Annotated in this window: 38 protein-coding genes and 1 pseudogene; 29 read left to right on the top strand and 10 right to left on the bottom strand. The window is 35.6% G+C overall.

The features are described from left to right. The first annotated feature begins 7 nt into the window (after positions 1–7). The 4 genes from rpmB (at position 8) to ftsY (ending at position 1,838) form a co-directional block, all read left to right on the top strand. Positions 8–244, top strand: a complete 237-nt coding sequence (gene rpmB / locus VKY47_RS13770; RefSeq protein ID WP_324313455.1) for a 50S ribosomal protein L28 — start codon at positions 8–10, stop codon at positions 242–244. Between the two features lie 58 nt (positions 245–302). Beyond that, a complete protein-coding gene (gene rpmG, locus VKY47_RS13775) occupies positions 303–485 on the top strand; it encodes a 50S ribosomal protein L33 (protein ID WP_027125348.1) in 183 nt (60 codons plus the stop codon). A 79-nt stretch (positions 486–564) separates the two neighbouring features. Continuing rightward, entirely contained in the window at positions 565–717 is a 153-nt protein-coding gene (locus VKY47_RS13780; RefSeq protein ID WP_324313416.1) for a DUF4295 domain-containing protein, read from the top strand. A gap of 146 nt (positions 718–863) precedes the next feature. Further along, positions 864–1,838, top strand: coding sequence for a signal recognition particle-docking protein FtsY (gene ftsY / locus VKY47_RS13785; RefSeq protein ID WP_324313417.1), 975 nt, complete (start codon positions 864–866; stop codon positions 1,836–1,838). A 69-nt stretch (positions 1,839–1,907) separates the two neighbouring features. Here the strand turns inward: ftsY and VKY47_RS13790 are convergent, their stop codons facing one another. Further along, positions 1,908–2,996: a serine hydrolase domain-containing protein gene (locus VKY47_RS13790; RefSeq protein ID WP_324313418.1), complete on the bottom strand. Its 1,089-nt coding sequence runs from the start codon at positions 2,994–2,996 to the stop codon at positions 1,908–1,910. A gap of 195 nt (positions 2,997–3,191) precedes the next feature. Between VKY47_RS13790 and rimO the strand changes: the two genes are divergently transcribed. Beyond that, positions 3,192–4,499, top strand: a complete 1,308-nt coding sequence (gene rimO, locus VKY47_RS13795) for a 30S ribosomal protein S12 methylthiotransferase RimO (protein WP_324313419.1) — start codon at positions 3,192–3,194, stop codon at positions 4,497–4,499. Between the two features lie 59 nt (positions 4,500–4,558). Here the strand turns inward: rimO and VKY47_RS13800 are convergent, their stop codons facing one another. After that, positions 4,559–5,071 (bottom strand): hypothetical protein, encoded by a 513-nt coding sequence (locus tag VKY47_RS13800; RefSeq protein ID WP_324313421.1) that lies wholly within the window; start codon positions 5,069–5,071, stop codon positions 4,559–4,561. Then, on the bottom strand, positions 5,049–5,717 hold the full coding sequence (locus VKY47_RS13805; RefSeq protein WP_324313422.1) for a hypothetical protein: 669 nt from the start codon (positions 5,715–5,717) through the stop codon (positions 5,049–5,051). The genes VKY47_RS13800 and VKY47_RS13805 overlap by 23 nt, the downstream gene beginning before the upstream one ends. Positions 5,718–5,877: 160 nt before the next feature. Between VKY47_RS13805 and VKY47_RS13810 the strand changes: the two genes are divergently transcribed. Next, complete coding sequence (locus VKY47_RS13810) at positions 5,878–7,908, top strand: sensor histidine kinase (protein ID WP_324313423.1); 2,031 nt, start codon at positions 5,878–5,880, stop codon at positions 7,906–7,908. Between the two features lie 2 nt (positions 7,909–7,910). After that, on the top strand, positions 7,911–8,534 hold the full coding sequence (locus VKY47_RS13815) for a response regulator transcription factor (RefSeq protein ID WP_324313424.1): 624 nt from the start codon (positions 7,911–7,913) through the stop codon (positions 8,532–8,534). 118 nt (positions 8,535–8,652) lie between these two features. On the opposite strand, the gene VKY47_RS13820 is transcribed toward VKY47_RS13815, so the two are convergent. After that, the gene (locus VKY47_RS13820) at positions 8,653–9,297 is read right to left on the bottom strand and encodes a hypothetical protein (protein ID WP_324313425.1); all 645 of its coding nucleotides are present in this window, start codon (positions 9,295–9,297) and stop codon (positions 8,653–8,655) included. Positions 9,298–9,885: 588 nt separating this feature from the next. On the opposite strand from VKY47_RS13820, the gene VKY47_RS13825 reads away from it, so the two are divergent. Beyond that, complete coding sequence (locus tag VKY47_RS13825; RefSeq protein ID WP_324313426.1) at positions 9,886–10,212, top strand: hypothetical protein; 327 nt, start codon at positions 9,886–9,888, stop codon at positions 10,210–10,212. Positions 10,213–10,387: 175 nt separating this feature from the next. On the opposite strand, the gene mgtE is transcribed toward VKY47_RS13825, so the two are convergent. Further along, positions 10,388–11,728: a magnesium transporter gene (gene mgtE, locus VKY47_RS13830; RefSeq protein WP_324313427.1), complete on the bottom strand. Its 1,341-nt coding sequence runs from the start codon at positions 11,726–11,728 to the stop codon at positions 10,388–10,390. Positions 11,729–12,083: 355 nt separating this feature from the next. Between mgtE and VKY47_RS13835 the strand changes: the two genes are divergently transcribed. The 5 genes from VKY47_RS13835 to VKY47_RS13855 all read left to right on the top strand — a co-directional run bounded on the left by VKY47_RS13835 (position 12,084) and on the right by VKY47_RS13855 (position 19,812). Continuing rightward, positions 12,084–12,770 (top strand): response regulator transcription factor, encoded by a 687-nt coding sequence (locus VKY47_RS13835; RefSeq protein WP_324313428.1) that lies wholly within the window; start codon positions 12,084–12,086, stop codon positions 12,768–12,770. After that, a complete protein-coding gene (locus tag VKY47_RS13840) occupies positions 12,770–14,146 on the top strand; it encodes a HAMP domain-containing sensor histidine kinase (RefSeq protein WP_324313429.1) in 1,377 nt (458 codons plus the stop codon). The genes VKY47_RS13835 and VKY47_RS13840 overlap by 1 nt, the downstream gene beginning before the upstream one ends. A gap of 205 nt (positions 14,147–14,351) precedes the next feature. After that, positions 14,352–15,581: a TolC family protein gene (locus VKY47_RS13845; protein WP_324313430.1), complete on the top strand. Its 1,230-nt coding sequence runs from the start codon at positions 14,352–14,354 to the stop codon at positions 15,579–15,581. 76 nt (positions 15,582–15,657) lie between these two features. Then, on the top strand, positions 15,658–16,713 hold the full coding sequence (locus tag VKY47_RS13850) for an efflux RND transporter periplasmic adaptor subunit (RefSeq protein WP_324313431.1): 1,056 nt from the start codon (positions 15,658–15,660) through the stop codon (positions 16,711–16,713). 9 nt (positions 16,714–16,722) lie between these two features. Continuing rightward, a complete protein-coding gene (locus tag VKY47_RS13855; RefSeq protein ID WP_324313432.1) occupies positions 16,723–19,812 on the top strand; it encodes an efflux RND transporter permease subunit in 3,090 nt (1,029 codons plus the stop codon). A 122-nt stretch (positions 19,813–19,934) separates the two neighbouring features. On the opposite strand, the gene VKY47_RS13860 is transcribed toward VKY47_RS13855, so the two are convergent. After that, positions 19,935–20,516 (bottom strand): MiaE family protein, encoded by a 582-nt coding sequence (locus tag VKY47_RS13860; protein ID WP_324313433.1) that lies wholly within the window; start codon positions 20,514–20,516, stop codon positions 19,935–19,937. Between the two features lie 116 nt (positions 20,517–20,632). On the opposite strand from VKY47_RS13860, the gene bshC reads away from it, so the two are divergent. From bshC to VKY47_RS13885, 5 genes are all read left to right on the top strand, one after another. After that, positions 20,633–22,237, top strand: coding sequence for a bacillithiol biosynthesis cysteine-adding enzyme BshC (gene bshC, locus VKY47_RS13865; RefSeq protein ID WP_324313434.1), 1,605 nt, complete (start codon positions 20,633–20,635; stop codon positions 22,235–22,237). 4 nt (positions 22,238–22,241) lie between these two features. After that, complete coding sequence (locus tag VKY47_RS13870; protein ID WP_324313435.1) at positions 22,242–23,612, top strand: pyridoxal phosphate-dependent decarboxylase family protein; 1,371 nt, start codon at positions 22,242–22,244, stop codon at positions 23,610–23,612. A 56-nt stretch (positions 23,613–23,668) separates the two neighbouring features. Continuing rightward, positions 23,669–25,204, top strand: a complete 1,536-nt coding sequence (gene guaA / locus VKY47_RS13875; RefSeq protein ID WP_324313436.1) for a glutamine-hydrolyzing GMP synthase — start codon at positions 23,669–23,671, stop codon at positions 25,202–25,204. A 249-nt stretch (positions 25,205–25,453) separates the two neighbouring features. After that, positions 25,454–27,370 carry a LysM peptidoglycan-binding domain-containing protein gene (locus VKY47_RS13880; protein ID WP_324313437.1) on the top strand — a complete coding sequence of 639 codons (1,917 nt, stop codon included), beginning with the start codon at positions 25,454–25,456 and terminating at the stop codon, positions 27,368–27,370. Between the two features lie 17 nt (positions 27,371–27,387). Beyond that, complete coding sequence (locus tag VKY47_RS13885; RefSeq protein WP_324313456.1) at positions 27,388–27,618, top strand: DUF3820 family protein; 231 nt, start codon at positions 27,388–27,390, stop codon at positions 27,616–27,618. A 38-nt stretch (positions 27,619–27,656) separates the two neighbouring features. Here the strand turns inward: VKY47_RS13885 and VKY47_RS13890 are convergent, their stop codons facing one another. Beyond that, on the bottom strand, positions 27,657–28,238 hold the full coding sequence (locus VKY47_RS13890; protein WP_324313439.1) for a hypothetical protein: 582 nt from the start codon (positions 28,236–28,238) through the stop codon (positions 27,657–27,659). Positions 28,239–28,414: 176 nt separating this feature from the next. Here VKY47_RS13890 and VKY47_RS13895 point away from each other — a divergent pair, with 176 nt between their 5' ends. The 10 genes and pseudogenes from VKY47_RS13895 (at position 28,415) to VKY47_RS13940 (ending at position 40,273) form a co-directional block, all read left to right on the top strand. Next, the gene (locus VKY47_RS13895) at positions 28,415–30,055 is read left to right on the top strand and encodes a CTP synthase (protein ID WP_324313440.1); all 1,641 of its coding nucleotides are present in this window, start codon (positions 28,415–28,417) and stop codon (positions 30,053–30,055) included. 105 nt (positions 30,056–30,160) lie between these two features. After that, positions 30,161–32,065, top strand: a complete 1,905-nt coding sequence (yidC, locus tag VKY47_RS13900) for a membrane protein insertase YidC (RefSeq protein ID WP_324313442.1) — start codon at positions 30,161–30,163, stop codon at positions 32,063–32,065. 313 nt (positions 32,066–32,378) lie between these two features. Further along, on the top strand, positions 32,379–33,083 hold the full coding sequence (locus VKY47_RS13905; RefSeq protein WP_324313443.1) for a toxin-antitoxin system YwqK family antitoxin: 705 nt from the start codon (positions 32,379–32,381) through the stop codon (positions 33,081–33,083). A gap of 293 nt (positions 33,084–33,376) precedes the next feature. After that, positions 33,377–34,570: a tRNA 2-thiouridine(34) synthase MnmA gene (mnmA, locus tag VKY47_RS13910; protein WP_324313444.1), complete on the top strand. Its 1,194-nt coding sequence runs from the start codon at positions 33,377–33,379 to the stop codon at positions 34,568–34,570. A 24-nt stretch (positions 34,571–34,594) separates the two neighbouring features. Then, positions 34,595–36,196, top strand: coding sequence for a S8 family serine peptidase (locus tag VKY47_RS13915; protein WP_324313445.1), 1,602 nt, complete (start codon positions 34,595–34,597; stop codon positions 36,194–36,196). Then, positions 36,196–37,137, top strand: a complete 942-nt coding sequence (locus VKY47_RS13920; protein WP_324313447.1) for an NAD(P)H-dependent flavin oxidoreductase — start codon at positions 36,196–36,198, stop codon at positions 37,135–37,137. Before VKY47_RS13915 ends, VKY47_RS13920 begins: the two co-directional genes overlap by 1 nt. 340 nt (positions 37,138–37,477) lie before the next feature. After that, positions 37,478–38,854 (top strand): MATE family efflux transporter, encoded by a 1,377-nt coding sequence (locus VKY47_RS13925; RefSeq protein WP_324313448.1) that lies wholly within the window; start codon positions 37,478–37,480, stop codon positions 38,852–38,854. Positions 38,855–39,117: 263 nt separating this feature from the next. After that, a pseudogene (locus VKY47_RS13930) lies at positions 39,118–39,336 on the top strand (four helix bundle protein); the annotation flags it as partial. Positions 39,337–39,399: 63 nt separating this feature from the next. Continuing rightward, a complete protein-coding gene (locus VKY47_RS13935) occupies positions 39,400–39,627 on the top strand; it encodes a hypothetical protein (protein WP_324313449.1) in 228 nt (75 codons plus the stop codon). A 73-nt stretch (positions 39,628–39,700) separates the two neighbouring features. Beyond that, positions 39,701–40,273 carry a phosphatase PAP2 family protein gene (locus VKY47_RS13940; protein WP_324313450.1) on the top strand — a complete coding sequence of 191 codons (573 nt, stop codon included), beginning with the start codon at positions 39,701–39,703 and terminating at the stop codon, positions 40,271–40,273. A gap of 227 nt (positions 40,274–40,500) precedes the next feature. Here the strand turns inward: VKY47_RS13940 and VKY47_RS13945 are convergent, their stop codons facing one another. From VKY47_RS13945 to VKY47_RS13955, 3 genes are read right to left on the bottom strand one after another with little or no spacing between them, the layout of a single operon-like run. Beyond that, positions 40,501–42,138, bottom strand: a complete 1,638-nt coding sequence (locus tag VKY47_RS13945) for an ArnT family glycosyltransferase (RefSeq protein WP_324313451.1) — start codon at positions 42,136–42,138, stop codon at positions 40,501–40,503. After that, entirely contained in the window at positions 42,135–42,755 is a 621-nt protein-coding gene (locus tag VKY47_RS13950; RefSeq protein WP_324313452.1) for a lipid-A-disaccharide synthase N-terminal domain-containing protein, read from the bottom strand. Before VKY47_RS13950 ends, VKY47_RS13945 begins: the two co-directional genes overlap by 4 nt. Further along, entirely contained in the window at positions 42,755–43,468 is a 714-nt protein-coding gene (locus VKY47_RS13955; RefSeq protein WP_324313453.1) for a glycosyltransferase family 2 protein, read from the bottom strand. Before VKY47_RS13955 ends, VKY47_RS13950 begins: the two co-directional genes overlap by 1 nt. A 155-nt stretch (positions 43,469–43,623) precedes the next feature. On the opposite strand from VKY47_RS13955, the gene VKY47_RS13960 reads away from it, so the two are divergent. Then, entirely contained in the window at positions 43,624–44,568 is a 945-nt protein-coding gene (locus tag VKY47_RS13960; protein WP_324313454.1) for an NAD-dependent epimerase/dehydratase family protein, read from the top strand. The last annotated feature ends 380 nt before the right edge of the window (positions 44,569–44,948 follow it).

Genomic DNA, 44,948 nt, shown 5'->3' on the forward strand with positions numbered 1-44,948 from the left:
AGAAGAAATGTCAAGAGTTTGTGAACTTACTGGAAAGAAAGCGATGGTTGGAAACAACGTATCTCACGCAATGAATAAAACAAAGCGTAAATTTGATGCAAATCTTATTAAAAAACGTTTTTATCTTCCAGAAGAAGATAAGTGGATAACTTTAAAGGTTTCAACTTCAGCATTAAAGACGATCAATAAAATTGGTATCGCAGCTGCAATGAAAGAAGCTAAATCTAAAGGGTTTTATAAATAATAGCCTGATAAGGTTGAGGTTTTCGCTCAAGCGGGAATAAAAATAAACATATTTTACAATGGCAAAGAAAGGTAACAGAATACAAGTAATTTTAGAGTGCACAGAGCATAAAGAATCTGGTCAACCAGGAACTTCTAGATATATTACTACTAAGAATAAGAAGAACACTCCGGATAGAATGGAAATTAAAAAATTCAATCCTGTATTAAAGAGAGTGACTGTTCATAAAGAAATTAAATAATTAGAGGTTTTTATTTTTTATAAAAACGTCAGTTAACAACAAAAAGACTTTAATTTAAAGTTTTAAAAAAACATAAGACATGGCAAAGAAATCAGTTGCATCGTTACAAACAGGATCTAAAAGATTAACAAAAGCTATTAAAATGGTAAAGTCTCCTAAAACAGGAGCTTACATGTTTGTTGAGTCAATCATGGCACCAGAACAAGTTAGCGAATGGTTAGCTAATCACTAAGCTAAACTTGCTGTACAATATTTAAGCTGCTTTCTATTTAGAGAGCGGCTTTTGTTTTATATTTACATTGGTAAAAATGACAAATGTTCAGCCAAACTATTTAGGCAAGACTTTTGTTTCATCTAATAGCATTGAATCAACATAAAATGAGCTTTTTTAAAAAAATATTTTCTACTGAAAAAAAGGAAACATTAGATAAGGGATTAGAAAAATCTAAAGCCAATTTCTTTAATAAGTTAAGTAAAGCGGTTGCTGGAAAATCTAAAGTCGATGATGAGGTTTTAGATAACCTCGAAGAAATCCTGGTTTCTAGTGATGTAGGTGTAGATACAACCCTTAAAATCATTAAACGTATTGAAGCGCGTGTGCAGGAAGATAAATACCTTGGAACAGACGAGCTCAATAAAATCCTTCGCGAAGAAATTGCTGGCTTATTAAGTGAAACAAATTCAGGAGAGGACACCGATTATTCTATTCCAAAATTGCCTGCCAATGCCGAAGGAACTAAAACACCTTACGTTTTAATGGTAGTTGGTGTTAATGGAGTTGGAAAAACCACAACAATCGGAAAGCTTGCATATCAGTTTAAAAAACAGGGTTTAACAGTGGTTCTTGGAGCTGCCGATACATTTAGAGCGGCTGCCATAGACCAGCTTCAAGTTTGGGCAGATCGCGTAGATGTTCCTATGATTAAACAAGCCATGGGAAGCGACCCTGCTTCAGTGGCTTTCGATGCCGTGCAAGCTGGAGTTAAACTTAATGCAGATGTTATTATTATTGATACCGCTGGACGTTTACATAATAAAGTAAACTTAATGAACGAGCTTACCAAAGTAAAACGTGTCATGCAAAAGGTGGTTGTAGATGCGCCTCACGATGTCTTATTGGTTTTAGATGGTTCCACAGGACAGAATGCTTTCGAGCAGGCCAAGCAGTTTACTGCTGCTACCGAAGTAACTTCTCTTGCGGTAACCAAATTGGATGGTACTGCCAAAGGTGGTGTTGTGATTGGTATTTCAGATCAGTTTCAAATTCCTGTTAAATATATTGGAGTAGGAGAACGTATCGAAGATCTTCAGGTTTTTAATAAATATGAATTTGTAGATTCTTTCTTTAGGTAATAATTCCCCTTGCCCGTAGACAGACAGAAAGGACGAAATTTCAGCATTCAAATTATTTCGCTGCTTACTTTAATTAGTAAGTTCCAAAATCTTTTCCCACAACTCATTGTCAAAACCTGAAAGCCCAAAAGTGGGGTTGTCTGGATTGGCAACTTCACCCATTCTAACAACAACCAAATTCTTACTGGGAACAACATATAATTTCTGATCGTTTTTACCCAAAGCCATAAACATATCTGCAGGAGCATTTGGTATTAATTCGCCCTGAAATTCTATCTGAGTGGTTGGTAAATGAAAAGATGATTTTCCGTTCAACCACCACAAATAACCATAAGCTTGGTTGATGTTTTGAGACGTGTTAGTCGCTTCACTAATATAAGTTTCAGAAACAATTTGTGTGTTTTTCCATTTTCCATCGGCATAAAGCAAGAGACCAAAACGAGCCATGCTTCTAGTGTTACTGGTATAGACTTTTAAATTCCCAAAAGAAATCCAACTGCCCGTCATTCCAATTTTATCTCGCAATTTGTTGTTAAAATAAGTGTCCCATGTTTGGTTGCTAGCGTGTTCTACAACATCCTGCATTTTCACATATACATTGTGGTAGGCCCAACGAGTTCCGGCATCTGCCAAATATTGTAAATTCTCTGGAGAAACATCATCTCCAAGGCCATCATCCAATCCCGAAGTCATGTTTAAAAGATGTTTACAACTAATTAAATTCTCCTTTTCCAAAGGAATACTCGTCCATTTTATTCCTAAATAATCAGATACTTTTAAATGGATATCGATAAGTCCTTCATCTTGAGCAATTCCAGAAAGTGTGGCTGTTAAAGTTTTTCCGGCACTAGCCCAATACCAGGAAGCATTAGAACTGTGTCCATTAAAATACTGTTCAATCACTATTTTTCCATGGTGAAGTATAATAAAACCTTTCGTGATTTTAGTTTCCAAATAATCCAGTAGAGGCTGTAGTTTATTGGCGTTCCATCCCAATTCGGAAAGTGAAACCGTTTCCCAAGCATTAGAGTTTATAGGTGGAAAATATATTTCTGAAGGGATAGGCTCCGGATTTCCTGGTGTTATTGGCGAGTTATCTGAAGAACAACTTAACAAGCTCAATATGGATAAGACGAAAAATAACTGCAGTAACTTCATCTGAATATTTTTTAATTAGACTTAAAAAATCTAAATTAGTTTAACCGTTCACTATCAAATTCTTAGAACAAAAATTTATTGACGAATTAAAATGAATTAACTAGAAACATTAATCCACAATCATTCCGTATCTTTGCACCCTGCAAAAATAATGGATTGCTAATAAAAGAAATTCTAGTTTTATAGGAAAGGCTTATGAGAACAAAATCGCTTAAAAAAAACAAAATCAATGTGGTAACACTTGGCTGTAGTAAAAACGTATACGACAGCGAAGTTTTAATGGGACAACTAAAAGCCAGTGGCAAAGAGGTTGTGCATGAAGAGGAAGGAAATATTGTTGTTATAAATACGTGCGGTTTTATTAACAATGCCAAAGAAGAAAGCATCAATACCATTCTTGAATTTATGCAGAAAAAAGAAGATGGCGAAGTCGATAAAGTATTTGTTACAGGGTGTTTAAGCGAACGTTATAAACCAGATTTACAGAGAGAAATCCCTAATGTGGACCAATATTTTGGAACCACAGAATTACCAGCTTTATTAAAAGCTTTAGGAGCAGATTATAAACATGAATTAATTGGTGAGCGCTTAACAACAACTCCAAAAAATTATGCTTATCTAAAAATTGCAGAAGGGTGTGATAGACCGTGTAGTTTTTGCGCCATTCCTATTATGCGTGGCAAACATAGATCGACTCCCATTGAAGATATTGTTATTGAAGCTGAAAAATTAGCAGCTAAAGGTGTCAAGGAATTAATTTTAATTGCACAGGATTTAACTTATTACGGACTCGATATATACAAAAAACGCAACTTGGCGGAATTGCTTGAAGCTCTTGTAAAAGTAGAAGGCGTAGAGTGGATTCGTTTGCATTATGCATTTCCAACAGGATTTCCAATGGATGTCTTGGATGTGATGAATCGCGAACCAAAAATTTGTAATTATCTAGATATCCCGTTGCAACATATTTCCGATAACATTCTTAAAAGTATGCGTCGTGGAACTACAAAAGAAAAAACGACAAAACTACTTAAGGAATTTAGACAGACTGTTCCAGAAATGACAATTAGAACGACTTTAATTGTGGGTTATCCAGGAGAGACAGAAGAAAATTTCCAAGAATTAAAACAATGGGTTACAGACATGCGTTTTGAGCGTTTGGGCTGTTTCACTTATAGTCATGAAGAAAATACACATGCCTATAATTTGGAAGACGATGTGCCAGAAGATGTAAAACAAGATCGCGCAAACCAGATTATGGAAATCCAATCCCAGATTTCTTGGGAATTAAACCAAGCTAAAATAGGACAAACCTTTAAAGTGGTTATCGATAGAAAGGAAGGTAATTATTTTGTTGGGAGAACCGAATTTGATTCTCCAGATGTGGATAACGAAGTGCTTATCGATGCGACTAAATCTTATTTAAAAACAGGAGAATTTGCAACGGTAATAGTTACTGAAGCTGCCGATTTCGACCTTTATGCCGAAGTTGCCGTTTCTTAATAAATCGACATTTGCACGGATAGACTGTCTTAAATTTGCTTTACCTTAAAATACTGGAATTAAAATCCTAATTTAAAACTGTGAAAAGCAGCGCTGTTAATCTCAAGGCTCATTTGGTGTGAACTAATTTTATTTTGAAATGTATCCTTTATAAAAATATTGTAAGAATAATAAAGTCGAATAAAAGTACCATAAGAAAGTCCTATTTTTGGACTAACTAAAAAATTCGTTTTTATAAGAGATGTTGGAATTCCAACATTTGTTCCTCCTACTATCATTAACAAGCCATTATCTCTAAAAGTTATGCCTCCTTCCAAATTTATTTTTGGATTCAATAAAAATTCAGATGTCAAAATACCTTCGGTACTTATAGAAGCTTCTAAAAAGTTTGTTTTATTAGCGGTGTAATTAAAGGCTATTAGACCTACTTCAAGTCCAGCGGTCTTGTGGAAGTTGACCTGTATTTTATACAGTGGTGTGAACCTATATTCCTGTGCATTTACAAAGAAATAGAATAAACAAGCTAGCGGGGTTACTATGTGTTTATATTTATGAATTTTGATTATTTCCATCGATTAAATTGAAATAATAGTTTTCATCATAGAGAGTTACTATTAGTTTTTCATAGTGTTTTCTCTCTAAAACAAATACTTTAACTTTCCATTTTAAGAGGAAAAAATTAAATGTAGAGTCTACATTGCCCAATACGGAGGTTTGATAGTTTAAATGTAATACGTTGTTGTTTTCTTCTTTTATAAAAAGTTTGTCCATGTAGTGGGTTTGTGAGCTATTTGTCCAATTTATTGAATGAGAATCTTCCGTGGAAGGATGTGCCACTAGGAATGCAAAGTGGGTGTCAAAATTTATTTGTGAAATATCTAAATCTATCAGCGCTTTTTTTCGTTTGGAAAAATGAGGCATGGCTAGTTCTTGTAAATCATGTACCGAAAGTACTGGGAAAAATTCAATATCTAGATAATTAGATTTATACGCCTTGTTCCTTGTGTTAAACTGCAGCACACTATCCATGTTTTCTTCTAAAGCATACTCTTCTAACTGTAAATTTATTGCGTCAAATATGTTGCCGTTTGGCCTTGTGTCTGAAATGAAGTGGAACGATTCTTTTAGGGGTATTTTGTTTTGCTTGTTGCAGGAGATGATAAAAACAGGAATTATTATAGCTAAAATAGTTCTTATAGATTTTCTAAAGAGTATCATAAAATTTCAATTATCTGTTACATCTAATATTCAAAGATAATTTATTCAAATGATTTTCTTATCCCTGAAAATGGCTATTTCGCACAGTAGGACCTGCGAAAACAAAATAATGTGATTACTTTTGCGCCAATATACTTTAATAAAATTATGGAGCTTAAAAATGGATTATAGAATTAAATTAATAGCGGGATTTTTTTATTGCTTTCTCTTTACCAATAATTTTTTATTAGCTCAAAATGTCCAATTGGATTCCTTAAATAAAATTATACAAGACCCAAAGGTTTCACAAGGTGAAAAAATATTTACTTTGGGGCGAATTTCTCATCATCTTTATTTTCAGGGCAACTCGGGTAAGGAAAGAGCACAGAAACTTTTAGACAGTACATTACTACTTGCAAAAAGACAAAAGGACGGTCAGTATAAGGCGTTTATATTATCTATTAAAGCATTTAACGAGCGTATAGATAATAATATAGATAAAGCAAACTACAACTTACAAGAAGCTTTAAAAGCATTGCAAGAAACAGATAATCAGGCAATACACGGCTATGTTTACTATTGTAAAGGATGGATGGAATCGCGTAATGATATGTCCTCAAAAAGTATTAGTACATTTCTAAAAGCATTGGAGTATTTGGAAAATGAAACTCAAAGAATGGCTATGATTACAAGAGCCAGTATTTATTCTGAATTGTCTAATATTTATTCTGTATGGCAGGATTATGAAAATCAAGGTAAATATGTTAGAAAATTTTATTCTGAAACAAAAAAAAGTGGTGATAAGGTTGGATATGTTAAAGCACAACAACAATTGGCAAGTTTTTTTGAAGAAAATTATCGCGTAAAACCGCATGCTAAAGTTTTATTAGATTCTGCTTTTTATTATAACAAACAGGCTGTAAAGCTTTTTTTGAAAAATGATGACCAGATGAGTATAAGATCTCAATTGCCATTTACCTGTTTAAATATAGCCAATCTTTACTCAGAATTTTATCCTGAGAAATTTGAGGACAGTGCGTCGTATTACCTAGACATAGCACTTGAAAAGGGTTTAGAAACCGAGCAATATACCGTTGTTGCGAATGTTTATGGCATTAAGAGCGAGGTAGCTCAAAAGCAGAACGACCTAGGTTTAGCCATAAAACATCTTTTAAAAGCCGAGGAATACGCCGATAATCAAACTATGTTTGATTATGCAACAAAAGCTCAAGTTGCTGGAGCACTCGCTAAGGTTTATGAATTGCAAGAGGATTATATAAATGCTCTGTTATACTACAAAAAATACCTCGATTATTATCAAAAGAGGTTTGATAATGAAAAAATGGCAATAGGAAAAGAACTGGAAGCCAAATATGAATCAGAAAAAAAAGAACAACGATTAGGTTTTTTAGAGCAACAAGTATTACAAAAACAAAAGCTAAATTTCATTTATATTCTACTCACAATTTCAGCATTTCTAACACTCTTCTTTTTGTTTTTAGCATACAGACAAAGATCTAAAAATCTTGCTAAACAACAACAAGTTCATCAATTGGAATTGGAGGCTATAAAAAAGGAACATCGCATATCTCTGCTATCGGCCATGATTGATGGACAAGAAAACGAGCGAACTCGACTCGCAAGAGATCTTCATGATGGCATGGGCGGACTTCTTTCCGGTATTAAAATTGAATTGTCTGGAGCGACTGCTTTACAAAATTCGGATAAAGTACAAAATTTACTACAACAAGCATTAGGACGCTTGGACCATGCCATGGATGAACTCCGGCGTATCGCACGAAGCATGATGCCTTCTATATTACTTCAGTACGGACTGGCCGAAGCGATGCGAGAATACTGTAATTCACTTAGTAGTGAAAAAACTAAAATTATTTGCCAAATTATAAATTATAAAAATACATTACCAGAATCAAAACAGATTATAATTTACCGGATTTTTCAAGAACTGTTAAATAATGCGTTAAAGCATGCCCAAGCAACTCAGGTTTTAGTACAGTTTCAACAACAAGGCACCAATTTTTTTCTAACGGTAGAAGATGATGGAGAAGGATACAATATGAACGATATAAATCTTAAAAAAGGTTCTGGCTTAGTAAATATTGAAGCACGCGTTGCTTTTTTAAAAGGTCGTTTAGAAGTAAACTCTCAAAAAGATCAAGGCACCACAATCCAAGTAGAATTTAATAATTAATTATGATAACGGTTTATATTACAGATGATCATCCCATAGTTTTAGGAGGGATAAAAAACTTGATAGAATCACAAGACGACATAGAATTAAAAGGTGTCTTTCAAACTGGAAATGAAACGCTGTTGGCCCTTAAAACTGATTTGCCAGATGTGCTTTTGTTGGATATAAACCTTCCTGATGCTAATGGTATTGAGCTTTCTAAAAAGCTGCTAGAGCTTTATCCAGAACTAAAAATAATTATTTTAAGTGTTCATAACGAAAAACCTGTTATTGCAAGTGTGCTGCAGCACGGTGTTTCTGGATATGTACTTAAGAATTCACTTGGAGAAGATATCATTGCTGGAATAAAAACTGTAGCAGGTGGGGCTACTTTTTTATGTGTTCAAACGCAAAAAATATTAGATACTGAAAATCTGCATGAATTGGAAGTTATTCCAAAAATTACAAGACGAGAAAAGGAAATTTTACAACATGTGGCTGATGGCTATACGACTGCTCAGATAGGAGAAAAACTTTTTATAAGTCCACATACTGTCGAAAGTCACCGAAAAAATCTCATGGAAAAATTTGATGTTTCAAGTATGAATGCAGTAGTAAAATACGCTTTGGAATTTAAATTGCTTTAATAATTTTGGTCTTGTGTGCTTGGTATTGCAATCAAATCAATTTCATTAAGAAGATACACTCGAAATGAACTTTGCTTTTTGGCAATGATATGTTAGTATGTAAGCAGGTTGTAAATCTTTATATATAATAAAATAGGCGAATAATAAAATAAATTACAGCAATAACAGATACGAGCATTATGTTTTTTACTATATTTTGTTGGTTCATTTCAGCTTTTTGCAAAGCCTTCATTCCTGCTACATGATCTATTTTAGTGGAGGTCTTTAATCCACTCGCTGATGTTTGGGCATGTTGAATATCATAAGTTTTAATACGGACTATAAAATCTTTTATAAAGTCAATATAATCTTGAATTTCATCATAATAATTAACGCCGTCCATATCAAAACGCATTTTTTTACCAGCCTTATTATAAACAATTAATGAGGGGGCAGGTTTAGCAACATTAATTTTTGAAATTCCAGACTTTATTGAATAGGAAACTATATCTGAAAAATAAATGGTCCCAAAGTGATTGGATTCAATGACAGTGTTGGAAATCCGTACAGTTTCTTTATTTTTTTTAGTGATTTTTACAGCACAATAAATGAAACCTGCAAAAAATATACCCCCCAGTATTATCGACAAATAACTCCCTAAGGCATTGGTCATATAAATAAGTGTAATCGGGATTATCACACTAATAATTAGCAAAGAAATTAGCATGCCATACACAAACTGAATTTGTAAATAACGGAAAGTATAGGTTTTAACAGGGGCCATTTTTTTAAAATTATAGTTATTATATTTTTTATTTAAACTTTAAATTCTTCGCTCATTTAAAGAAGAAATATTAAGGCAAAAATAAATGTATTTTAGTGGAAAAATATCCCTGTAATTAGCCATTTTATGTCAGATGCTAGCAATAAAACTGAAGTGGAAACCCTGAAAACCATTATTATAATAAATAGAAAATACTTTAGTTTTGTATAATGGAAATATTCAATTTCAAAAACAAGAAAAAGAGTGTTGATATTGTAATAAACTCTTCCTCTAATTCAAAAAAACATGTTGGAGATATAGAAAAAACAATTATTTTATATGAACTTTTTGAGGTTCGTCCTGATCTTCGAAATAAGGAATGGAAGTATCGTTTTTTGTTTCATGTGGAGATCCTCAAGTTATTCAGGGACCCGATGGTTTTCCTTATCTTCAACTTCATAGTCTAGTTCCAAATCAACCTTTTTAGTGTTATGTGATACGACAAACCATTATAGATTTTATTTTGGATCAAGAAATTGGTATTGTTATTAATGTACAGAAGGATTAACCAGATTGGGTATTTACCTATGGCGATTTAGCTAATTTTATTTGAAAGACGTCTTTTGCTTTGAGAAACCATCTGTAAATTTACCTCAAGAAGAAACAATCCAGAAGTCCGAAAATATTTTAATCGGACAACCTTCGGAAGCACTACTTCCAGAAAAAACGAGACATGTTTTAAGAACCTATCTGCAACAGCAAGATATAACCGATACTAAAATTTATTTAATGTCCCGTAATTATAACAACATCATGCTACAAGAATTAGTTTTTAATTTAACACCGACAAAAATTGGAAAGGATCGTTTTGATGTATTAATGTCTCATTTAGGCTGGTTTTTACCTAAGCATTATTATGTGGTTGTCATGGATTAAAATGGAGAATTAAAAGGGGCATTTGTAGCACTTTAATAACTAAATGTTTATTTTGAATTTTTAGAGATAGTTCTAATTAGACGTAACAAATTTTTAGTTGTTGCATCTAAATTATCATATGTTGTTGTGATTTAATAGAAAGCAAGAATGATATATCGTGTACCTATTATATTAGTTAAAATCCTAAATATTTTGCTGCAATCGAAAAGTAAATCAATACCCCACAAATATCTGATAAAGACGTTACCAAAGGTGCACTGGCTGTAGCTGGATCTATTTTTAATTTGGTGAAAATAAAAGGTAAAAGCATCCCAATTAAACTTCCAAGCATTACATTTAATACCATGGCAATGGCCACAACCAAAATAATTTCTGGCGCTCTAAAACTTGCAACAGCAGCAATACTTGCAGCCATGGTAACTCCTAATAAAAAGGAAACCAAAACTTCCCGACCAATTAATTTATACCAATCCGATATTTGTATTTCCCCTAAAGCTAAATAGCGAATCATTAGGGTAGCCGATTGCGAACCGGCGTTTCCACCACTATCAATCAACAAAGGCAGAAAGAAAACCAAGGAAACCATGGATTGAATAACATCTTCATAAGTGGCTAATGCGGCTCCCGAAAAAACATTCATAAAAACCAAAAGGACTAACCACACAATTCGGTTTTTATACAAATTAAAAATTCGTTCCTTAAGTGGATTGGTAATGGCATTTTGAACCGATCCAAATTTATGAAAATCCTCTGTGGACTCTTCATCCACCACATCCATAATGTCGTCGAAAGTAACTATTCCCAAAAGCACACCTTCTTTACTTAAAACCGGTAAAGCTACTCGGTCATAATTTTTAAACACTATAATGGCTGTCTCCTGATCGTCCATAGCATTCAAGGAGGTAAATTTATAGTCGATAAGTTCTTCAACAAGTTGATCTGGAGCCGCTAAAATGAGTTCTTTAATGGAAATGTCGTCTATTAGTTTCCAATCCTCATCTATAATATATATAACATTTAAAGTTTCAGAATCCTGTCCGAACTTTCTAATGTGATCAAAAGCCTGTGCCACAGTCATATCAGCTTTAATAGCCACAAACTCAGGAGTCATTAAACGTCCAATACTATCTTTCGGATAGCTTAAAAGTTGAATGGTAATTTTTTGCTCTTCAGGAGATAGTCTCTGAATAAGACGTTGCGCAATGTCTCCAGGTAACTCTTCAAAAAAGGCCGTTCTGTCATCGGGCTCAATATCGTTAAGTAAACGTGTTAATTTCTGAAAATTTTCAGCCAAGCCTTCAATAACTTCTTCTTGTTCAGAATGTGGAAGCAACTTAAAAACCTTTTTTGTTTGCGCTCTCGACAATAATCTAAAAAAAACTATTTTATCGTTTTTGGAAACGCTTTCTATCAAATTTGCGACCTCAATAGCATCCAAGTTTCTTAGGGAACGCTTTAATACGCGCCATTTTCTGTTTTTAATAAGCTCGAGAAAATCTATTTTAGTAGTTGGCATAAATGTTGGTTTTATTGTTGTCTATAAGGTAAATAAATCCACTTGAAAAAGTATTCTTTTAAAACTTATATAAGTCTTCGATGAACTTAAAAAAAATACCTTTTAAATTTCTGAGGTAAATGTAAGCCTTATCTTTATTTTAAATAAATAATTGGCTTTTGTTCTTTTCAAGTTAAACTGTGAGACTATTTTTTTCTCATTATACGCATTGTATAATTCAACTTTCATGATTTTAAAGCGTATCGAATAAATTCATACCAGCATAGATTTAGTCCTTTTATAAATCAAGACTTTAGCAATTTTTCAAATTCAATTTTATATTCCTTAATTTTGGGTATTCAAAACAATCGTTCGGGTGAAGAAAATACTTATTATCGAAGATGATCCAGAGCTGAATAGAAATATTAAAGAAGCGCTTTTGGCAGAAAACATGCAGGTTGAAACGGTTTATGACGGTTTGTTGGCGGAGCGGATTCTTAATAAATCACATTTCGACTGTATTTTATTGGACATTAATTTGCCTGGAAAAAGTGGTTTTGACTTGGCGAAAGATTTCAGGACCCATAATATGGCAACGCCTATTTTAATGATTTCGGCGTTTTCTGAACTGGAAGATAAAGTACACGGCTATGAAATGGGAGCCGACGATTATATTACCAAACCTTTTTATATACGCGAACTGATTTTAAAAATCAATTCCCTTATAAAACGCAGTCAAAACAATGCTGTTGACCGTCAAGAAAATGAACTTATTATTGCTGGCGATCTGCAGGTCAATACGCGGTTGAAAAAAGTAAGCCGACAGGAAACGGAAATTTCCTTAACACCAAGAGAATATCAAATTCTTCTAAAACTGTTGGAATCGAAAGGAGAAATTGTGTCCAAACAACGGTTGGTCCAAGAAATATGGGGGAAGTCTTTTGATGCCAATACCAATACCATCGAAGTGTATATTAATTTCTTAAGAAAGAAGATCGATCGGCCGTTTGGTAAAGAATCCATCAAAACCAAAATTGGTTACGGCTATTATTTTGAAGACTGATGAGTATTAGAAGAAAAATTCTATTGTATTTTTCAGCAACAATCATCAGTTTGTTGGGCATGACCCTATTTTTTATTTACACCCTTTTCTATGAATATCGCGAAGAAGAGTTTCAGCAAAAACAAAAACAGAAAATCACCTCCACCATCAAGTTTCTAACGGAGATTAGACAAGCCGATGAATCCATTATCCAAGCCATGGATCGGATCAGTATCAATGAATTCTACGATGAGAAACTTCTGATTTTCGACCATTCAAAAACATTGATTTATTCCAGTATCGACGATTTGCAGATTCCTCAGGAAGAGGTCAACAACATTCTGAAAGTATTGACCATCGTCAATCCATGGCTAGAAACCAAAGACGATTTATACGATGTGGTTGGTGTTTATGTGAAATACAACAACAATACCTACTACGGCATCAATAAAGCTTTTGACGAATCGGGCTATTCGAAATTGGATTTTTTACGATACGTATTGTTGATTACCTTTTTAGGAATTTCTTTAGTAGTGATGTTAATAGCCTATTACCTGTCGCGGATTATCGCGGAACCTATTGTGGATATCACCGAAAAAATCACCAATTATAATTTTGATACGCTTTATATTCCGATTGAAGTGAAGCGTTCTGAAAATGAAATTGTGGTTTTGGCGGAACAATTTAACAAGTTGATGAAACGAATGAAAGAGGCGGTTTCCTTTCAGAAACATGCTATTAATCATATTTCGCATGAATTAAAAACACCGATTGCTGTTTTGGTTTCCAATTTTGAGCGGATGGAAAACGAAATGGATTTGGAGGTTTTGAAATCGCAGATCAATCGTCAAAAAGAAGATACCAAAAACCTCAGTGAAATTATAAACCTCTTATTGGAACTCTCCAAAACCGATGCCGGCCAAAGCATTCCAAAAACAAAAATCCGAGTGGATGAGCTGATTTTTGATACGATGGATGAGCTGTTGCAATTATATCCCGATTTTGAATTCTCAGTCGATTATGTCGGGCCAACCGACAACGAAAGCTTGTTGACCATTCAAGGTTCTGCTCGTTTATTGAAAGCGGCATTTATGAACCTCATGTTGAATTCCATTCACTACAGTTCTAATAAAGAAGGCAGCATTCGTATTATTACTGATGAAAAACAACTTCAAGTTGATTTTATTAATGAAGGTCCTGTCATCACTACAGACGAACAGAAATTCCTCTTTCAGCACTTTTTTAGAGGCGAAAACAGTAAAGGCAAATCGGGTTTTGGCTTGGGACTTGTTTTTATATATAAAATTATTTCGCAACACCAAGGGCTAATATCGTATCATACAGACCATAAGAATTTAAATATCTTCACCGTGATCTTCCCTTTCCAAAGCGATTGATGCGTCTTCATTAATCGATTCTTAAGCTAAACTTTATCCATTTTAAGGTCTTTTTAAGCTTGTTTTTAAGTCTTTTGCCACCATGAAAATGAAAGACAACATCATAGGTGGCAAAAATACATTGGGTTCTGCACGAATCTTTTCGAAGGTTGCATTCTTGATTTTTATCGGCATTAGCTCAAACGTTTTTGGGCAATTACAGCAAATGGATACCCTGAAACTTAGTCGACAGCAGTATGAAGAGCTTTTCTTAAAACAAAACCTGCTGCTCCTTGCAGAGACCTATAAAATAAATCAGGCTGAAGCCATGGTGTTACAGGCAAAACTTTGGCCTAATCCAAGCTTGACCGTTGAAGAAATAAATCTGTGGAGTACCAATAAACAATTGTCTTATTTAGAGGAGCCACTACCTCAGATTTTTGGAAATGTTGCCCAAAACACACAGTTTGCAGTTCAACTGGAACAACAAATTATCACCGCCGGTAAGCGAAAAAAGCTGATGGCCGTTGAGACTGTAGGTGTTAAAGTCGCAGAACAGGAATTTGAACTACTTCTTCGAAATCTGAAATATGAGTTTAGAAATACCCTCACCGAATTACAGTATTTGCAGCTCTACACGCAAGTCTTTTTCAAACAACGCGATTTGATCCAGAATCTTCTAAACGCCTATAAACGACAACTTGAGAACGATCATATAAGCAAAGGCGACTACATGCGACTTCAAACCTTGCAATTGGAACTTTCAAAAGAAATCAATGAACTTTCCAAAGCGAAAAACGAAATGGAAAAGGAATTAAAAGTGCTTTTGAGCATTAACGGTCCGGTTAGTTTATTTGTGCAGGAAGATGATTTTACGCCCAATTTAGCTAAACTTCAAAATCTTGATGTTTTGAATCTGCAACAAGCTCTCTTTACGCATAGACCTGATCTGAAAGTAGCCGAATTGGAACATGAGCATTTCAAGAGTTTATTGACCTATGAAAAATCGCAAGCCATTCCAGATATCAATTTGAATGCTTCATACGATCGTGGCGGAGGCATTTGGCCAAGTTTCTTCGGATTTGGGTTGTCCATAGATTTACCTGTTTTCAATAGAAATCAAGGCGCTATCGCCCATGCGCAATTCGGTATCGAAAACACGAACATCCTTTCCAATGACATGCGATTAAGGGCACAGGCCGAATTTGATCAGCATTATAAAGATTTCACAAGGGCCTTAATGTTTTATGAAAGCATAGACTCAGATTTTGAAACCGATTTAGACGAAATTTTCGAAAGTTACACCAGGAATTTTGCGAGTCGGAATATCAGTCTGCTCCAATATTTAGATTTTCAAGAGGCTTATTTGGAGAATAAAAGAATCATCCTTGAATCGAAGAAAGAACTCCATCTGCAATTGGAAAAGCTCCAATACACCATCGGAAAAGAAATTTAAAAACAACTTATTCAATCCTAAAAATGTACAACACCAATTTATATCGGCTTACTCTTTTTGTTTTTGTGCTTTACTTATGAGTAGCTGCGCGAAAACCAAAAATGAACCTATCATTCAAGAAGATAAGGCCACGTTTTGCCTTAACGATTTCATGAAAGATGATATCATCAAATTTCCTGTAGAAAAAAGAGCTATAACCGAGTCTATTTTGCTTAATGCCAAAGTGGAAGCCAACCCGGACAAACTGGTGCATTTTGTGAGTTTGGTGAGTGGCGTGGTGACCAAAACCTATTTTTCTTCAGGTGAAGAAGTTAAGAAAGGTCAGTTGCTTTTGGAAATGATGAGCAGTGAGCTGAGTAACCTCACGTCACAAAAATCAAGTTTGCAATCCCAAATTCTCGTCGCGCAACGCGCATTGGAATCGGTTCAGGAAATGCACCGTGATAAGATCGCTTCCCAAAGAGATTTGATTGAAGCACAAAGTAATTTGGATGTATTGAGGGCAGAACTTCAAAACACCAATGCGCAGCTCAATTTATATAGTGCTAGTACTGAACGTGGCGTGTTTCAGGTGAGAGCTTCCACTTCTGGCACCATTATCAGTAAAAATGTGGCAGCAGGCATGCAGGTTTCGGCAGAAAGTGATCCGCTTTTTACAATTTCCGATTTAAAGGAAGTTTGGATCATGGCCAATATTTACGCTGGTAATATTCCCTATGTAAAACAGGGCATGCCGGTTGAAATAAAAGCCTTGCCTTACGCCGATAAGGTGTTTTCAGGAGAAATAAATGCAATCTCACAAGTGTTTGATTCTAATGAACGTGTTTTAAAAGCGCGTATCGTCATGGATAGTTTTGACGGCAAACTCATGCCGGGAATGTTGGTGGATGTTACCGTTGAAAAGGAGGACGGCCTTATGGCCAATGCGGCTCCTGTAAATGCGCTGATTTTTGACGATAACCAGCATTTTTTGGTGCTTTATAAATCCGATTGCGATATCGAAGTACGGAAAGTGACGCCCAACATCCAAAATTCCAACACGGTCTACTTTGAAAATAATATTGAAGAAGGCGAACAGATTATCACAAAAAATCACTTGCTGATTTACAACCACTTAAAAGCTCTAAAATAAACCTTATCCATGAAGAAATTTGTCCAAGGTATCGTTGGGTTTTCCTTAAAAAACTCCACCATTGTATTTTTTCTAACAGGATTGTTGTTGGTTGCCGGAATTATAAATTATATCAAAATTCCGATTGAGGCATTTCCAGATGTCACCAATACCCGAGCGCGAATTATCACGCAATGGCCGGGTAGAAGTGCCGAAGAAGTAGAGAAATTTATTACCCTGCCTGTTTCTAAGGAAATGAATACCATTCCAAAAAAGGCTGAAGTGCGCTCCACATCTCTATTCGGGCTTTCCGTGGTCACCGTTATTTTTGATGATGATGTTGAAGATTTTTACGCACAACAATATGCTTCCAATAGACTTCAAGGTTTATCCTTGCCCGAAGGAAGTGACGCACAAATTGAGCCTCCTTCTGGAGCCACCGGGGAAATTTTCAGATATGTGGTGAAAAGTGATTTACCAATAAAAGAAATTTCCGCCATTCACGATTGGGTCATTGAGCGCGAGCTTTTATCGGTTCCCGGCGTTGCGGATGTAGCAAGTTTTGGAGGTGAGGAGAAGATTTATGAAATTCAGATCAATCCCAGCGAATTAAAAAATTATGATCTTTCGCCCTTAGATGTTTATGAAGCGGTATCCAAAAGTAATATCAATGTTGGTGGTGATGTGATCCAGCGTGGTGATCAAGCCTATGCGGTGCGCGGCGTTGGTTTGTTGGAAAGTGTTGAAGATATAGAAAACATCCTGATTACGGTTAATGGATCTACTCCAGTTTTGGTGAAACATGTTGCCGAAGTCATTATTGCCGCCAAACCCAGATTGGGCCAGGTGGGTCTGGATGAAGACGATGATCTTGTTCAGGGCATTGTGATCATGTTACGAGGTGAGAATCCCGCTGATGTTATTGAAGGTCTAAAAACCCGGATAAATGAACTCAACACCCGAATTCTGCCTAAAAACGTGGAGATCGTTCCTTTTATTGACCGATCAGAATTAGTTGAAACCACAGTGAGTACCGTAACCACCAACTTAATTGAAGGGGTGATTTTGGTGTCATTGATCGTATTCATCTTTCTTTATAATTGGAGAACCACTCTGATTGTGGCGTCGGTAATTCCGCTATCCTTTTTATTTGCGATTATCATGTTGCGCATTCAAGGGCTGCCGGCCAATTTAATATCTATGGGTGCACTCGATTTTGGACTGCTCTTGGAAGGCACTCTGGTTATTGTAGAACAGGTTTTTGTTTCCCTCCAGATAAAATCGCGACTCATGGGGAAAGAAAAATTCTCCAAAATATCAAAACTGGGCATTATTAAAAAGAGTGTGGGCAAGGTGTCAACACCCATCTTTTTTGCCTTGTTCATTCTAATCGTCGCTCTGATGCCAATTTTCACCTTCCAGAAAGTTGAAGGGAAGATGTTTTCGCCATTGGCCTTTACTTTGGGCTATGCACTTTTAGGTTCGTTGATTTTAAGTTTGACCTATGTGCCGGCCATGTGTAAAGTGCTTTTGAATAAAGGGATCAATGATAAGGAGAGCATCGTTTCAAAGTTTTTCAATGTTCAATTTTACAAGCTTTATAAGTTTACTGACAAACATGGAAAAGCTACTTTGTATACGTTTGTCGGTTTGCTGGTAATATGCGCCGTAAAATTCAGTTATTATGGCACGGAGTTTTTGCCAAAACTAAATGAAGGCGCCCTTTATGTTCGCGCCACCTTACCGGTCAGTATCCATCTTGACGAATCGGTTAAGTTGGCTCAGGAGATGAAAGAAAAAATAAGACAACATGACGAGATAAAATTTGTATTGACCCAAACGGGACGTCCCAATGATGGTACCGATCCTACGGGGTTTTTCAATATCGAATTCCATATTGAATTAAAACCTGAAGGCGAATGGGAACGAGACATTTCAAAAGAAGATTTAATGGCCGAAATACGTGATGATTTGGAAACCTATCCTGGGATTAATTTTGGGTTTAGTCAACCTATTCAAGACAACGTGGAAGAATATGTCGCCGGTGTGAAAAGTTCTTTGGTGATTAAAATATTTGGTGATGACCTCTTTGAGCTGGAAGGAAAAGCTCATGAAGTTGCCGATGCCATCCGGGATATTGAAGGCATTACCGATTTGAATGTGTATGAAAATATCGGTCAACCCGAATTGCGAATCCAATTGCATGACAACAAGATGGCAAAATATGGCGTGACCATGTCTGATGCGCAATCGGTGGTAGCCATGGCCATTGGAGGTCAGGCAGCAACTACTTTTTATGAAGGTGAACGGATGTTTGATGTACGCATTAGATATCAAAAGGAACATCGGGAATCTGCTGATGCTATTGGTAATATCTTGGTTCCTGTTTATGATGGCCATCATGTGCCATTAAAGGAAATTGCCACTATCGATTTTCATACAGGCCCGGCATTTATTTATAGAGAAGGCAATAGTCGCTACATTGGCGTTGGTTTTAGTATTGAAGGTCGCGATTTGGGAAGTACTATTGCCGAAGCACGGAAAAAAGTGGAAGCTGAAGTAGAAATTCCAGCGTACAATAAAGTGGAATGGGCGGGAGAATTTGAAAGTAAGGAACGTGCCAGTAAGCAATTAATGGTGGTCGTGCCAATTTCATTATTGTTGATTCTTTTCTTGCTGTATATGAATTTTGGAAATGTGAAAGATACTATTATCGCCGCGCTTACCTTGCCTTTCGCCTTTGTTGGTGGCTTGATTTCCTTATGGGTTACGGGAACGGTTTTTGGTATTTCGGCAGGCATCGGTTTTATTATTCTCTTTGGGGTATCAACCATTAATGGCCTCATATTAATCACCGTTATACATGAGAAATTACGGGAGCGCCATAATTTAAAAGATGCGATTTCTTTGGGCATGAAAGAAAAAATCAGGCCAATTGTAATGATTGGCTTAATGGGCGTCATGGGATTATTGCCCGCCGCACTTTCCAATGGCATGGGTTCTGAAATCCAAAAACCCTTGGCCATTATGATTGTGGGCGGTATTTTAATTTGCACCGTTCTGTCGCTTACCGTTCTCCCGCAATTATTTTATATGGCGTATAGAAAGACAAAGGACTAATTAAAGGGTAAAATAGAAAGAAGAAGAACTCAAAAAAAGTAGCCCCTGAATTGTATTTACAGAGGCTGCTTTTTATTTGGCTATAAATTAATAAGTGAATATATCTACTTGTCAATCTGTTTTTAACCGTGTATTGTTTCAGATTTTCCATAGCGTTGAATGACTTCAGCTTCAAAATCTATCAGTTCTTGCCAACGTCTGTCTACATCAACATCTTGTCCGTATTTTCTAGCAAAACCTATAAAAAGCGTGTAATGTCCAGCTTCACTAATCATTAATTCCCGATAAAACTCAGCCAATTCTTTATCTTTTATATTTTCAGATAAGAGTTTAAATCGTTCGCAACTTCTGGCTTCAATCATGGCAGAAAACAACAATCTGTCTACCATGGCTTCTACACGACTTCCACCTTTATTCATAAATTTATAAAGCTCGTTAACATAGCTGTCTTTGCGTTCACGACCTAAAGTATAACCTCGTGCTTTTATAATTTCATGAACCATTTCAAAATGCTCTATTTCTTCTTTAGCTAAGGCAAGCAAATCCGTTACTAAATCCGTGTATTGAGAATTAAGCGTGATGATGGTTATGGCATTTGTGGCTGCTTTTTGTTCACACCAAGCGTGGTCCGTTAATATTTCTTCCAAATTCGATTCAGCAATATTCACCCAACGTGGGTCTGTAGCTAATTTTAATCCTAACATAATTAATTTTTGGGTAAAGATAGGCAATCTTATTAGGCTGTATCGGCTTATATTTTTAAGTTATTTTTAAGACTAGAAACCTTATCTTTACCTTTTTAAAACTGCAAAGCTAAACTATGCCAACAGACTGTATTCCGTTTAAGAACACGAACTATTTCTCCGATTTAATTTGCGATTATCTAGATGAAAAAGCGACTTTAAAACCTTTTTATAATAGGTTTCCAAAGCTTGAAAACTTTAAAGCTCAAATGGATGAGAAATCAGCTCAATTCTCTGAAAAATCCAGAACAATTTTAGTTGAAAGCCTTAAAACACAATACCAAGAAGTTGAAGTTTCAAATAAGACGAAAGCGAACATCTATGCGCTTTCACAAAGTAATACCTTCACAATTACAACAGGCCACCAACTTAATTTATTTACGGGGCCTTTATATTTTTTCTATAAAATTATTTCCACCATCAATTTGTGCAAAGAGCTAAAAATAGCTTATCCTAAGCAAGATTTTGTACCTATTTATTGGATGGCCACGGAAGATCATGATTTTGAGGAAATCAATTTTTTTAATTTTGAAGGAAAAAAAATCCGATGGAATAAAAAAGCTTCAGGTGCTGTTGGGGAATTGGATTTAGAAGGTTTAAAACAAATTGCGGAGTTGTTTGCTTCAAATTTAAATACAGGTAAAAATGCTGAAGAATTAAGACATCTTTTTACAAAAGCCTATACCAAACACAATAATTTAACCGAAGCTACAAGATATTTGGTAAACGAACTTTTTTCGGAAACGGGTTTGGTCATTCTGGACGGAAATGATAAGGATTTAAAACGCTTGTTTCTTCCTTGTGTTAAAGATGAATTGCTAAATCAAACCTCTTTTAAAACTGTTTTAGAAACTTCTGAAAAACTTAACAATTTATCAGCATCCTACAAGATACAGGTCAATCCAAGGGAGATTAATTTATTCTATTTAAAAGAAAACCTTAGAGAGCGACTTGTTTTCGAAGACGATAAATTTAAAGTTCTCAACACAGATATTACTTGGAGTAAGAGTGAAATAATCGAACATCTCCATGAGGTGCCTGAGCGTTTTAGTCCGAATGTTATTTTAAGACCTTTGTATCAAGAAGTGGTTTTGCCCAATCTCTGCTATATTGGTGGAGGTGGAGAATTGGCCTATTGGTTTCAATTAAAATCGAATTTTGAAGTACAACAAGTATCTTTTCCTATTTTATTACTTAGGAATTCAGCTTTATTGGTTTCAAAAAAACAACAAGACAAACTTGAAAAGTTAGATTTATCTATGATGGATTTGTTTTTGAAACAAAATGATCTCATTGAAAAAGTAACCAGAAAACATTCCGAAATACAAATTGATTTTTCCAATCAGAAAACCTTCTTAAAACAACAATTTGAAGATTTATATGTACTAGCAAAAAAAACGGATCAATCTTTTTTAGGAGCTGTTGCAGCACAAGAGAAAAAACAGATTCAAGGCTTGGAGCATCTTGAAAAAAGATTGTTAAAAGCCCAAAAAAGAAAACTAAAGGACGTTTTAGATCGCGTGGTCGCCCTTCAAAACGAATTATTTCCAAATAAAAGCCTTCAAGAACGTCAGGCTAATTTTTCTGAGTTTTATTTAGAATATGGAGACCAATTTATCCCGCAGTTAATGTTAAATTTGCAACCTCTAAACCAGGAATTTTTAATATTAAACTTAGAGTAAATCCATGCATAAAATAGATATTGATTTAATAGAGATGACCTTAGATATCATGAAATTCGTTATAGGTAGAATTTCAGCCACAGAGCATCCTATTGGAAAACCAAAAAAATACGAAGAGCTAAAAGAACTTGTTGGCGAAACTATTACCGAAAAAGGTGTTGGAGGCGAATATGCCTTTAATTTGTGGAAAGAGCATTTATCTAAAGCCAACGTACCGGTAGATCATCCTAGAAACTTGGCATTTGTACCAGCCTCACCTACGCGTGCAGCTATCATGTTCGATTTGGTAACCTCTGCCTCTAGTATTCATGGAGCTTATTGGATGGAAGGTGCCGGTGGTATTTTTTGTGAAAATGAAGCTATGAAATGGATTGTTTCCTTAACTGGATTGCCAGAAGGAGCTTTTGGAGTTTTTACTAGTGGTGGAACAGCTGCCAACTTATCAGCCATTGTAACGGCTAGAGAACATTGGAGGGAAGACGAGACGTATACAAGAGAAAAAGGATTAATTATCACCTCTATTGGAGCGCATTCTTCCATAAAGGCCATGGCTAAAGTGGCCGATGTGGATATATTATTGGTAGATTCTGAAGAAAAATTAACAGGTTCCGATCTTCGTGAAACCATAAACAACCTAAACTTTCATCAACGAAAACGACTGTTTGCTGTAGTAGCTACAGGTGGCACAACCAATGCAGGAATTATTGACGATTTAGAAGGTATTGCTGAGGTTTGCGAAAAAGAAAATATTTGGTTCCATGTAGATGCCGCTTATGGTGGAGGTGCTTTGGCCGCCGATTCTGTTAGACCGTTGTTTAAAGGTATAGAAAGAGCAGATAGCATTACCATCGATCCACATAAATGGATGTTCTCGCCATACGATTGTGGTGCGGTTATTTATAAAGAACCTGAACTGGCAAAAAACGCCCATTCGCAACAAGGGTCTTATCTCGATATTTTTAAAGATGAAGGCGCGCATGGTTTCAATCCAACCGATTACCAAATTCAGTTAACACGTCGTGTTCGTGGTTTGCCTTTATGGTTTTCACTAGCCACTCATGGTACAGACCAATATAAAAAATCTGTAGAAAGAGGGATAGAATTAGCACAAATTGCTGGTAGATTGATTACTGAAAACCCGAATGTGGAATTGGTAAGAGCGCCAAGTTTGTCTTGTGTACTGTATAGAAGAATAGGATGGAAGCCGGAAGATTACACACATTGGACTTACGAAAACCATGAAAAAGGATTTGCCTTGGTAACACCTACCAAATGGAAAAATGGCGATACGTTTGAAACCGTTTCCCGTTTTTGCTTTATCAATCCAGATACGACAGAAAATGATATCCAAATGATTTTGGATTCGATGAATTAATTTCAAAAACAGGCTTGCTAAACTGATAATTAAAAAATCAATTACTATTTTTGCGCATGCAACACAACAAAGTACTTATTTTAGATTTCGGCTCGCAGTACACACAGCTTATTGCTCGTCGTGTAAGAGAACTCAATATTTATTGCGAGATTTATCCTTATAATAAAATCCCTGATACGGTAGAAGAATACAAAGCCGTCATTCTTTCTGGAAGTCCAAATTCCGTAAGAGCTGAAAATGCACTCCATCCAGACTTGTCTCAAATTAGAGCTAAAAAACCTTTATTGGCTGTGTGTTATGGAGCTCAATATCTAGCTCATTTTTCTGGCGGAGAAGTAGCTCCATCAAACACTAGGGAGTATGGTCGTGCTAAATTATCTTTTATTAAACCTGAGGAAGCCTTCTTTAAAAATATAAATGAAGGAAGTCAAGTTTGGATGAGCCATAGCGATACCATCAAAGACCTTCCTACAAATGGTGTTTTATTGGCAAGTACGCACGATGTAAAGAATGCTGCCTTTAAAATTCAAGGTGAAGAGACTTATGCCATTCAATTTCATCCAGAAGTATATCATTCAACAGATGGTAAACAGTTGTTAGAGAATTTTTTAGTTCATATTGCTCAAGTAGAGCAAGACTGGACGCCGCAATCCTTTGTGGAAGAAACTGTGGAAGATTTACAAAACACGTTAGGCAACGATAAAGTTGTTTTAGGACTTTCTGGAGGTGTAGATTCTTCAGTAGCAGCCATGTTATTACATAAAGCTATTGGCGAAAATCTGTATTGTATTTTTGTTAATAATGGTTTGTTGCGTAAAAATGAATTTACAGAGGTTTTAGAGCAATACAAAGGCATGGGACTTAATGTAAAAGGTGTTGATGCTTCCACACGATTTTTAGATGCTTTGGCCGGATTAAGCGATCCAGAAGAAAAGCGTAAAGCCATCGGACGCGTGTTTATTGAAGTATTCGATGATGAAGCTCATGAAATTTCAGATGTAAAATGGTTGGCTCAAGGCACCATTTATCCAGATATCATAGAAAGTGTTTCAGCAACAGGTGGACCGAGTGTCACTATAAAAAGTCATCATAATGTTGGTGGTTTACCAGATTTTATGAAACTCAAAATCGTAGAACCTCTTAAAGCTTTGTTTAAGGACGAGGTTCGTCGCGTTGGTGCTTCTATGGATATGGATAAAAACTTATTAGGACGTCATCCATTTCCAGGTCCAGGTTTGGCCATTCGAATTTTAGGTGATATTACTGCTGAAAAAGTTCGTATTTTGCAAGAAGTTGATGCCATTTTTATCAATGGTTTAAAAGAATGGGATTTGTACGATAAAGTGTGGCAAGCAGGAGCTATTCTCTTACCAGTAAATAGTGTAGGAGTCATGGGAGACGAGCGCACCTACGAAAAATGTATCGCTCTTAGAGCTGTGGAAAGTACAGATGGAATGACCGCTGATTGGGTGAATTTACCTTACGAGTTTTTACAAAAAACATCAAACGATATAATAAATAAAGTAAAAGGCGTTAATAGAGTAGTGTACGATATTAGCTCAAAACCACCAGCAACTATCGAGTGGGAATAATTAAATTCCTTTGAAATCGGAGATTCATGAATACAGAATTTAACTCTAAGAATCAATGAATAAAAAGGAATCTTATAGTATTATTTTATTTCGTTTTTTTGCTTTGGCATAAAAATGGTATAAAAACAGTTAAGGTTTCAATCCCTAACGCGGGAATACTTGCTAAAGTCGTATAATAATCGAGACTCTAGTTGCCTTGTAAAGATTGATGGTTATAACTAAAAGTCACTCATTTTCATGAGTATATCTATGAAAAAATTAATATACATTCTATCTCTGTTTTTAGTGTTTGGTTGTGCCTCAACCCAAGCGCAAAATTTCAAGACCCATAAAGTAAAACAAGGAGAATCCGTTGAGAGTTTAGCAAAATTATATCATGTTTCTGCTAAAGATATTTATGCCCTAAATCCAGATGCAAAAAAAGGCATTAAACCTAATTCAGTGATTATTATCCCTAAGTCTAAAGAGTCCAATTCAGTACCTCAAGCGAGTATAGAAAAAGAATTGGTCCGTTTTAAAAATCACAAGGTAAAACGCAAGGAAACTCTTTATAGTTTGTCTAAAGAATATGATATAACGCAAGACGAATTAAAAAAACACAACACATTTCTATATGCCAATAATTTAAAAAAAGGCGATGAGTTAAAAATACCAGTTTATAAAAAGGTATTTCAAGTATCCGTACCAGAAACTTCAACTAACAGCTATACGGTGTTGCCTAAGGAAGGGAAATGGCGTATTGCCTATAAATATGGTATTACTGTAGACCAATTGGAAGAATTAAATCCTGGAATGAAAGCCGTTTTAAATGTTGGAGATGTTATACAAGTACCAAATATTGCCCAGAAAGAAGAAAAACCTATAGACGAAGCTTATTCCTATTATACCGTTTTACCAAAAGAAGGGTATTATCGATTGAAAGTAAAATTGGGGGTGGAGCAAGAACAATTGGAAACTCTAAATCCCGGACTTAAAGAGTCGGGATTGAAAGTAGGGATGATTTTAAAAATACCTTATAACGCCACGGTTGGAGAAAGTTTGAATCCCGAGCTAGAAGGTGTTGATTTAACAGACAATATTAAGACCTACAAAACACAGCACGTAGTTATGATGTTGCCTTTTCAGCTTAACAAAATCAATGCAGATTCCGTTTACGATGCCAAAAGAGAACTGAATAACAATCCGTTATTAAGTATGTCCTTAGATTTTCATTCGGGGGCATTAATGGCTTTGGATTCTCTTAAAAAACTAGGAATTTCCTTAAAGGTTGATGTGTATGATACTAAGAATTCTTTAAGCGAAGTTTCACATATTTTAAATACCAATTCGTTTAAGGATGTCAATGTGGTTATTGGACCGTTTATGTCCAACAACATCGAAAAAGTGGCTTCACAATTAAAATCCGACAACATTCCTGTGGTTTCACCAATCACTAAAAATGTGGTGCTTTTGGAAAATGTATTTCAATCCAGACCATCAGAATCTTTACTATATGATAAGATGGTGGACTTTGTTAAAAAGGATAGCACTAAAAATCACGTGATTATTATTTCAGATGAAAAGCATACCAAAGTAAACCACAGCATTAAAGAAAACTTTTTGTCGGCTTCACAAATATTTTCCAGAAAAAACAAAGAAGGCAAAGATGCTTTTTACGTGTTAGATGGAGATATTACCAGCAAATTACAAACAGGAAAAAACATTGTGTTTTTAGAATCTGATAATCCGGGGTTTATTTCGAATGTTACCAGTAAACTAAATTCGTTTAAAAACAGAACAAGGGATATTGTTTTGGTTACAACCAATATGAATGCTGCTTTTGAAGACGATGAGGTTTCAAATTACCATCTCTCTAATCTGGAATTTCACTTCCCAACTATTTCAAAATCTTATAACGAAGAAGACCAGAACTCTTTTGTAAAGGCTTATGAAAAAGCGTATGGAATAACACCAAATAAAATTGCAGTTCGTGGTTTCGATTTAACAATGGATGTGGTGTTGCGCTTGGTAAGTTCAGACGATTTGTTCTTATCGGTTAACGAAGCGCCTTTAACGGAATACGTGGAAAATAAATTTGCTTATAAGAAGAAATTCTTAGGCGGTTACTATAACGACACGGTTTACTTGGTTAAATATCAAAACTTAAAAATTGTAGAAGTAAACTAGTGTTAACACCCAAAACCTTGTTAGAACCAGATAAAAATTTCCTTATAAAATTGGCGCATACCAAAATGCCATTCGGAAAATATAAAGACCATTATTTAATAGAATTGCCCGAATATTATGTGGTTTGGTATCACAATAAAGGTTTTCCAAAAGGACAATTAGGTCAAATGTTAGAAACTGTTTACGAACTTAAACTAAATGGTTTAGAAGATTTAATAAGAAATATAAAACGCCAATTTCCTAAGTAATTATGGAAATTGGCGTTTAGCATTCTTGCAAGAAATAGTTATTTTACCTTTTCTAAATCAATGGCCATGGCTTCGGCATACGTTAAGATAACCACTTGGCCTACATGAAGTTTCTGAATAAGCTCTTTGTCTTCCATGTGTATGGATGTAAAATTCCCATTGGGTCCTTCAATATTTACGTACATAAATGGTAAGTTAATAACTTGAATAGTTACAACAGCTTGTACAATTGCTCCCAAAACTGCCCCCGGTTTCATGTTGTTTGGAGCTTTGGCTCCTTCTGTTAAAACAATTAATGGGTTCTCTAATTCTTCTTCAGTTGGCTGACGAAATTCAGCTTTCATATATTTATAAAAACTAAAAGTAACAACGTCACCAACTTCAATATCGTTAAAGCGTTTCACATCGTCGCTTGCAGTAACAGTAAGTAATTCTCCATTGGTTCCAATAATAGAAATGTCGCGGGTTTCTTTGTTAATGGCTGTAATGGTTCCTTGCGTTTCAACAAGTTCCCATTTTTCTTTATCTTGTAATGTTTTGTCCATGTTTTGGGCAAAACTAACGGATGTCATGAGTGAAAACAGGATGACATAAACCCAAGTGTTTGTAATTGATTTCATAAGTATTTATTTAAATAATTAAGTGAATAAGCTGTCTCTAAATTAATTATTTATCGCTAGATATTTCTTCATATCATATTTTTTTTCAATTAAAATATTTCATTTTTAAATTACTTCTAACATTAGGTTATTAACTGTTTTAATTTTGTAAATTTGCAGGCGTTTAACAGCGCTACATGACAACTACAACAAAATACATATTTGTAACAGGAGGAGTTACTTCTTCTTTAGGAAAAGGCATCATTGCCGCCTCCTTAGCAAAATTACTTCAAGCCCAAGGCTATAGAATAACTATTCAAAAATTAGATCCCTATATTAATATCGATCCAGGAACTTTAAATCCTTATGAGCATGGTGAATGCTATGTAACGGATGATGGTGCCGAAACCGATTTGGATTTAGGACATTACGAACGTTTTTTAAATGTTCCAACCAGCCAGGCAAACAACGTAACTACCGGTCGTATTTATCAAAGCGTTATTGATAAAGAACGTAGAGGGGAGTTTTTAGGAAAAACAGTACAGGTAATTCCACATATTACAGACGAAATTAAAGAACGTGTTCAATTACTTGGTAAATCGGGAGATTACGATATCGTTATTACTGAAATAGGTGGAACCGTTGGAGACATTGAGTCTTTGCCGTATATAGAAGCTGTACGTCAGTTAAAATGGGATTTAGGAGACAACAATGCCATCGTTATTCATTTAACTTTGGTGCCTTACTTATCTGCTGCTGGAGAACTAAAAACAAAACCTACACAACACAGTGTTAAAACCCTTATGGAATCTGGCGTCATGGCAGATATTTTGGTGTGTAGAACCGAGCATGAATTGCCACAAGAATTAAGAAGTAAATTGGCTAAGTTCTGTAATGTTCGTGAAGAAGCGGTTATTCAATCCATAGATGCTTCAACCATTTACGATGTGCCTAACCTCATGTTAGAGGAAGGTTTGGATAAAGTGGTTTTAAAGAAATTGGCCTTAGAAAGTCGTGTTCCAGATTTAACCAATTGGAACAAGTTTTTAAAACGTCATAAAAATCCAACAACCGAGGTGACTATTGGTTTAATTGGAAAGTATGTCGAGCTGCAAGATTCTTATAAATCCATCTTAGAATCTTTTATTCATGCAGGAGCAGAAAACGAAGTAAAAGTTCATGTGGAGGCCATCCATTCAGAATATATAAATGAAGATAATGCCAAAATGAAACTAGCTCATTTAGACGGTGTTTTGGTAGCTCCAGGTTTCGGAGAACGTGGTATTGAAGGAAAAATCGATGCCGTAAAATATGTCCGTGAAAATAACATTCCGTTTTTAGGAATTTGTTTAGGGATGCAAATGGCCGTGATAGAATTTGCTAGAAATGTTCTAGACCTCAAGGAAGCCAGTTCTTCAGAAATGCATCCAAACACACCAGACCCTGTAATTAGTTTAATGGAAGAACAAAAAAACATTACAGACAAAGGAGGAACCATGCGACTTGGTGCGTGGGCCTGCGATATAAAGATGGATTCTCTAGCTCAAAAAATCTATAAATCCAATAGCATCCTTGAAAGGCACAGACACCGTTACGAGTTTAATAACAAGTACAGAAAACAATTTGAAGCTGCTGGTATGGTTGCGTCCGGACTAAATCCAGAGACAGGTCTTGTTGAGATTATTGAAATCCCTTCACATCCATGGTTTGTTGGAGTACAATATCACCCAGAATATAAGAGTACGGTTAAAAGCCCACATCCCTTATTTGTGAACTTTGTTAAGGCGGCATTAAAATATAAAAAAACGAATAAAAGTGTCAGTATGGCACAAAAATAAAAACGGTTTAATTTTTGACTTAAAGAAAACGCCTTAAAAGGATAAAGATTTTAAAAATTAACCAACCTAGCTCTCTTCAATCAAAACGAAGGGAAAATTTTACTTATGGAAGAAAAGAAAATTGACATAAATTCGATTATTGGATTTATACTTATTTTTGGAATTTTAGTGTACATGATGTACATGAACAAACCAACAGAAGAGGAAGTAGCAGCACAAGAAAAAGCCAAGCAAGAACAAGTTGAAGCAGAGAAAAAAGCCATCGAAAAAACAGATACGGCTGTAACTACTGCCACAGATTTTTCTGCAGCCACAATTACAGACTCTACTCAATTAGTAGCGTTAAATAATAAATTGGGCGCATTTGCTTATTCTTCAACACTTCCGTCTGCAACCAATAAGGAAACCTTTGTAGAAACTGAGGTGTTAGCACTTAAGTTTAGTAATAAAGGTGGGTATTTATCTGAAATTAAACTGAAACAATTTGTCGATTTCGATTCCATTCCTATTTATTTGGTGAGAAATGGAAACACGGATTTCAATATAAATTTTGGCACAACCGATAGCCGAATTTTAAATACCAAAGATCTTTACTTTCAACCAACCATTACTAAAAATGGCGAAAACACGGTTGTTTCCATGAAACTTCAAGTGTCTCCGGAAAAGTATTTGGAATATCGTTATGAACTGAAACCTAACGATTATATGGTAGATTTTACCATCAGATCGCAGGGCTTAAACAATGTTATAAACAGTTCTCAAGAGGTTAACTTAGATTGGAAATTAGATACCTATCGCCACGATCAAAGTATTTCGTACGAAAACCGATATACGCGTTTAACCTACCAATATGAAGGTAAAAAAATTGACAAACTATCCCAAGGTGGAGAAGACGACGAAACAGTAAAAGATGCCAAATGGTTGTCTTATAGACAACACTTTTTTAGCTCTATTTTAGTTTCGAAAGAACCCTTGAAAAGTGTAAGGATTACGTCCAAAGACTTAGTGGCAAACGAAGATATCGATACGGTTTTCACAAAACGATTTACCACGAAATTTCCTTTAAATTTTGAAGCAGGAGAAATTAACCAGCCTTTAAAATTCTATTTCGGACCTACAGATAGTAAGATCTTAAAAAAATACGAGAATAATCTAGACGATAGTATTCCATTTGGTTGGGGAATTTTTGGTTGGATCAATAAAGCCTTATTTATACCATTATTTAGTTTCTTAAGTGGCTTCTTGCCTTACGGGATTGCTATTATTGTTATGACAGTTATTATCAAATTATTAATGTCATTTGTACAATACAAACAATTCTTGTCTCAAGCTAAACTAAAGGTGTTAAAGCCAGAATTAGATGCTATTAGAGAAAAGCATAAAGACAATAAAATGAAAGCGCAACAAGAAACCATGGCGCTTCAAAACAAAGCAGGAGCCAGTCCGTTAAGTGGTTGTATCCCTGGATTAATCCAGTTGCCAGTATTTTATGCCTTGTTTATGTTTTTCCCAACAGCTTTCGATTTAAGACAGAAAAGTTTCCTTTGGGCAGACGATTTATCTTCGTATGATGCCGTGGCTTATTTGCCATTTAAAATCCCATTTTATGGAGACCACGTAAGTTTGTTTCCAATCTTGGCAGCTATCGCTATTTTCTTTTATATGAAAATGACCACAGGACAACAAATGGCTTCGCAACCAACACAAGAAGGGATGCCAGATATGGCGAAAATGATGAAGTACATGATTTACTTATCGCCTTTAATGATGTTGTTCTTCTTTAATAACTATGCCTCAGGTTTAAGTTTATATTACTTTATCTCGAATGCTATTAGTATTGGAATTATGTTGGTCATCAAGAATTACATTCTAGATGAAGATAAAATCCATGCGCAAATTCAGGTGAATAAAGCCAAACCTAAAAAGCAAAACAAGTTCCAAAAGAAGATGGCAGATATGATGGAGCAGGCAGAACAGCAAAAACAAGTGCAAGACAAACGTAAAAAATAATCTAAAGCTGCCATTTTTGGCAGCTTTTTTGTTAGAACCCATTTAGTCTTTTTCTTTTTGTAATTATCGAATTGGCCTATTTATTGAAGTTATTATAACTGAGTTATGAAAAATCTGTAGACTTTTCTATTCGGGTGATTGTTTTCGAACAATCAATTCAATTATTTTTATTGAATGAAATTCCTTTTGGTCAATGAGTAAAATTCGTGGCTAAGGGAAAAATCAGAAAGTTTATTTTAATACCTAAGCTCTGTAACATTTTAGAAAAGATATCGTTATAATAAGACATTTAAAGCATAATTTTTATCCAAGTATGAAACACATTTTAGTTATTTTACTTTTAGTAATACCAAGTATCTTCATGGCCCAAAACATCAATCAAATGGATGAAAATGGTAAAAGACATGGGATCTGGAAAAAGAATTTCGACAATACCCAAATCGTTCGTTATGAAGGTGAGTTTAATCACGGTAAAGAAATTGGTCTCTTCAAATTTTATAAAAACATCAATAAAGAAGCAGTTTTAACGGCCACCAAGGATTTCAATGTTAAAGACGACGTGGCTGAAGTCATCTTTTATGCTTCCAATCGAAAAATTATTAGTCAGGGGAAAATGCGTGGTAAAAACCATATAGGAGAATGGAAATATTACCATAAGGATGGCAAGCAAATAATGAATATTGAACATTATAATGCCCAGGGCCAATTGGATGGAGAAAGCCTGGTTTATTACAATACAGGCCAAATGGCTGAAAAACGTTTTTATAAACAGAATAAATTGGATGGCAAAGCTACTTGGTTTTATGAAAATGGAAAAGAGATGAAAACCTATATTTACAAGAAGGGCATCTTGCATGGAGAAGCTAAATTTTATAATGCGAGTGGCGCTCTAGAAATTGATGGACAATATAAGAATGATAAGAAGGACGGCATCTGGAAATACTATAAAGATGGCGAACTTAGCGAAGAAAAAGATTTTACGGTTTATAGTAAAAACCCATATTTAATAAAGGAATAAAATTTTTAACTAAGCCTTAAAAATATAAAAGCTCCTTATAAAAATAAGGAGCTTAACTTTTTTAGGTATGTCACAAGATGAGTAAGCTATTAATCAATCGAAGTAGGGTCCACCTAAACATAAGTTCTCCAAAAGTAGGAAAAATTACTCGGATATTAAAAATATAATCTATTAAAAACAGGTTTGTTTTATTAAACCCCTGACGAGTAGTTGGTTATTGTTCGAACAATTAATAAAATTAAACTTAATAGGGGGCAATTTCTGCAAAATCCTTATCTTTGCAGCCTAAAATTATGAAGAAAAAACGTGTGATAGTCGGACTTTCTGGAGGTGTAGATTCCAGTGTGGCAGCCTACTTGTTAAAAGAGCAAGGTTATGAGGTTATAGGCCTGTTTATGAAAAACTGGCATGACGATTCAGTGACCATTTCCAACGAATGCCCATGGCTAGACGATAGTAACGACGCCATGTTGGTAGCAGATAAACTTGGGATTCCTTTTCAAGCTGTGGACCTGAGCGAGCAATACAAAGAACGTATTGTGGATTATATGTTTAACGAATACAAGCTAGGAAGAACTCCAAATCCAGATGTGCTTTGCAATCGGGAAATTAAGTTTGATGTTTTTATGAAAATTGCTTTAGACCTTGGGGCCGATTTTGTGGCTACGGGACATTATTGCAGAAAAAACACCATTACAAAAAACGGAAAGGAAATCCATCAATTATTGGCAGGAGCAGATGTTAATAAGGACCAATCATATTTTTTATGCCAACTGTCTCAAGACCAATTGGCAAAAGCCTTATTTCCTATCGGCGAACTGCAAAAACCAGAAGTTAGGGAAATTGCAGCACAGCAAAACTTGATTACTGCTGAAAAGAAAGACTCCCAAGGTCTTTGTTTTATAGGAAAAGTGAGATTGCCAGAATTCCTTCAACAACAACTAAAACCAAAAGAAGGTGTTATTGTGGAGATTTCAGAAGATTTTGATGGTTATCAACAAGAAATTCCAAGTTTTCAAAATAAGGAAGAAGAGCTTCAGTATTTATCAAAAAGAATCGCTTACACCTTCCAAGATGGAAAAGTAGTAGGTAAACATCAGGGGGCTCATTATTTTACTAAAGGACAACGTAAAGGATTGGCCGTTGGTGGCACCGTAGAACCACTTTTTGTTATTGAAACCAATGTGGACGATAACATTATTTATACGGGGCAAGGGAAACAGCATCCCGGTTTATATAAAACGGTTCTCTTTGTTTCAAACGAAGAACTACATTGGATCCGAGAGGATTTAAAGCTTCAATTAGACGAAACCATGGAGGTCATGGCTAGAATTCGTTACAGACAACCTTTGGAAAAAGCCACCTTGTATCAAGTAGATTCTGGCATGTATGTGGAATTTGAAGAACCTCAAATGGCCATGACCGAAGGACAATTTGTAGCTTGGTATTTGGGTGATGAATTAGTTGGTTCAGGAGTAATTTCTTAAATTGCATGAGTTAAAAAACAACTCATGACCTCAAAACTACTTTTATTCTTACTCCTATGTTTTCAATTTCAAGTTTTTGCCCAAGAAGATGCTTGGGTATATTTAACTGATAAAGAAGATGTAGCCACATCGCTTGCAAATCCCATTTCAATTTTAACCCAAAAAGCCATAGATAGGAAACAGGCGCATGCGGTTCCTATCGATGTTCGTGACGTACCGGTTAACGAAACGTATATTTCACAATTAAAAACGCAAGCAGGCATCACCGTGCTTGCAAAATCAAAATGGTTTAATGCCGTGCATGTTCGAGGGATCCAAACAGATATCAACAACTTATTAGGTTTGGCTTTTGTGGATCACATCGTTTTCGCCGACAATAATCTCAATGCCAGAGTGGGCGAGCCAAAGAAGAAATTCGATTTAGAAGCGCTTCGAACAAGCTTTAATTATGGATCTGCTGCCAATCAAATTGAAATGATTCAAGGAGACGCCCTTCATATAGATAATTATACGGGAACAGGAATAACCATTGCTGTTATTGACGCCGGTTTTCCTAACGTAAATACCATGGGTGGCTTTCAGCGCTTAAGGGATAACAATGGCATTTTAGGTGGATATGATTTTTACGATAGAAACCCAGACGTCTATGCCAACACCTCAAGTTCTCATGGAACTGTGGTTTTAAGTACGATGGCTGGATATATAGAAAATGAATATGTAGGAACGGCTCCAGATGCCTCTTACTATTTATTTAGAACCGAAAATGCGCCCGTAGAAAACCCCATAGAAGAAAGTCTTTGGGTAGAAGCAGCAGAACGAGCAGACAGTTTGGGGGTAGATATTATCAACTCGTCTTTAGGTTATAAAACCTACGACAATCCTAACTATACCCATTCGGATTCAGATTTGGATGGCCTCACCACTTATATTAGTAAAGGAGCTAATATTGCTTTCGAAAAGGGTATTCTAGTGGTTAACTCCGCTGGAAACGCAGGAGCAGACGGATTAAACGCGCCAGCAGATGCTGCCGGGGTTTTTACTATTGGTGGCGTGAAAGCTAATGGCGATTATGCCACTTTTAGTTCTCAAGGCAGTGCCTTTCAACCTACCCAAAAACCAGATGTAGCTACCCAAGGACAGGCAAGTGTGGTTATAAGTACAAGTAACACCATTGTAACTTCTAGTGGCACCTCTTTTAGCTCGCCAATTATGGCAGGTGCTTTGGCTTGTTTGTGGCAAGCTTTACCAGGTTTAAGCAATGCCGAAATCATGCAATTGGTTCGGGAATCGGCTTCGCAATACAACTCCCCAGATTATTTTATAGGTTATGGCATTCCAAATATGGCTATGGCTTTAAATCAAGGTTTGAGTATCGAAGCCGTTGAAGTTTTTCAAGAACAAATAGAGGTTTATCCAAATCCGGTTTTTAACGAACTTCACATATCCTTGCCTTCCAATGAAAAGCAGGTCCAAGTGACTGTTCTTAATATTCTAGGAAAAAAGGTATTGGAAGCAGATGTTTTAGAATCGACCATAATCAACGTATCATCTTTGGCCAAGGGCGTTTACTTATTAAAAATGAAAACCCAAAATGGCACCATAACTAAAAAACTGATTAAAAAGTAATGCAAAATAGAATCACACAACTTTTCAATATTAAATATCCAATTATTCAAGCCGGCATGATTTGGAACTCTGGTTGGCGTTTGGCCTCGGCAGCGAGTAATGCAGGAGCTTTAGGTTTAATTGGAGCAGGAAGTATGTATCCAGAAGTCTTACGGGAACACATTCAAAAATGTCAAAAAGCAACCAATAAACCCTTTGGGGTCAATGTGCCCATGCTATATCCAAACATTCAGGAAATCATGGATATTATTGTAGAAGAAGGTGTGAAAATTGTTTTTACTTCCGCAGGAAACCCAAAAACTTGGACTAGTTGGTTGCAAGAAAAAGGGATTACGGTTGTGCATGTAGTAAGTAGTGTCAAGTTTGCCTTAAAAGCACAAGAAGCAGGAGTAGATGCCATTGTTGCAGAAGGATTTGAAGCCGGAGGACATAACGGAAGAGATGAAACGACTACCTTAACTTTAATTCCAATGGTGAAGGAACAGTTACAAATTCCATTAATTGCAGCTGGAGGGATTGCCACAGGAAAAGCCATGTTGGCAACGATGGTTTTAGGAGCAGATGCCGTACAAGTTGGGAGCAGATTTGTTGCCAGCGAAGAAAGTTCGGCACATCAGGATTTTAAGCAAGTAGTGGTCGATGTCAAAGAAGGAGATACCCAATTAACTTTAAAAGAATTGGCGCCTGTGCGTTTAATAAAAAACAAATTCTTCTACGACATCCAAGAGTTGTATAAAACTGCTCCTTCTACAGAGCAGCTTAAAGATTTATTAGGAAGAGCCAGAGCCAAACGTGGCATGTTTGAAGGCGATTTAGACGATGGCGAATTAGAAATCGGACAAATAGCAGGCCTGATACACGACATCAAACCAGCGGCTCAAATTGTGGCAGATATGATGCAGGAATTTGAGGAAGCGAAGCAGTTTGTTTCAAATCTTTAAAAACCTACTTATAAAATTACGTTACCTAAACTTTCAATCTATCGTACCGGGTTATAATTAAAACTATTCCAATGGTTATTTTTAAGTGGACCATCGGTCTGTTCTTAAAACCATGTTAATCTATTATTAAATGACGTCTTAGTTAGCATAACAGAAAGCGAAATATTACTTTTGCAAAATGGTTTATACCATTTTGTGATAGAATTTATTTTAAGAAAATAAAAAGTTTTTTGTGTTAGGCGAGAAAGAAAAATCAAGCATAGCATTGTTACGGTTTATTTTTATTTTGAAGCATAGCGCAAAAAGGTATTATTTAATAGAAGAAAATGACTATCATTAAATGGTATTAAGCAACTACACCAAAGAATTTAAATACAATTGGAAATTGTCGGCACCCGTTATGTTGGGCATGCTGGGGCATACCTTTGTGCAGTTTATAGATAATATCATGGTTGGCCAGTTAGGTACGGCCGAATTGGCAGCTGTTTCCTTAGGGAATAGTTTTATGTTTATTGCCATGTCTTTGGGGATTGGATTTTCAACGGCTATAACCCCTTTGGTGGCAGAGGCAGATGCTGCTAATAATTTTACTAGAGGAAAATCGGCTTTAAAACATGGCTTGTTTTTATGCACCGCTTTAGGGATTGTGCTTTTCCTTATGTTGTATATGGCAAAGCCTCTCATGTATTTAATGAAACAGCCTGTTGAAGTTGTGGAATTAGCGATTCCCTATTTGGATTTAGTAGCTTTTTCATTAATTCCTTTAATTGTTTTCCAAGCCTTTAAGCAGTTTAGCGATGGGTTGTCTATGACCAGATATCCCATGTATGCCACTATTCTGGCAAACGTGGTCAATGTGTTTTTTAATTATGTTCTTATTTTTGGGAAATGGGGTTTTCCAGAAATGGGCATTGTTGGAGCAGCCTACGGAACCTTGATTTCCAGATTTGTCATGGTGGCTTATTTGTGGTGGTTGTTAAAAGGAAAAGAGAAATCCAAAGCGTATGTAACCAATATCAAGATTTTTGTATTGGATAAGTTTATGCTAAAGGAAATGCTGAATTTAGGGTTTCCTAGTGCCATGCAAATGTTTTTTGAAGTAGCCATTTTCACGTCTGCTGTATGGATTAGTGGTTTGCTTGGAAAAAATCCTCAGGCAGCCAATCAAATTGCTTTAAACTTGGCCTCTATGACCTTTATGATAGCTATGGGGTTAAGCGTCACGGCTATGATTCGCGTGGGAAATCAAAAAGGTTTAAAAAATTATACGGAGTTAAGACGGATTGCATTTTCCATATTTTTATTGGGGATGATCTTTGCCGTGTTTTTTGCATCTATATTCTTTGTGTTTCACAAACACTTGCCAAAAATATATGTCGACTTTAACGATTTAGATAATTTAGTCGATAATACCGAAGTCGTCGCAATTGCCTCAAAATTATTGATTGCGGCCGCATTCTTTCAGATTAGCGATAGCATTCAAGTCGTCATGCTTGGTGCATTAAGAGGCTTACAAGATGTAAAAATCCCAACCATAATCACCTTTATATCCTATTGGATGATTGGTTTTCCAATCAGTTTTTTCCTTGGAAGAGAAGAGGCATACGGCAGTTTCGGGATTTGGCTCGGCCTCTTGGCAGGATTAACAACAGCAGCAATTTTATTGTATATTCGATTTAACTATCTTACCAAGAAGTTGATTCTTGAGAGTGCCTAAAGTGTTCTAAAGTTAAAAGTGCACTAAATGGCTAAAGTACTTAGAATGCCTAAAATTAAAACTACTTAGAGCGTGCTATTAATTGTTGAGGTGCTTAGAGTTGGGATAGAGATTAAAGTATTTTCGATATGACAAATAAGGAATTTGCTAAACAATTGGAAAAACGGATGGTTATGTTTGCAATTGAGGTCCTGTTGTTTTCTGGTAGTTTGCCAAAAACTCCCGAAGCATTGGTGCTAAGGAATTAACTTTCAAAATCTGGGACAAGTATAGGTGCAAATTATCGAGAAGCTAATAGATCCAGAAGCCCAAAAGATTTTAAAAACAAAATTAAGATATGCGTTGGCGAAGCTAGCGAAACAGATTATTGGTTAGAGGTTATAGAAACTCTAAATTGGATTAAAAGTGATAATTTAAAAGCTCTAAGAGCCGAATCTAAAGAACTATTAGCTATTTTTACATCCATTTCAAACAAACTATAAATTAACTCTAGACACTTATAACTCTAACCACTTATAACTTTAAATACTTTAGACACTTAAAACATGGACTTCCCAAAATTCTTACTAGGTGATAACACCGATTATCCAACAGCAATTTTTGTAGTACACACAGAATTCCCTAGATTTATCATCAATCTGGAAAATGATGACGTGGAATGGCTTGAAGATTTTGATCAGCACGATCAAAAGGAACTTGAAATTGAAGCAGAAAGTTTAATCCAACAAGCCACGGATTTCTACGATCGCGAAATTTCTCGATACGAAGAATAATAAAACTTTAAGTACTTTAGAACACTTTTAACTTTAGGCACTTCAAGTACTTTTAACTTTAAACACTGTTACTATGATAGAACAATTGGTACAATTAGACACAGAACTTTTTTTATATCTAAATAATTTAGGAAGCACTACTTGGGATGCTTTTTGGATGTTTTACACCACGAAATTTTATTGGATTCCGTTCTATGCTGTTTTGTTGTATATTATATTTAAGCAACATACCCCAAAAATGTTTTTAGTTATCTTGTTAGTTATTGTACTTATGGTCACGTTTACAGACCAGGTAACCAATTTATTTAAACACGGTTTTGAACGCTTAAGACCTTGTCATCAAGAGGGAGTAAAAGAGGTTATGAGAATTGTTAAAAAGGGTTGTGGGGGACAATATGGCTATTTTTCTGGTCATGCGTCAAACTCAATGGCTGTGGCAGTCTTCGCAGGTTTGCTATTAAGACACAAATACAAAAACCTGATTTTCATGATGTTGTTCTGGTCTGCTTTAATGGGCTATAGCAGGATTTATATAGGTGTTCATTACCCATTGGATGTGTTATGTGGATTTATTTTTGGAGCACTTTCTGGATTTATGTTTTATAAATTAAGTCAGTATTTAAAACATAAATACAAGTTGTATTAATCTATTTCTTGTATATCCGTTTTTAGACATACGAGTAAGACATCTGCGAATATCTGCGAAACATGCCCGTCCCGCAGGCGGGTCAGCGGGAAATAAAAACATGATAATGTGAAAGCTATCCTGCCGATCACACGGATTAACGCAGAATTAAACAAATGTTTGTTATTCGTGAATATATATAAAAGTTGCTGTTCCTAGCTATATGAAGTTTTGCGGACAAATTATATCTATTTCCTCTCAAAAACATAATACACATTTAGAAGTCTGTCATTGTATTGTTTAGAACCTTCAGGCACCCGATTTAAATTATAAGTCGTAATTTCTTGAATGGTGAAGCGCTCTTGCAGGTTATTTAAAGTGCTATCATCTATGGCCTCCTTGGCTAGAAGTCCAAATTTCCTCTCTTTTGGAAGCTGGTCAAAGCCGTCATTTAAGGAAATAAAAGGAATCTTTCCGCCATAGTACCAAAGTGTTTCTGGCGAAATATAATTGGTGCCATACACGTGCAATCCTTCAATTTCATTTTCCTCTTTAAGACTTGAAATGGGATTGTAAGTTTCGCTTGTTAAACCTTCAGAAAGAGGTAAGGCGGTTAACAGGATGCATGCAAAAAATAAAACAGTTCCTCTAAAAACCAAAGTCATGTTTTTTCTTTTTAGTTGAACAATAATAAACCCGCCAATGCTAACCAGTACGAAGGACGCCAAGAGGTATGAAAACCAATGGCTGGAAATGTTGTCTTGTAAAAACACATAAGCCAATATAGGAAATGCCAAGCCAATGCAAGCTATCAATCCAAAATTAAAGTACACAGGAAAAGTTTCCCGTTTGTCTGTCATGGACTTGAAACATCTGATTAAATAATCGATATAAAAACCAATATTGATGGCTAATGGAATTAAAACAGGCATGAGATACCTCGATTTCTTTTCTGGAATAATGGATAATAACACAACAGCAAAAAGCGTCCAAAGTAAGCTAAACTGATAGGCTTTTAAATGGGTCACCCTTGTTTTTAAATACGGATACAACAAACTGATAAACGCAGGAATGGTCCAAAGACCACTTTGTATAAAAAAGCTCCAGTAATAGTAAAAAGGTCTAATATTATAGCTCGACCAATTGGAGGTTTCTTTTTCTGTAATGGCATGAAAGGTGTGTGGATCCTGAAATCTCACGTACAAATACCACCAACCACCAACAACAAGTGCCAAAATAAGAACACTTAAATATGAAAAGGCTTTGGTTTTAAAATGCCTGAATTTATAGGTAAATCCATAAGCCAATAAAAAAGGAAGCATTAAAGCATATATGGAAATGGGACCTTTGCTTAAAAATGAAAAACCTATGAAACAACCGGCTAAGAGTGTATGTTTCCAATATTTCTTGTCTTTTTCAAACAATAAAAACAACTGATAAATAGCAAAACACATAAAACCATGAGTGAAAATATCCCATGGAGCTTCAATAATAATTCCAATAATATAAAAAGAGGTGATGGCTATAAAAGCATGTTGTAAACTTTGGGTTCGGTCTTTAACCAACAACATGGATATTTTAAAAACAGAAACAGCAAGCAGCATGATAAATAAAATAGCTGGAAGGCGTAAACCAAAAACGCTTTTTAATCCGAAAACCATTCCAGAAATAGCGGTTAGCCAAGTAGGTAAAGGAGGTTTTTCGTAACGGGCCTCCCCATTCATTGTGGTTAGTAACCAGTTGCCATCCTGAACCATTTCTCTAGCCGAAATAAAGTTCCTAGCTTCCATAATGGACACATTTATCACATCTAGATTAGGAAGCAGCATGATGGCTGTAAACAAACAAATGCTTATAACAGGATGTCTTTTAATTGTTCTTATCATGTCGATTTGTGTAATAAAACCAAGTTTCTCACGTAAATTACCATGCCTAAAATATGTCCTACAAAAAGCACCGGATCTTGTCTAAATATAGCATACGTTAAGATCATTATAGAGCCTATAAGACTTAAAATCCAAAAGCCTAGGGGCAAAGCAGACTCTTTGCGTCTTTCAGAATACATCCACTGATACACAAAACGAAGTGTAAATACAATTTGCGACACGATGCCCAAAACCAATAACCAAAACGGAATGGCCTCGTTTTTAAACAACAATTCCACATCTATGGCATTGTTATTATAATAGAAAACAACAATTAAAATAGGTACAATAAATAAAAATACTTGAACTAACTTTGGTAAACGTTGCCATTGCTTTTGCAATTGTAAGTTTCTAATATAAATAAAGTAGGTAAGGGCTTGCCCGAGCATGATGGCAAAGTCGTTTCTTAAATATCCATAAATAAACAATAAAAAGGAAGCAACCAAACTCAACGACCAAAATAGGGTAGGTGTAGTTACTTGTTTTTGTTTTTCCGAAGTGAGCCATTGAACAATTAGTCGGGACGAGAATAAAATCTGGGCTAAAAACCCAACGCTATATATTAACCAGTTACTCATTATCCTTTTTTAGCTACGGAATAGTTGATGTACTTTTTCTTCATCCACAAATAGGCAAAACAATCCATTAAAGGACCAAACAGCCTATTCCATACGCCAAAATTAGCGGTTCCGGCCATTCTAGGAAAATGCTGTACCGGAATTTGGATAATTTTTCCTTCCTGTAATAAAATCATGGCTGGTAAAAACCGGTGCAAACCCTTGAACATGGGAATGCGTTTGGCGTAATCTGTTTTGATGACTTTTAACGGACATCCGGTATCGTCCATCCCATCATGCGTAAAGGCACGACGGATGCCGTTGGCAATGGTGGACGACATGTTTTTTACAAAACTATCTTTTCTGTTGGCGCGCACGCCAGTAACCAAATCGTAGGTGCCAATATGCTCTAAAAGTAAATTAAAATCCTCGGGAGCTGTTTGTAAATCGGAATCGATATATCCTACCAATTCAGTGTCTACATGGTCAAAACCAGCTTTTATAGCAGCGCTTAAACCTCTGTTTTCCTTAAAACTAATAAAGGAAAAATCGGTTTGTCTGCTGCAAATGGCTTCAATAAGTTCTTGGCTTTTGTCTTTAGAACCATCATTAACAAACAAAATTTTAGTTTTTTTGCTCGCTATTTTTGTGTAATCCAGTAGAGCTTGCTCTACGCGAATTAAATTATCTTCCTCATTATATACAGGAATTATAATGGTAAACTGGTAACTCATAAACGCATTCTTGGTTCTGCAAATGTATTCTTTTTTAAAGAATTCTAATCTTACAGAAAAAAAATGTTTCTTTGTAATAGATTAAATGTTTCATAAATTAAACTCGGATTTGCGATTTTAATTTTTCGTAATACATATTAATAGACAAGATACGTATGAAAATTTTAGTAACAGGTGCCGTAGGATTTATTGGATCGCATACGGCAGAGCGATTAAAAAGTTTGGGGCACGAGGTGGTAGGAATCGATAATTTTTCGCCTTATTACAGTAAAGTCCTTAAAAAGTTAAATGAAAAAGCGCTGCTTGATAAAGGCATTTCTGTTATTGAAAAAGACTTAAGGGATGAAAACTTATTGGCTTTTTTACCAAAAGATATCGATTACATCTTTCATTTTGCAGCACAACCAGGGATTTCAAAAACCTCCACTTTCGAAGATTATTTCACCAATAACATTCTGGCCACCAAGAATCTCTTGGATTATGCCTTGCAATTGCCAGATTTAAAGATGTTTGTTAATATAGCAACCTCTTCTATTTATGGTTTAGAAGCTACGTTTCCAGAAAGTGTGGCACCCAAACCAGCGTCTCATTATGGGGTTACCAAATTAACGGCAGAGCAATTGGTGCTTCAAAAATCTAGGGAAAAACTTATGAAAAGCTGTTCGTTAAGATTGTATTCGGTGATTGGCCCACGTGAAAGACCCGAAAAAATGTACACCAAATTGATAGCTTGTGCTTTTAATAACAAGGCGTTTCCATTGTATGATGGCAGTGCTACCCATTTGCGAAGCTTTACCTACGTAGGTGATATTGTGGATGGTGTGGTACGTATTATTGGAAAAGAAGATTTGGTAGATGGCGAAATAATCAATCTTGGAACCGAAGTGGAACACACCACTCAAGAAGGGATTGAAGCAGTTGAAGCCGTTATCGGAAAATCCATTAAAATAGATCATGTGGAGGCTCGAGCAGGCGACCAGCTTCGTACCAAGGCCAATATTGACAAAGCTAGAAAACTACTGGCTTATAATCCGCAAACCACCTTGTTGGAAGGCGTTAGAAAGCAAGTAGCATGGTATGAGGTTAATTTTCTAAAATAAAATTATCAGTTTACCTATAAACGGGTAAAATGTAATATTTTGGTTAATGCTTATAAGTTAAAAGTTATTTGATGCAAGTTAATAGTTTATTTAATGTCCATCTTATTCAGGCATGCTCAAACTACCAACTAGAAACACAACAACAAAATCATTCGTGTACTGTCTGACATCGGGGTGTGTTCGTGTCAAAAACCTTGAACTTTGAATCTTGAACTTTGAATCTTGAATTTTAAATCTTGAATCTTGAATTTTAAACTTTGAACTGTAATAAGTAATCCGCCGCAGCAAAAGGTGTTGTTTTATTTTCTTCAATAAGGAGTAATTGTTTTTCCAAAGCCACTTTAATTTCTTTATTATTAAAAAAGTTAGACTTTAAATGG

Source organism: Xanthomarina sp., assembly GCF_035306705.1.
Lineage (GTDB): Bacteria > Bacteroidota > Bacteroidia > Flavobacteriales > Flavobacteriaceae > Xanthomarina.

Excerpts from the sequence above, each read along its gene's own strand:
- rpmB (WP_324313455.1), top strand. The coding sequence starts at position 8 with ATGTCAAGAGTTTGTGAACTTACTGGAAAGAAAGCGATGGTTGGAAAC.
- rpmG (WP_027125348.1), top strand. The coding sequence starts at position 303 with ATGGCAAAGAAAGGTAACAGAATACAAGTAATTTTAGAGTGCACAGAG.
- VKY47_RS13780 (WP_324313416.1), top strand. The coding sequence starts at position 565 with ATGGCAAAGAAATCAGTTGCATCGTTACAAACAGGATCTAAAAGATTA.
- ftsY (WP_324313417.1), top strand. The coding sequence starts at position 864 with ATGAGCTTTTTTAAAAAAATATTTTCTACTGAAAAAAAGGAAACATTA.
- VKY47_RS13790 (WP_324313418.1), bottom strand. The coding sequence starts at position 2,996 with ATGAAGTTACTGCAGTTATTTTTCGTCTTATCCATATTGAGCTTGTTA.
- rimO (WP_324313419.1), top strand. The coding sequence starts at position 3,192 with ATGAGAACAAAATCGCTTAAAAAAAACAAAATCAATGTGGTAACACTT.
- VKY47_RS13800 (WP_324313421.1), bottom strand. The coding sequence starts at position 5,071 with ATGGAAATAATCAAAATTCATAAATATAAACACATAGTAACCCCGCTA.
- VKY47_RS13805 (WP_324313422.1), bottom strand. The coding sequence starts at position 5,717 with ATGATACTCTTTAGAAAATCTATAAGAACTATTTTAGCTATAATAATT.
- VKY47_RS13810 (WP_324313423.1), top strand. The coding sequence starts at position 5,878 with ATGGATTATAGAATTAAATTAATAGCGGGATTTTTTTATTGCTTTCTC.
- VKY47_RS13815 (WP_324313424.1), top strand. The coding sequence starts at position 7,911 with ATGATAACGGTTTATATTACAGATGATCATCCCATAGTTTTAGGAGGG.
- VKY47_RS13820 (WP_324313425.1), bottom strand. The coding sequence starts at position 9,297 with ATGGCCCCTGTTAAAACCTATACTTTCCGTTATTTACAAATTCAGTTT.
- mgtE (WP_324313427.1), bottom strand. The coding sequence starts at position 11,728 with ATGCCAACTACTAAAATAGATTTTCTCGAGCTTATTAAAAACAGAAAA.
- VKY47_RS13840 (WP_324313429.1), top strand. The coding sequence starts at position 12,770 with ATGAGTATTAGAAGAAAAATTCTATTGTATTTTTCAGCAACAATCATC.
- VKY47_RS13845 (WP_324313430.1), top strand. The coding sequence starts at position 14,352 with ATGGATACCCTGAAACTTAGTCGACAGCAGTATGAAGAGCTTTTCTTA.
- VKY47_RS13850 (WP_324313431.1), top strand. The coding sequence starts at position 15,658 with ATGAGTAGCTGCGCGAAAACCAAAAATGAACCTATCATTCAAGAAGAT.
- VKY47_RS13855 (WP_324313432.1), top strand. The coding sequence starts at position 16,723 with ATGAAGAAATTTGTCCAAGGTATCGTTGGGTTTTCCTTAAAAAACTCC.
- VKY47_RS13860 (WP_324313433.1), bottom strand. The coding sequence starts at position 20,516 with ATGTTAGGATTAAAATTAGCTACAGACCCACGTTGGGTGAATATTGCT.
- bshC (WP_324313434.1), top strand. The coding sequence starts at position 20,633 with ATGCCAACAGACTGTATTCCGTTTAAGAACACGAACTATTTCTCCGAT.
- VKY47_RS13870 (WP_324313435.1), top strand. The coding sequence starts at position 22,242 with ATGCATAAAATAGATATTGATTTAATAGAGATGACCTTAGATATCATG.
- guaA (WP_324313436.1), top strand. The coding sequence starts at position 23,669 with ATGCAACACAACAAAGTACTTATTTTAGATTTCGGCTCGCAGTACACA.
- VKY47_RS13880 (WP_324313437.1), top strand. The coding sequence starts at position 25,454 with ATGAAAAAATTAATATACATTCTATCTCTGTTTTTAGTGTTTGGTTGT.
- VKY47_RS13890 (WP_324313439.1), bottom strand. The coding sequence starts at position 28,238 with ATGAAATCAATTACAAACACTTGGGTTTATGTCATCCTGTTTTCACTC.
- VKY47_RS13895 (WP_324313440.1), top strand. The coding sequence starts at position 28,415 with ATGACAACTACAACAAAATACATATTTGTAACAGGAGGAGTTACTTCT.
- yidC (WP_324313442.1), top strand. The coding sequence starts at position 30,161 with ATGGAAGAAAAGAAAATTGACATAAATTCGATTATTGGATTTATACTT.
- VKY47_RS13905 (WP_324313443.1), top strand. The coding sequence starts at position 32,379 with ATGAAACACATTTTAGTTATTTTACTTTTAGTAATACCAAGTATCTTC.
- mnmA (WP_324313444.1), top strand. The coding sequence starts at position 33,377 with ATGAAGAAAAAACGTGTGATAGTCGGACTTTCTGGAGGTGTAGATTCC.
- VKY47_RS13915 (WP_324313445.1), top strand. The coding sequence starts at position 34,595 with ATGACCTCAAAACTACTTTTATTCTTACTCCTATGTTTTCAATTTCAA.
- VKY47_RS13920 (WP_324313447.1), top strand. The coding sequence starts at position 36,196 with ATGCAAAATAGAATCACACAACTTTTCAATATTAAATATCCAATTATT.
- VKY47_RS13925 (WP_324313448.1), top strand. The coding sequence starts at position 37,478 with ATGGTATTAAGCAACTACACCAAAGAATTTAAATACAATTGGAAATTG.
- VKY47_RS13935 (WP_324313449.1), top strand. The coding sequence starts at position 39,400 with ATGGACTTCCCAAAATTCTTACTAGGTGATAACACCGATTATCCAACA.
- VKY47_RS13940 (WP_324313450.1), top strand. The coding sequence starts at position 39,701 with ATGATAGAACAATTGGTACAATTAGACACAGAACTTTTTTTATATCTA.
- VKY47_RS13945 (WP_324313451.1), bottom strand. The coding sequence starts at position 42,138 with ATGATAAGAACAATTAAAAGACATCCTGTTATAAGCATTTGTTTGTTT.
- VKY47_RS13950 (WP_324313452.1), bottom strand. The coding sequence starts at position 42,755 with ATGAGTAACTGGTTAATATATAGCGTTGGGTTTTTAGCCCAGATTTTA.
- VKY47_RS13955 (WP_324313453.1), bottom strand. The coding sequence starts at position 43,468 with ATGAGTTACCAGTTTACCATTATAATTCCTGTATATAATGAGGAAGAT.
- VKY47_RS13960 (WP_324313454.1), top strand. The coding sequence starts at position 43,624 with ATGAAAATTTTAGTAACAGGTGCCGTAGGATTTATTGGATCGCATACG.